The following is a 46671-nucleotide window of genomic DNA, read 5'->3' as shown; positions in this document are numbered from 1 at the left end:
GATCTGCGTGGTCGAGATATCGGCATGGCCTAGGAGTTGCTGAACGGCTCTGAGATCGGCGCCGTTCTGCAGGAGATGGCTGGCAAAAGCATGGCGAAGCACATGCGGCGAGATCTTGGCCGCTTCTATCCCCGACCGGGCGGCCAAGCCCTTGAGATCGCGGGCGAAAACCTGCCGGGAGAGATGGCCGCTGTCGGAGGAGGCCGGAAACAGGAACGGGCTCTCGGCAAAGACCGGCCGCTCGGCCCTTGCGGCAAGCCAGGCCCGCATGGCGGCGCGCGCCTTGGCCGACAGCGGCACCATGCGTTCCTTGTTGCCCTTGCCGCGCACCATGAAGAAACGGTCGTCGCGCAGCGCCACCGTCACCGGCAGTCCGACCAGTTCCGACACCCGCAGGCCGGTAGCGTAGAGTACCTCGACCAGCGCGTGCAGGCGCAATGCCGCCAACCGGTCGCCACCCGGTGCGGTTTCGGCCGCCTCCTGCGCTGCCCGGTCGAGCAGACGGCCGGTCTCTGCCTCGCTCATCGTCTTCGGCAACGGCCGGCCCTTGCGCGGGCTGTCCAGCGTGCCGGTCGGGTCGTCGCCGCGCAGGCCTTCGCCGTAGAGGAATTTGAAGAATTGCCGGATCGCCGACAGCTTTCGGGCCTGGGAGGTCGGCGCGAAGCCCCGTGCGGCGATACCGTCCAGATAGGCGCGGATGTCGGCCGATCCCGCGCCGGCAAGCCCGCCTTTGATCGCTTCCGAAGCGTCCTCCAGGTCGCGGCGGTAGGATGAAAGCGTGTTTTCGGCCGCGCCCCGCTCGGCACTCATCATTTCGAGGAAGGCTTCGATGCGGGCGGCACTGTTCATCGGGCCGGGATCAGCGCTTCGTCAGTTTTCTTGGGGTTTAGCTTTTCGGCTGGAATGCGGATGCTCATTTCCGCCTTTTTGGGCTCCACGAACATCGCCAGCGCGAACATCGCGCCATAGGCAATGCCGGCAAGGACCGCCAGCGTCACGACGAAGCGAAACAAAGTCGGCATTCAATTTTCGCCCGTCTTGTTGTTCTGCGATTCCAGAGCCCTGTGCCCTTATGGGACGCCAATCCAGGCAATTCAAGGACGAAGGATTCCGGTCGACAGAGGTTTTGCCGGAAAAGCTTCCTAGACGTTTATCCGCGCGCGCTTGACGCAAACAGGCTTTTGATGTCGAAACGGCGCAAAGAGGCCCGATGAACGCTCTGCCAGCAACTCCGATGGACGAAGGCCGCGCCGCGCTGATCCAGGCGCTCGGCAGCCGTTCGATCGTCTTCGTCGGGCTGATGGGGGCCGGCAAGACGGCGATCGGCCGCAAGGTGGCGACGATGCTTTCGCTGCCCTTCATGGATAGCGACCAGGAGATCGAAAGCGTCTCGCGCATGACGGTGCCGGAGCTGTTCGAGCGCTATGGCGAGCCGGAATTCCGGGCGCTGGAGCAGCGCGTGATCCTGCGCCTGCTGGATAACGGCCCGCAGGTGCTGTCGACCGGCGGCGGCGCCTTCATGAACGCGCAGACGCGCGAGGCGATTTCCGCGCATGGCGTATCGGTCTGGCTGAAGGCCGATCTGGACCTGTTGATGGAGCGCGTCTCCAAGAAGCAGAACCGGCCGCTGCTCAAGAATCCCGATCCGCGCGGTGTGCTGGAGCGCCTGATGGGCGAGCGCTATCCGGTCTATGCCACGGCCGACCTGACTGTGCCCACACGCGACGATCGCAAGGAGATCATTGCGGGCGAAGTAATCTGCGCGCTTTGCGGTCATCTGGGGGTCGTCGCGATCGCGACAGGCGCTACAAGCGCCACAACCGACGAGGCGGAGTCGTGAGCGAGGCGGTGAAGGTCGAAGTCGGGCTCGGCGACCGCGCCTATGACATTCTCATCGGCTCGGGGCTCCTGGCGCGCTCCGGCGAAGAGGTCGCGCGCCGCCTTCCCGGCACCCGCGCGGCCGTCGTCACCGACCAGAACGTCGCCGCCGCGCATCTCGACACGCTCAAGGCGGGGTTGGAGAAAGGCGGCATCCAGTCCGCCGTCATCACGCTGCCCGCCGGCGAAAGGACCAAGAGCTTCGCCCATCTCGAGGAGGTGGTTGACGGCGTGCTCGCCGCAAAGCTCGAACGCCGCGACGTGGTGATCGCGCTCGGCGGTGGCGTCATCGGCGACCTTGCCGGCTTCGCCTCCGGCATCGTGCGGCGCGGCATGAATTTCGTGCAGGTCCCGACCTCGCTGCTGGCGCAGGTCGATTCCTCCGTCGGCGGCAAGACCGGCATCAACAGCGCGCGCGGCAAGAACCTTGTCGGCGTGTTCCACCAGCCAAGGCTGGTGCTCGCCGACACGGGCGTGCTCGACACGCTGCCGATCCGCGAGTTCCGCGCCGGCTATGCCGAGCTCGCCAAATACGGGCTAATCGATCGTCCGGCCTTCTTCGCCTGGCTGGAACAGAACTGGCGGGACGTTTTTGCGGGCGGCCCGGCGCGGATCGAGGCGATCGCCGAGGCCTGCCGCGCCAAGGCCGACGTCGTCGCCCGCGACGAGTTCGAGACCGGCGACCGCGCGCTGCTCAATCTGGGCCACACATTCGGCCATGCGCTGGAAGCCGCCACGCAATATGACGGCGCGCGCCTCGTCCATGGCGAGGGCGTCGCCATCGGCATGGCGCTGGCGCATCGTTTTTCGGCGCGGCTCAACCTGGCAAGCCCGGACGATGCGGAACGCGTCGAGGCGCATCTGCGCGCCGTCGGCCTGCCGTGGCGGATGGCCGACATTCCAGGCGGGCTGCCGGACGCCGAGGCGTTGCTCGGCTTCATCACCCAGGACAAAAAGGTCTCGCGCGGCGCGCTAACCTTCATCCTGACGCGCGGCATCGGCCAATCGTTCATCGCCAAGGACGTGCCGTCCTCGGAAGTTCTGGCTTTCCTCAAGGTGAGCCATCCCGGATGAACGGCGCCGGCTGGATCGTCGCCGCAGCCCTTGCCGCCATCGTGCTTTTGGCGCTTCTGTTCCGCGCCCGGTTGCTTGCCGCTTGCGGCTATCAGCTGCGGCCGATCGAGCCGCCGCAGCGGTCCGAGCGCAACGGCAACGATGAAGACCACGATGCCCGCCGCGAGGGCGCGGCTGCCGGTGAGCAGCGCAACCGGCTCGAGGGTCTCTTCGACCTCGATGAGCTCGAAGTGTCGGACGTCATGGTCCACCGCACCAATATGCGCTCCGTCAATGCCGACAATGCGCCCGAAGCGGTGGTGCGCGAGATCCTCACGAGTCCGCACACCCGGATGCCGCTGTGGAAGGGCTCGCTCGACAACATCGTCGGCGTCCTGCACGCGAAGGATCTGCTGAGGGCCCTCAACGAGGTCGGCAACGACTTTTCGCGGATCGACGTCATGAAGATCGCGGCGAAGCCGTGGTTCGTGCCGGACACCACCACCTTGCAGGACCAGCTCAACGCCTTCCTGCGGCGCAAAGCGCATTTCGCCATCGTCGTCGACGAGTATGGCGAGGTCGAAGGACTGGTGACGCTGGAGGACATCATCGAGGAGATCGTCGGCGAGATCGCCGACGAGCACGATATCGACATGCAGGGCGTGAAGAAGGAGGCGGATGGTTCCGTCGTCGTCGACGGCACGGTGCCGATCCGCGACCTGAACCGCGCGCTCGACTGGGACCTGCCCGACGAGGAGGCGACGACGATCGCCGGTCTCGTCATTCATGAGACGCAGTCGATCCCGGAGGAGAAGCAGGCTTTCACCTTCCACGGCAAGCGTTTCGTGGTGATGAAGCGCGACAAGAACCGTATTGCGAGGTTGAGGATCAGGCCGGCGGGTGAGGGCTGAGGCGGCCTGAGGTACGAACAATGTCGCTCAAAGTTCCTTGGTCCAGCGCTCGCTGAGCGTTGCGCCGGTTCCGCCGTCGATTGCGGCCAGGCTGACGTCGTAGCCCCAGAGGTTGCGGATATGGCGCAGCGTCGCGTCGCGGCTTTCAGCTTCGAGCATCACGCCGTCCTTCACCGTGTGCTGGAGCCGCAGGTGCCGGTCGCCCAGAAGGTCGACGTCGACCACCTGGATGTCGGGGCGACTGGCGCCGATATCGTAGCTTTGCGCCAACGCCGACCGTATCTTTGCATAGCCGCGCTCGTTGTGGATGGAGGCGACTTCGTAATGCGGCTCGTCGGCGCCGTCGGCCAGCACGAAGAGCCGCCATTTGCGGATCAGCGCCGGGCTCAGATACTGGCGGATGAAGGATTCGTCGCGGTGGTTGGCCCAGGCGTCGAGCAGTGTGTCGCGCCAGTCGCCGCGGCCGGCGATGTCGGGAAACCAGTCGCGGTCCTCGGTCGTCGGCGCGGTCGAGATGCGCTGGATATCCTGCATCATGTCGAGACCGAGCGCATAGGGATTGATGCCGGAAAAGCGCGGGTCGTCATATGCCGGCTGGAAGATGACGTTCGAGTGGTTGCGCAGGATCTCGAGCATGGCGCCTTCGCTGATGCGGCCACGATCGAACAGCGTGTTCATCAGCGTATAGTGAACGAAGGTGGCGCAGCCTTCGTTCATCACCTGGGTTTGCCGCTGCGGATAGAAATATTGCGCGATGACGCGCACGATCCTGACGATCTCGCGCTGCCAGGGTTCAAGGACGAGGCTGTTTTTCTCCAGGAAATACAGCAGGTTCTCTTCCGGCAGATTGAGCGATTTCTTCCGCTCGGCCGCATTGTCGTTACCGCCAGTTTTGGTCTCGCCGGTTTCTTGCGGCGGCGGCAGCGTTCGCCAGAGATCGTTGAAGGAACGCTCCTCGTATTCGAGGCGCTCGCGCAGCCCTTCGCGCTGTTGCTCGGATGACAGTTTCGGCGGCCGACGGTAGCGGAATACGCCTTGCTCCATCAGCGCGTGGGCCGAATCCAGGATCGCCTCGACGGCGGCCAGGCCATGCCTTTCCTCGCATCGGGCGATGTAGCTCTTGGCAAAATCCAGATAGCTCAAAATGCCGCCGGCGTCGGTCCATTGCTGGAAGAGATGATTGTTCTTGAAGAAATGGTTGTGTCCAAGCGCGGCATGGGCGGTCACCAGGGCCTGCAGAGCCATGGTATTCTCTTCCATCAGGTAGACGATGCAGGGATTGGAATTGATGACGATTTCATAGGCCAGGCCGCGCGCGCCCTTGCGGTAGAGTAGCTCGTCGTGGAGGAAACGCTTGCCGAACGACCAATGCCGGTACATCAGCGGCATGCCGACCGAGGAATATGCGTCGAGCATCTGCTCGGAAGAGATGACCTCCATCTGCACCGGATAGATATCGAGACCAAGCTCTTCGCGGCCGACCGCTTCGATCTCGTCATAGACCTGGGACAGTTTCTTGAAATCCCAGTCCGACCCGGAAAACAGCAGCTCGGATTTGCGCGCCTGACTGACCATTGCCGTAGCCCTCAGGCGCTCTTGCGCAGATCGGGCTGCCTGGCGAAGAGCTGTCGGAAGACCGGATATATGTCGGCCGGCGCGGCGATGCGCCTCATCTGGAAGTTCGGCCATTTCCCGTCGACGGCGTTGTAGGCGCGCCACAGCGACGTCCCGTTCTCGGTCGAGCCGAAAATATGGCTTTCCCGCTCGTCGATGATCTCCACATAGGCGAAATACTGGCAAAGCCGCATGAGCTTGCGGTCGAGCAGTTCTATGCAGCGCTCGGAGTCGGTGGCGAAATTGTCGCCGTCGGAGGCTTGGGCGGCGTAGATGTTCCATTCGGCGACGGGATAGCGTTCCTCGATGATGCGGTGCATTTCCTCGAGCGCGGTGGAGACGACCGTGCCGCCGCTTTCGGTGTGATAGAAGAATGTATGCTCGTCCACCTCCTTGGCTTCGTGGGTATGGCGGATGAAGACGACCTCGATGCGCTCGTAGCGGCGCGTCAGGAAAAGATGCAACAGCACGAAGAAGCGTTTGGCCAGGTCCTTCTCGCGCTCTCCCATCGAGCCCGAGACGTCCATCAAGCAGAACATGACCGCGTTCGCATTGGGCACGGGCTGGGGATCGAAGCGATTGAAGCGGATGTCGACCGGATCGACATATGCAATGCGCCTGCGCCGGCGCTCAAGTCGGTCCAACTGTTCGCGCAGGTTGGCGATGCGTTCGCGCAACGCGGCACTTGCCGGCTTCGCTTCCAGCTCGGCAATCTGCATGGCGATCGCGTCGAGCTCTGCCTGTTTGGGCCGTCTCAGCGCGATGCGCCGCCCATGGCTGTTGCGCATCGTGCGGCCGACATTGATGTTGGTCGGCGCCCCGCTTGCCGCGAAACCTGCCCGCCTCGGCTTGTAGCTCAATATCTGCTTGAGGTTGAGCTTGACCAGATCGGGCAGTTCGAGGTCCTCGAAGAAGAGGTCGAGCACTTCCTCGCGCGACAGCACGAAACGGAAGTCGTCTTCGGACTCCGTGGTCCCCGGGGCGGACCCAAAGCCTTCACCGCCGCCCGGCTTGGCGATAAGGTCGCCGGGGCTGAACGTCTTGTTGCCGGGCAGGATGTGTTGGCGCCGGCCGCTTGCCTTGTCGTTGCTGAAGGTCGGTTCGCTGGTGCCTTTGCGGGGCATCGGCACGGTGTGCTCGCGGTCGATGTCGGCGATACCACCGGTGCGGACGTGGTCGCGGATGCTGCGCTTGAGCTCCTCCCGGGCACGCCTGACGAAGCGCTGGCGATTGCCCAGGCTCTTGTCCTTCGGGTTCAGGCGGCGGTCGATGAAGATCGGCATGGAACCGTTCCGGCGTTGTTTAGCCCGCCTTGTTCACGCGCATGTACCAATCGACCAGCCGTCGCACCTGCCGCTGAGTGTAGCCGCGCTCCATCATGCGCTGCACAAATTCATTGTGCCGCTTCTCCGTGACGCTGTCCTGCTTGGAGCCGAAGCTGATCACCGGCAGCAGGTCCTCGACCTGGCCGAACATGCGCTTCTCGATAACCTCGCGAAGCTTTTCATAGCTCGTCCAGGAGGGATTGCGGCCATGGTTGCGCGCCCGCGCGCGCAAGGTGAATTTGACCACTTCGTTGCGGAAGTCCTTGGGATTGGCGATGCCGGCGGGTTTCTCGACCTGCGACAGTTCCTTGTCTAGCACCTCGCGGTTGAGGATCTGGCCGGTGTCGGGATCCTTGTAGTCCTGATCCTCGATCCAGGCATCGGCGTAGGCGATGTAGCGGTCGAAGAGATTCTGGCCGTACTCGCTGTAGGACTCCAGATAGGCCTTCTGGATCTCGTGGCCGATGAACTCGGCATAGCGCGTCGCGAGTTCCGACTTGATGAACTCGAGATAGGCGGCTTCCGTTTCCTTCGGGAACTGCTCGCGTTTGATCGCCTCCTCGAGGATGTACATCAGGTGCACCGGGTCGGCGGCAACCTCCTTGGTGTCGTAGTTGAAGGTCTGCGACAGGATCTTGAAGGCGAAGCGGGTGCTGACCCCGGTCATGCCTTCGTCGACGCCGGCGGCATCGCGATATTCCTGGACCGACTTCGCCTTCGGATCGACCTCCTTGAGGTTCTCGCCGTCATAGGCGCGCATCTTGGTGTAGAGCGGCGAGTTCTCATGCTCGGCGAGACGGGTCGAGACGGTGAAGCGGCTGAGGATGTCGAGCACCTCGGGCGCGCAGGGGCTGTTCGCCAGCTCGCTCTCGCGCAGCAGCTTCTCGTAGATGTGCCGCTCCTCGGTGATGCGCAGGCAATAGGGAACCTTGACCACCAGGATGCGGTCGAGGAAGGCCTCATTGTTCTTGTTGTTCTTGAACTGCTGCCATTCCGACTCGTTGGAATGGGCGACGACGATGCCCTGATAGGGGAAGGAGCCGAAATTCTCGGTGCCGTTGTAGCTGCCTTCCTGGGTTGCCGTCAGCAGCGGATGCAAGACCTTGATGGGCGCCTTGAACATCTCGACGAATTCGAGCAGGCCTTGCGTCGTCCGGTTGAGGCCGCCGCTGTAGGAATAGGCATCCGGGTCCGACTGGCTGAAATTCTCCAATTGCCTGATGTCGACCTTGCCGACCAAGGCCGAGACGTCCTGGTTGTTCTCGTCGCCGGGTTCGGTCTTGGCGATGGCGATCTGACGCAGCCGCGACGGCATCAGCTTGACGACGCTGAATTTGGAGATGTCGCCCGATAGCTCATCGAGGCGCTTGGCTGCCCAAGGCGAAATCAGTCCGTTCAGGCGGCGGCGGGCGATACCGTATTTATCCTCCAGCAGATCGCCCATGCGGTCGGGATGGAAAAGGCCAAGCGGCGACTCGAAGATCGGGCTGATCTGGTTGCCGACTTTGAGCGTGTAGATCGGCCGCTCTTCCATCAGCTTCTTCAGCCGTTCGGCGAGCGAGGACTTGCCGCCGCCGACCGGGCCGAGAAGGTAGAGGATCTGCTTGCGCTCCTCCAGTCCTTGCGAGGCGTAGCGGAAATATCCAGCGATGCGCTCGATCGTGTCCTCCATCCCGTAGAAATCGGAGAAAGAGGGATAGATCTTGATGGTCCGGTTGGAGAAAATGCGGCCGAGCCGTTCGTCCTTGCTGGTGTCGATCAGATTCGGCTCGCCGATCGCCTCGACCATGCGTTCGGGCGCCGACGCATACATGGATTTATCTTCACGGCAGGCCAGCAGGTATTGCTGGAGACTGATCTCTTCCTGGGCGGCGTTGGAATAAATCTCCGAAAACAGATCGAAGACGTCGGATTGATTCTCGCGCATGGTGCTTTGCCTCGGAGCCGATGGGCTGCCAATCGGCTCATCGCTGCATCAACTGCCGGAAAGCACTGTTGGTTCCCTCACGTGAAGGATAGCGCATGCAATCTGGCATTGACCTCGGTTGATACCCGACGCGGCCGAAATGCTCGCCCTGCAAAATACGTGGTGATTGCCGCCGGAGCTTCAAGGGCGGGATCTGGTTTGGCACCCACAAGTTGTTGTTATTGATCCAATCGAGGTGCGCGGCGCGCTTCCGCCGGCGCCGGCCGGAGATGACAATGATCAGTCGACGCAGCTTCATCGCGGCATCGCTGGGGGTGCTGCTGCCGAAAGGTGCATCAGCCGCCGGGCGTCCGGGCCAGCCAGCACCGCAAACCGTTGACTACGGTCCGGCCAAGCTCGACATCTACGCATCGGACGCGAATAACGCACCGGTGGTCTTCTTCGTCCATGGCGGCGCCTGGCGGTTCGGCAAACGCAGCCAGGTCGGCGCCAAGCCGGGCTTCCTGCTTGCCAACGGCTTCGTCTTCGTCTCGATCGATTACCGTCTGTTGCCGCAAGCCGATGTCGCCATGCAGGCCGACGATGTCGAACGAGCCTACGCCTATGTGCGCGCCAATATCGCCCGATACGGCGGCGACCCCAGTCGCATCGTGGGTATGGGCCATTCGGCCGGCTGCCATCTGGTTGCCTTGACCGGCATGCGCGGCGGACTGCCCGGTGTCGTCGCGCTGATCCTGGACGATACCAGGGCCTACGATTTTGTGGCGCTTTTCAGGAGTGGCGGCATGGTGGGTGCCTATGCACGCGCTTTCTCCGACCCGACACAGTGGGCGGCGCTGTCGCCGGCGAGCCATGTCGACGACAGGAAGCATCCGCCGCCCTTTATCGCCCATTCGCGCGCCCGGGCGGGGCGAAGCGTCGCAAGCTTTCTCGAAAGGCCTGCGCGCCACCGGAACCAACGTCACGCTGTTCGACGGCAGCGCCTACACGCATATGTCGATCAATCGCGATTTCGGCAAGGAGGGCGACGCCTTGACAAGCGCGGCCCTGGCGTTCCTCAAGGCGACCGTGGGCTAATTACCAGCGCGTCTTCTCGCCCGGCGCGGCCGGCTCGATCGCCAGCGCATGCACGCCGGCCTTCAATTCGTCGGCAAGCAATTCGTTGACGGCGCGGTGGCGCTCGACGCGGCTCATGCCGGCAAAGGCGGCCGAGACGACGCGGACGCGAAAATGCGTCTCGCCGGTGCCGTCGAAGTGCGTTTCGTGGCCGTGCTCGACATGGTGATGGCCGGCGTGAAGGTGGCTTTCATTGATGACGGCGAGCCGTTCGGGCGAGAACGCCGCCTTCAGCTTATCTTCCATGGTTGCCTGTATGGACATTCGGGCTTCCCTTCACCACATTTACGGCACAGCCGCAAAATCTACGTTTTCGACCGCTTTTAAGCCGCGATTCAGCGGTTAGGGCGATCATCGGCGAAATGTCAATTCTTGTTTCGCATATGCGAACAGCCCATAAATGGGGGAGATGAAAGCGTATCCCAAATATTTCGAGAAAATTCGAATCCGGCCGGAGAAGGACGCGGAGCTGAAGTCGCGCGCCCCGGTCTGCCAGTGGGATGGCTGCAACGAGGCCGGGACGCATCGCGCACCGGTCGGACGCCTCAAGGAGGGCGAGTATTTCCGCTTCTGCTTCGAGCATGTGCGCGAATACAACAAGGGCTTCAACTATTTCTCCGGCGTGTCGGACAGCGAGATCGCACGCTTCCAGAAAGAGGCGCTCACCGGCCACCGGCCGACATGGCGCATGGGCGCCAACGGCGGCGGGACGCGCTCGGCGCCCGATTTCGCGCAGCAGCGTTCGGGTCGCGCCAGCTACTACAACCGCATGCGCGATCCGTTCAATCTGTTCGGCGCCGGCGCGCGCGAGCCGCGCGAGCGCAAGGCAAAGCCGCTTGAGGCCAAGGCGCTGGAAACGCTTGGCCTTGACACAAAGGCGACTGGTCAGGACATCAAGGCGCGTTATAAGGAACTCGTTAAGCGCCATCATCCGGATGCGAATGGCGGCGACAGAGGTTCGGAAGACCGGTTCCGCGATGTGCTGCAGGCCTATCGCGTGCTCAAGCAGGCAGGATTGTGCTGAGCGGCTCTACGGTCCGTGTCGTTTTCCAACTTTCACAAGGTTGGAAAAGGCTCTAAGACCGCCCCCGGACAAAATCGATTGCCGGCGAAACGCGGCGTTTCGCCCGTGGAGACGTTGATAGTGATGAACAAGGTCGATCGCGACATCGCCAACCTGCCCGACACGACGGTGTCGGTGAAGGAGAAATTCGGCTTCGAGTCCAAGATGGTCGTTCCCGCCTATTCGGCGGCGACCGAGCACGTGCCGGACATCGACCCGGATTATCTGTTCGACAAGGCGACGACGCTGGCGATCCTCGCCGGCTTTGCCTACAACCGCCGCGTCATGGTGTCGGGCTATCACGGCACCGGCAAGTCGACGCATATCGAGCAGGTGGCGGCGCGTCTCAACTGGCCCTGCGTGCGCGTCAACCTCGACAGCCATGTCAGCCGTATCGATCTCGTCGGCAAGGACGCCATCGTCGTCAAAGAAGGGCTGCAGGTCACCGAATTCCGCGACGGCATCCTGCCCTGGGCCTATCAGCACAATGTCGCGCTCTGCTTCGACGAATATGATGCCGGCCGTCCGGACGTGATGTTCGTCATCCAGCGCGTGCTGGAATCGTCGGGCCGGCTCACGCTGCTCGACCAGAGCCGCGTCATTCGTCCGCACCCGGCCTTCCGGCTGTTCGCCACCGCCAACACGGTCGGCCTCGGCGACACCACCGGCCTCTATCACGGCACGCAGCAGATCAACCAAGCGCAGATGGACCGCTGGTCGATCGTCACCACGTTGAACTACCTGCCGCACGACAACGAAGTGAACATCGTGCTGGCCAAGGCCAAGCATTATCGCGACAACAAGGGCAAGGACATCGTCAACAAGATGGTGCGCGTCGCCGACATGACACGCTCGGCCTTCATCAATGGCGACCTGTCGACCGTGATGAGCCCGCGCACCGTCATCACCTGGGCCGAAAACGCCGAGATCTTCGGCGACATCGGCATGGCGTTCCGGCTGACCTTCCTCAACAAGTGCGACGAACTGGAGCGTTCGGTGGTGGCCGAGTTCTACCAGCGCGCTTTCGGCGAGGATCTGCCGGAGAGCGCCGCCAACGTGGTGCTGGGATAGGCGCGCAGCTGAAGGTGTCCAGCCTTTCGGCATGAAAACGCGCAGGGAATGACAATGGCGGGTCCAGGCGACAACACGCGCAACAAGCCGAAGAACGGGTCTGAAGCGGACGGCTTCAAGCGCGCCGTCACTGTCTGCATGCGCGCCGTCGCCGGCGACAAGGACCTCGAGGTCGGTTTCGCCAAGGACCGGCCGGCGCTGGCCGGCAACCGTGCCCGTTTGCCGGAACTGCCGAAGAAGGCGTCCCGCAACGACATCGCGATCACGCGTGGCCTGGGCGATTCCATGGCGCTGAAGCGCGCCTGCCACGATCAGCGCATCCACAACAAGCTGGCGCCGGAAGGCAAGCTTGCGCGCTCCATCTTCGATGCCGTCGAACAGGCGCGGGTTGAGGCGATCGGCAGCCGCGCCATGCAGGGTGTCGCCGACAATATCGGCTCGATGCTCGAGGACAAATACGCCAAGGCAAACCTTGACGACGTCAGGGACAAGGCGGACGCGCCTCTCGAAGAGGCGGTCGCGCTGATGGTGCGCGAGAAACTCACCGGACGTCCCGTGCCGAAGAGCGGTGAGCGGCTGGTCGACCTCTGGCGTCCCTGGATCGAGGAGAAGGCGAGCGCCGATCTCGACGGCCTGTCGGCCAAGCTCGATGACCAGCAGGCCTTTGCCCGCGTCGTGCGCGAGATGCTGGTTTCCATGGAAATGGCCGAGGAGCTCGGCGACGACCAGGAAACGGACGACTCGGAGGAAAACGAAGAGAACGAACAGCAGGGCGAGGAACAGAGCGAGGAAGGCGGCGAGGAGGATTCAGGCTCCGAGCAGTCGCAGTCGGAGGATGCCGAGGCCTCCGCCGACGAGGAAGAGTCGGCCGAAACCGAAGCGACCGACGCCACCTCGGACGACCTATCCGACGAGGATGATTCCGACGCCGAGACGCCTGGCGAGGCCAAGCGCAACGACAATCCGTTCCTCAACCTGCCGAAAGAGATCGACTACAAGGTCTTCACCATCGCCTTCGACGAGACGGTCGGCGCCGAGGACCTGTGCGAGGAAGAGGAGCTCGAACGGCTGCGCGCCTTCCTCGACAAGCAGTTGGCCAACCTTTCCGGCGTCGTCGGGCGGCTCGCCAACCGGCTGCAGCGCCGGCTGATGGCGCAGCAGAACCGCTCCTGGGATTTCGACCTGGAGGAAGGCTATCTCGATCCGGCGCGCCTGGTGCGCGTGGTCATCGACCCAATGCAGCCGCTGTCCTTCAAGCAGGAGCGCGACACCAAATTCCGCGACACGGTGGTGTCGCTGGTGCTCGACAATTCGGGCTCGATGCGCGGGCGTCCGATCACGGTCGCCGCCACCTGCGCCGACATCTTGGCGCGCACGCTGGAGCGCTGCGGCGTTTCGGTGGAAATCCTCGGCTTCACCACGCGGGCTTGGAAAGGCGGACAGGCGCGCGAGAAATGGCTGAAGGACGGCAAGCCGCCAAATCCCGGCCGGCTCAATGACCTGCGCCACATCATCTACAAATCCGCCGATCATCCGTGGCGGCGTGCGCGGCGCAATCTCGGTCTGATGATGCGCGAGGGCCTGCTCAAGGAAAACATCGACGGGGAGGCGCTGCTTTGGGCGCATAACCGGCTGATCGGCCGGCCGGAGCAGCGCAAGATCCTGATGATGATCTCGGACGGCGCGCCGGTCGACGATTCCACGCTCTCGGTTAATCCGGGCAACTATCTGGAGCGGCATCTTAGGGCGGTCATCGAGCTGATCGAAACACGCTCGCCGGTCGAGCTTTTGGCGATCGGCATCGGCCACGACGTCACGCGCTATTATCGCCGCGCCGTCACCATCGTCGACGCCGAGGAACTGGCGGGCGCCATGACCGAGCAGCTCGCCTCGCTGTTCGGCGAGGAAAGCGCGCGCGATACGCGGCGCGGCGGCTTGCGGCGCGCCGGATGATCTTTTCGGGGCGGCGTGCGCGGCGGACGCTTTTCGCCTGCATGCTGGCCTATGCCTCGCCGACCATCCCCGCCCCGGGCCCTCCCGTCGAGACGGTCGAGATTTCGGCGCGGCCGATCAGCCAGTTCCATGTCGGCCATGACGAGACGCGGTTCGGGCCGCTCGAATTCGTCGGCGGGCTGGAAATGACCTCGCCGGCGCGCGATTTCGGCGCGCTGTCGGCCTTTCGCTTCCTGGAGCCGGGCGGCGATTTCATCGGTGTCGCCGACACCGGCTTCTGGTTCTTCGGCACGATCACGCATGACGCCGGCAAGCGGCCGTCGGGCGTCAAGAATTTCCGCATGCAGCGGATGGTCGATGCCTCGGGCCGGCCGATCGACCGGAAATGGAAGGTCGATGCGGAAGGGCTCGCGGTCAAGGACGGGGTTGCCACCGTCGGCTTCGAGCGCGACCAGCGCGTCGCTCAGTTCAAAATCGATCCCGATAATATGAAGGCGCCGCTGAGACAGCTCGACTACCTGGTCCCGCTCAAGGAACTGCGCCAGAATCGCGGCTTCGAGACCGTCACCCACGCCGATCGTTATGGACAGCACGAGGGCGGCTTGGTCGTGGTTTCAGAGAGGAGCCTCGACAAGGCGGGCAATGTCTACGCCGCCGTCATCGAGGGGGCGCATAAGGGCGTCTTCACCGTCAAGCGCGACGGCGATTTCGACATCACCGACGGCGCCTTCCTGCCGGACGGCGATCTGCTGCTCCTAGAGCGCAGCTTCTCGATCGCGCGCGGGGTAAAGATGCGGTTGCGGCGCATCTATGGCGAAAGCGTCGAGAAGGGAGCGGTCGCCGACGGACCGGTGCTGATGGAGGCCGACATGGGCTACCAGATCGACAATATGGAAGGGCTGGACGTCTGGACCCGCAACGACGGTGCGCTGATGGTGTCGCTGATATCCGACGACAACCATTCGATCCTGCAGCGCAACCTCTACCTGGAATTCATCCTGCATCAGGACTGAGCAAGGCCGGCCGGCGAGCGCCGAGATTACCGGCCGACATGGCGGACTTCGTTCATCACGAAATTGGCCGCGCGCTTGCTCCGGTTGCGGATCTTGAGCGTCGCGGTGTTGTCGACGAAATAGGTGTGAAGGATGCTGTCGCGGGTGCGGACCTCCGGTCCGACGGTGTCGACCGCATGCCAAGTGTCGGTGCCGACCGCGAAAGCGTAGCCTGTATTCGGCGAAAACGACATCCGGTGCGAATTCTCGAAACGTCCGTCCGGCATGCGCTTGGCGAAGCGGGTGCCGATATGGTTGATCGAGTCGTCCTCGGGTAAATAGAACTGCACCGTGATGCCCTTCCATTTCGTGTCGGTGTGGAAGCCGATCTTGTAGCCCGCCACGTCGCGGGTCAGCATCGGCACGGGATACATGCCGACCTTCATGAAATCCGAGCCGAATCGGCGCTCCAGGCCCGGGGCAAGGCGGCGCATGAAGGCTTCCTTCAGTTCCGGCGCATGCAATGCCTTGCCGACCAGGGCCCAGACGGCCCGCTTCTCGTTGGGCAGATGGCGGATATATTCGGGGTAGAGGTCGATCTTGATCCGCGTCGCGGTTCCGTCAGCCTTGATATTCACATTGTTGCGCCCCTTGAGCGCACGATATTCGCGTGCCTCCGGCATGGCGGCGCGCATGCGCTGATAGAGGTCCGCCGGAAAGACATCCGTCATCTCAAGATGCCAGAACGGCTTTTCCACAAAGGCGGCGCGGTTCACGGCATCCACCATGTGGGAGACAATGTGCTGCAGCGTTTCTGTGGCTGATGCTGGCGCCGCCGCGCCGTCTATGGCCGACATGGATGTCCTCTCCCCAAGCTGAAAACCCCGAATCCAAATTCCTTGCGTACATATATCGCCGCGAGGGCGAAATGCTAACCAAAGTACAGGCTGGATTGCAATGATCCATGCGGCGGACTTCAATCGCGGTTTTCTAAATTACGGGATGATGTCGCATCGGCGCGAACCGTGCGCGTTAAAGAGGGTGCGGTTGACGATGCTGATGTGGCCGCGGGCCGATATTCAACGGACCTTGTAGATCTCGATCGGCTTTCCCGAGGTAGACTGGTCCATTTCGAGCCACGCTGGCGGATCTCCCCGCAGCAATGCTGCGGCAAGGCCATTAGGCGCGTCCAGGCCCAGCGATATCTCTTCCGTGTTGCCGCGACAGATCGCGACCAGTCCCACATGCTCGCGCTCGATCATGGCGCGGGCGGCATCCGGCGTGCCCAGCAACGCGTCGAGCATGGCGAGGTTGCCGCCGATATTGCGGTGGTAAGGGCCGGCCAGCGCCCGGTGGCCGGTGAACATCAATATCCCCGAGCCGAGATTGGACGAGGCAAGCACCGTCGTCGCCGGCATGGCGGCCAGATCGCGGAAGTCGCCCGGCTTGCCGCACGTCACGGCGTGGTCGGGATCGGAATTGATCCGCTGCGGCGCCTTCTGGACCATGGATTGCGCCGCCACCGCGACGCCGGCCCAGGTCGCGTTGAGGGAGACCAGCCACGCCATCACGATGCCGGTGGAGAGGCGCCATGAGGGCGCGGTGTCCGCCCGCAGGCGAATCTTCGCGATCCAGGCCGAGAGCGGCAATACGGCGAAGGCGACGGAGAAGGTCGAGCCGCGCACCTGCCAGAGGCTGACGACGAAGGCGGCGAGGAGCAGGACGGCGGCGAGCATCTCGGCGCGGCGCAGCCGACGGGTTCGGAGCTGAAAGCCGACCAGCAGGATCGCAATGAAAGGCGTCACATAGCGCGCCGCCATCAGCTTCGGCTGGTGGACGGCGACGCTCCAGAAGGGCTGCGCTTCGACCACGTCGGCCAGCCAATAGGTGCGGATACGTTCGTCCATGCCCGCATAGGGCGATGCCAGGCATTGCGGGAAGAACACGATCACAACGACCGCGACCGCCGCCATCAGCGCCAGCATCGAAACCAGCCGCGCCCGGCGGCTCGATGCGGCAAAGGTACTGGCGATCACGAGGCCGAAGCCGGACAATGCGGCCACGGCGAACTGGAAGGAGGAGAAGGCGTCGCATTGGGCTGTGCCCCAATCGGCCGGCCGGATGGTCGCTACGAAGACCAGGCAGGCGATGCCGGCAAATCCGAGGCCGAAGCCTCGTGCGGTGACGCGCTCCTCGTCATCGAGGATGAACAGGACCGCGGCACAGATGCCGAGCACCGCCACATAGGGAGCGGTCTCCATGCCGACAGCCAGCGTCAGGCCGGCGCAAATGCCCGACAGAAGAGCCCCGGGCCGCCAGGAGGGCGCTTCCATCAGAAGCCAGAGGCCGGCCGCCGTCAGCAGCAGCTGGACATTGTGGTGATCGATCACGCCCGGGCTGTAGATCACCAGATAGAACAGCGCCGCCGTCGACAGAATGACTGCCGGCATCGCGACATTCGCGGCGGCGAAACGCTGCGAGGCGCGCATGAGCACGAATATGGTCAGCCCGTAGAGGAGGGTCGGCCAGATGATCTGCGCGGCGCGCTCGGCGGTGGCCGTGCTGGCGCTCAGCGCATCGAAGGCCATGATGATCAGCGCGAGCGGCGTATCGACAAGCCGCGACCAATGCATGACGAAGCCGCCCGAGATGCCCATCCTGTATTGGTGGAGATCGAACCAGCTTTGGCCGCCTAGCAGGTCGCGAACCTCGACCAGCCGCAGCATGCTGTCATTATCGGCGCCATAGTCGCCAAGGGTCGGAAAACCGGAAACGGCGTTGATCGTCAGCACCACCAGCATGGCGCACAACGCAAGCAGGAGATCGTTTTTCCAACCGGTGCCTTGCACGGTCATGCTGGTTGCAATGCCCTAGAGAATTTCCGCGATCCTGCATCATCGGGCGTAACAAAGCGTAAAGCCGCTGTGGCTGAAAGCGTCAGGCCTGGTTGGTAGCAACCCAGATGACGTGGCGGGCGCCGCGCTTGCCGTTGGCCCGCGTGTTGATCTCCTCGACCACGAAGCCGGCCTGCTTCAGCCGCCGGGTGAAGCCGCTGTCCGGCCCCTGCGACCAGATCGCCAGAACGCCGCCGGGCGTCAAGGCGGCGCGCGCCGCCGCCAGGCCGGCCGCGCCATAGAGCGTGTCATTGCCCGTGTAGACGATGCCTTCGGGACCATTGTCGACGTCGAGCAGGATGGCATCCCAAGCGGCCTTCTGCGCTCTTATCAGCTGGCCGACATCGGCTTCTCGAATGCTTACGCGAGGGTCGTCGAGGCAGCCGTCGAAGATGTCCGCCATCGGGCCGTGCGCCCAGGCGATGACCGCGGGGACGAGTTCGGCGACGGTCACGGCGGCGTCGCCATCGAGCGCTGCGAGAGCGGCGCGCAAGGTGAAGCCCATGCCGAGCCCGCCGATCAGGAGCCTCGGCCGCTTGCGCCCGGCGATCCGCTCGCAGGAAAGCCTGGCGAGGGCCTCCTCGGAGCCGCTGAGGCGGCTGTTCATCAGCTCGTTGGCGCCGAGCATGATCGAGAATTCAGTGCCGCGCTGCTTCAGACGCAACTCCTGGCCACCATCGGGCGTGCGGGCAGAATCAAGCTGAACCCAGGGGATCATGACCTGATTACACTTGCTGGAATCATGCTCTCTCGTTTTGTTTGGAGCATCATTTTTTCCAAAAAACCGGCCCCCACCTTTTGGAATCATGCTCCGGCCGCGACCGCCGGCTGGCTCCAGCGGGCGGCGAGCAGCCTATAGGGGATCAGCGCCACCACGGCGATGATGAGCTTCATCGAAAGGTCGCCAAGCGCCCAGGACACCCAGCGCATCGTCTCGGCCGGCAGCACGCCCATCAGCGGCGCCGTCTCCAGCGCGAAGCTGTCATTGGGGCCGGCAAAGGCGAAGACGGCGGAGAAGGCAACGCCGAAGAACACGACGGTGTCGAACACCGAGCCGACCAATGTGCCGACGATCGGCGCGCGCCACCAGCTCTGCCGGCGCAGACGGTTGAACACGGTGACGTCGAGCAATTGCGCGGTGAGGAAGGCTGCACCCGAAGCGGCGGCGATCCGCACCAGCCGGTCGGCAGCGGTTTCGAACTCGATCAGGCCATGGCGGAACAGGAAGGGCGGGATCAGGATCGAGCAGGTCACCGCGGTCATGAAACCGACGAACACCACCTTGCGCGCCACGGCCGGGCCGTAGCGGCGGTTGGCGAGGTCGGTGACAAGGAAGGAGAAGGGATAGGTGAAGGCGCCCCAGGTGAGCAGGTCGGCGAGCGACAGGCCGCCGATCTCGCCCTGCATCGGGAACTGCACGAGGATGTTCGAGGCCACGACGACGAGCGCCATGGCGGCCACGAAGGGCAGATATCGTGTCAGGAAGCTCATTTTTTTATCCTGGGTAATGGAACCAGCGGAGCGTCATGCCGACGCTCGCTCATAGTCCGAGCACCGGCCGGGCCGGTGCTCGAGGCGGTCGTCCCCCGCCTGATAGCTGCTTTAAGCGGCCGACTGCTCGGCAAGCTTCTTGGCGATCTGCTTCTTCAGCAGGCGCGCGCGCTGCGACAGTTCCTTGACGTCGGCCTTGGCCAGGAAGGCGTCGAGGCCGCCGCGATGCTCGACCGAACGCAGCGCGTTGGCCGAAATGCGCAGGCGAACGTTCTGGTTCAGCGCTTCGGAAATCAGCGTTACATTGACCAGGTTCGGCAGGAAGCGACGCTTGGTCTTGTTGTTGGCGTGGCTAACATTGTTGCCGGTCTGGACTGCCTTGGCAGTGAGTTCGCAGGTGCGGGACATTTGTCTAACCTTCAGTTTCTAAACCTGCCAAACCATTCTGCCCGCGCCAGGCGGCGCGCGGTCTCGGTCAGGCGGCCTTTGGAAAAGTTGGCGTTCCATAGTGGCATTTCGCCATTGCGTCAAGCTCCGACACGTCGCCGGCTGTCGGTCGCGCTCCATATAAAGGCCGGATTTTACACTATAAGCCCTTCGCGAAGGGATATGCCAGGCTGGAGCCGCTGTGTTCCGGCCGAACCGCAGGGATTCGCCAGCCGCCATGCTCCGTCCATCTCACACATTCGCCGCCCTGCTTGCCCTTGCTGCGCCGGCGACCAGCTTCGCCGCCGCGGCGCCGCAGTCCTTCAAGGGCGAATATACGGTGTCCTATCTCGGCCTCTCGATCGCCAGGGCGACCTTTTCCAGCCGCTATGTGGGCGATACCTATACTATCAACGGCACCGTCTCCGCCGCCGGGCTTGGCAGGCTGTTCGACGACACGAAAGGCACGATTTCGTCGAAAGGCACCATTTCCGACAAGGGGATGACGCCGCAGGTGTTCAGGGCCGATTATACGTCCGGCAAGAAAACCTCGATGGTCGACATACGCTTCAGCAACGGGGCGGTCACCTCCACGCAAGTCGTTCCCGCTCCAGGCAAGCGCGATCCGAAGAGCTGGGTGCCCATCGGCGACGGAGACCTGAAATCGGTGCTCGATCCGATGGCCGCGACCGTGATCCATGCCGACAGCCTGGACAAGGTCTGCGGACGCACGGTCAAGTTCTATGACGGCGAGATGCGCGCCGACCTGAGCCTGACCTATGCCTCCAAGGGTTCGATCTCGGTGCCCGGCTACAAGGGCGACACGGTGACCTGCAAGATGGGCTTCGAGCCGGTGGCGGGCTACCGCAAGGGTCGCAAGGCGCTGAACTTCCTTAAGAACAAGAGCCGCATGCTGGTGACGTTTGCGCCGGTCGGCCAATCCGGCGTATATGCGCCGATCCGCGCCACGGTCGGGACCCAGATCGGTCCGCTGACCATCAGCGCCGGACGGTTCGAAGCGGTAAACTAGATCAGGCGCCGCCGCGCGCCGGCGGGGGGAGATATGGGGCGCGCAACACTGATCGGGTTTTCGGCGGTCGCCATGTGGGCGTTGCTGGCGCTGCTCACCAATGCCTCGGGGCAGGTGCCGCCGTTCCTGCTTTCGGCCATCACCTTCGCCATCGGCACCTGCGTCGGGCTGGCGGCGCGGCTGGTGACGCCGGCCGCCGACAAAAGCCAGAGGATCCCGCCGCAGGTTTGGGTGATCGGCATAGCCGGCCTGTTCGGCTACCACTTCTTCTATTTCACGGCGTTGCGCAATGCGCTGGCGGTCGAGGCGAGCCTGATCGCCTACCTGTGGCCGCTGCTGATCGTGCTTGGCTCGGCGCTGATGCCGGGAGAGCGGCTTGCCTGGAACCATGTCGTCGGCGCGCTGCTCGGCCTCGCCGGCACCGTCCTGATCGTCACCAAGGGCGGCGGGCTGGCCTTCGACGCGCGCTATGCCTTCGGCTATGCGATGGCCGCTATCTGCGCGCTGTTGTGGTCGTCCTATTCGCTCTTGTCGCGGCGCTTTCCGTCGGTGCCGACCTCGATCGTCACCTGGTTCTGCGCGGCGACGTCGGCACTGTCGCTTGCCTGCCATCTGCTGCTTGAGAAGACGGTGCTGCCGGACAGCCTCGGACAATGGCTGGCCGTCATCGGGCTCGGCCTGATGCCGGTGGGCGCGGCCTTCTATGCCTGGGACATCGGCGTCAAGCGCGGCAACATCCAGGTGCTGGGCGCTGCGAGCTACGCCGCGCCGCTTCTGTCGACGCTGGTGCTGATCGCAGCTGGCGTCGCCGAGCCGTCGCTGCGCATCCTCGCGGCCTGCGTGCTCATCACCGGAGGCGCCGCGCTCGCGGCGAAGTCGCTGCTGATGCGCAAGCCGGCGGCCAAGGAGGTCAACGCATGATGCCGTTTTCCGGCGGCATCGAGGCCAACGCCAACGCGACGCTGCTGTTCTCGTTCGTCGCGGCCGTGATCTACGCCTTTGCGCTCGACATGCCGCCGAACTGGACGCGCACGGCGGCAAAGACGCTTGCCGTGGCTTTGCTGGCCGTGCTTGCCGCCACGCAGGGCGGTCCGCTGCTGCTGGTCGCGGCGCTGGCACTCAGCGCCGTCGGCGACGCCTTTCTGTCACGCGACGGCGAAAAGGCCTTTCTCGGCGGGTTGGCGAGCTTTCTCGCCGGTCATATCGCGTATGTCGCGCTGTTTTCGCAGGCAGGCGGTGGGCTCGGCCTGTTGAGCGCCGAACCCTGGCGCGGCGCGATCGCCTTGGCCATGGCCGCATTCAGCATCATCATGCTTGCCGCGCTCTGGCGCCGCGTCGGCCCGCAGCTGCGCATCCCGGTCGCCGTCTATGTCGCGGCGATCCTCGCCATGGGCATTTCGGCGCTCACGACCAATGCTCCCTGGGTAATCGCCGGCGCGGTGCTGTTCATCGCCTCGGACGGGCTGCTGGCTACCGAGCGCTTCCTGCTCGTGGCGATCTCGCCGCATCGCGTGTGGATGCGCCACGCGGTCTGGGTGCTTTATTACGCGGCCCAGTTGGCGATCACGCTGGGGTTCTTGTTGGGTCGTCTTGATCTTTGGTCCTGAGTTCGATGGATGGCAGCAAACTGATGCTCATCGCAGCAATATGGAACGGAGTGTCAGGTATGTCATGTATAAGGATGCACCGAGGGCGATGAAAAAAAGCGCAGCGGACAAGCGCTTTTGAAGCGTTGGAGATTGTTTCCATTCCTGAAACAGTCTCCAGAACCAGAAGATCAGGTAGGCTTCAAGGAGCGTGCTCATTGCAAGCAGCGCGACAAATATGCTCTTCGGAAAAATAGGTCGCAACAGAAGACCTGCTACGCCGATCGCGACGAAGGCAGCAATGAGTGCTTTGTTTCGCCCGGGCAGCCGATGGTCATTCATCTCGACACGTCCCTGGCGTACTTTTAACGATGCGTATCCGGATCATCCAACATGCTGGCAAGCATTGGTTGCACCACAGTTAATGGGGCTGTCTTTCGGTATCATGTCTGCGGTTGCCAGCCAGGCTGGGCCAGCTCGAAAGCGGCGAAATCGAAGCCCGGCGCCACGGTGCAGCCGACCAGCGTCCATTCGCCGAGGCTGCGCGCCGACTGCCACCAGCCGGCCGGCACGACGATCTGCGGCCGCTCGCCGGCGGTAAGGGCCGTGCCAAGCACCTGCTCGATGACGGCGCCTGCGCCTTCCTCATGCATCGACAGCGCCAGCGGCGCTCCAGCATAAAAATGCCAGACCTCGGCCGCGTCCTTCACCCGGTGCCAGGCCGAAAGCTGGCCGTGCTCGAGCAGGAAGTAGATCGCGGTCGAATGATCGCGCGGGCCGCCCGCGGCGTCGCGAAAGGTCTCGGCGTACCAGCCGCCCTCGGGATGCGGCTTGAGGCCTAGCGTTGCGATGATCTCGGCGGCGCTGGTCATGGCGGTCTTTGCTGCGAAGAACGTCGAGCCTTTTGGTCGACTGCGGTGGAACTAAAAATTGTCCTTGCGCTTGCGGATTTCGGCGAACACTTCGGCATCCGAGGCTTTCTCCATGCCGAGATGCTTGCGGATCCCCGGATCGTGCCAGCGCAGGAACGGATTGGTCGACAGCTCTTCGCCGATGGTGGTCGGCAATGTCGGCTTGTTGTCGGCGCGCAGCGCCTCGATCCTTGCCGCGCGCTGCTTCAGCGCCGGATTGCTCGGATCGACCGTCACCGCGAAACGGGCATTGGCCAAGGTGTATTCGTGACCGCAATAGATGGCGGTTTGCGCCGGCAGCGCTGCCAGCTTCTTCAGCGATTCATACATGACCGGCGGCTTGCATTCGAACAGCCGGCCGCAACCCAGCGCAAACAGCGTGTCAGCGGTGAAGGCCATCTTCGAGGCCGGCAAATAATAGGAGACATGGCCGGCGGTATGGCCCGGCGTCTCGATCACCTCGATCCGCTCCTCGCCAAGGCGCACGACCGAGCCCTCGCCAACCGTCTCGTCGATGCCGGGGATCTTCGCCTTCTCGGCCTCCGGGCCGACGATGCGCAATTTGAAGCGCTCCTTCAACGCGAGATTGGCTTCGACATGGTCGGCATGATGGTGCGTGGTGAGGATCAATGTCGGCGTCCAGCCTGTGCGCTTGACCGCCGCCAGGATCGGCGCCTCTTCCGGCGCATCGATGATCGCCGTCTCACCGCTCTTCGGATCGTGGACCAGCACGCCGAAATTGTCGGTGCGGCACATGAACTGCTCGATTTCGACCGGCATCGCATGTCTCCCGTTGTCGTCGCAGACATAGGGCGGGCGGGCGCCGATGTCATCCGGGTTTGTTGAGCTTGGCGCATTTGTTGAACCGGGCGCCTTTGTTGAACTTGGCAGGCTTCACGGCTACCGTCCCGCGCATGCATTCGGATATCGTCGACCTGCGCTCCTTCTACGCGTCCACGCTCGGCCAACTGGCCGAGCACTCGATCACCATGGCGCTGTCGTCCATTTGGGCAACCGTGCCCAATGAGCGCCTGGTCGGTCTCGGCTACACGCTGCCCTGGCTGGAACGCTTCGGCACCGATGCCGAGCGCGTCTTCGCCTTCATGCCGGGGACGCAGGGCGCGGTGGTGTGGCCGGCGACCGGGCCGGCGGCGACAGCACTGGTCTTCGACGAGGAACTGCCGCTGGTCGATTCCTGCATCGACCGCGTGCTCCTGGTGCATTCGCTTGAACATGCCGAAAATCCGCGCGAGACGCTGAACGAGATCTGGCGCGTGCTGTCGCCGGCGGGCAGGGTGGTCATCGTCGTGCCCAACCGGCGCGGCGTGTGGGCGCGCTTCGAGCACACGCCCTTCGGCAACGGCCGGCCGTTCTCGCGCGGCCAGCTGACCGAATTGCTGCGGGAGGCGAATTTCACCCCGGCGACATGGAGCGATGCGCTGTTCTTCCCGCCGTCGCCGCGGCGTTTCATGATGCGGTTCCACAATGTGCTGGAGAGGGCCGGCCGGCGGTTCTGGCCGATCTTTTCCGGCGTGATCGTCGTCGAGGCGCAGAAACGGCTCTATCAGGGCGTGCCGGTCGCGCAGCGCGCCTCTCGCCGCGTCTTCGTGCCCGTCTTCTCGCCGCAGGGGGCAACGCGGCTTGGCCGGCACGCGACCGACGGCGCGCCTGGCCATGTGACACGTTCGTGATCACCGCCGCGCCTTGCATCGCGCAGCGATCATCACCCTATCTGGGACGTGCCCGATCAAAGCATGCTCGCGCGGCGCGGTAATCATGACCGCGGCGGAAACCAGGAATATCCTTCATGGACGACCAGACCGATAAAAAGCCGGGCCCGCAAAAACCCGCCGTCTCGGTCGAGGCAAGCAGCCTCGCCGACCAGATGGCGACGATCAAGCTGGGGCTGAAAACCTCGCCAGTGCGCAGGCAACTTGCCTGGGTCTCCATCGGCATCGTCGCGGTCATCGTCGCCACCTCGATCGGACAGGTCCTGCTCAACCGCTGGAACCAGCCTTTCTATGACGCGCTGGCCCGGCGCGACATGGCGGATTTCCTACACCAGCTTCTGGTCTTTGCGATGATCGCCAGCGGGCTTCTGGTGCTCAACATCGGCCAGACGTGGCTCAACCAGATGATCCGTTTGCGGTTACGCGAGGCGCTGACGCTCGATCTCATCGATCAATGGATGCGCCCGGCGCGGGCCTTCCGGCTGGCCAATGCCGGTGCCATTGGCGTCAATCCCGACCAGCGCATGCAGCAGGACGCCGCCCACCTGTCGGATTTGTCGACGGATCTCGGCGTTGGACTGCTGCAGTCCTTCATCCTGCTCGTGTCCTTCATAGGCGTGCTGTGGGAGCTGTCTTCGGGCTTCGTCTTCCACATCGGGGGCTATTCACTGGCGATACCGGGCTACATGGTCTGGGCGGCGTTCCTCTACGCCGGCATCGCCTCCTGGCTGAGCTGGCTGGTCGGGCGTCCGCTGATCGGTCTCAACAGCGAGCGCTACACCCGCGAAGCGGAGCTGCGCTCCTCCATGGTGCGGGTCAACGAGAATGTCGACGCGATCGCGCTCTACCATGGCGAGCCCGACGCCCGACGCCGGCTGGAGCTTGACCTCGGCACGGTGCTCGGCGCCATGCGGCGCATCTTCACCGCCCAGATCAACCTGGCCTGGGTGACCGACACCTATGGCTGGATAACGGTCGTGGCGCCCATACTGGTGGCTTCGCCGGTCTATTTCTCGGGCGACATCTCGTTCGGCGGATTGATGATGGCGGTCGGCGCCTTCAACCAGGTCCATTCGTCGCTTCGCTGGTTCATCAACAACATCGGCAGCATCGCCGACTGGCGCGCGACGCTGATGCGCGTGGCCGATTTCCGGATCGCGCTCACCGAGACCGACGCGCTGCACGACACGGAAAAGCGCATCCAGTTCGTGGAAAACGCCAATGGCAGCCTGACCTTCGACAAGCTTCAGGTGTCTTCGCCGGAAGGCTGCACCAAGCTTGCCCAGACCGATGTCGAAATCCACCCTGGCGAGCGCGTCATGATCACCGGCGAGCCGGGCGCCGGCAAGACATTGTTCTTCCGCGCCATTGCCGGCCTGTGGCCGTGGGGGAGCGGCAGGATCGGCCTGCCGGCCGGCGAGACTCCCATCTTCGTGCCCCGCGTGCCGTATTTCCCGGCCGGCACGTTGCGCGAGGTACTCGTCCATCCGAATGGCGAAGCCCCGGCCAGCGATGCCCAGATCGCGGCGGTGCTTGGCGAGGTCGGCCTCGGTCGGCTGGCGACCGCCCTTGACAATCCCGGGCGGTGGGAACGTGAGCTCGGTGATGACGAACAACGGGCGCTGGCTTTCGCCCGGCTCGCCTTGCGCAAGCCGAAATGGGTGATCATAGACGAAGCGCTCGACTCGTTCGACGGCCCGACGCTACGGCGGGTACTGGCGATGCTACAGAAGCGTCTGCCTGAAACCGCCATCATCAATATCGGGCGCGGTCAGCACAACAGCCAGTTTTTTCCGCGCTCGCTGAACATCGTCAAGGATTCCGGCGCGCCGGCGCTGAAACCCGCGCGCGTCAGGGCAGGGGCGATCGAGCCGCCGCCGGCGGCGCCGCGTCGCAAGAAGGAATCCGCCGAGGCTTAAAGTGGTTCACCGTTTCACGGAAACGGAAGGTGTGCAGAGATCGTCCGTCCGCAGCCGCGTCAGGAGGGCGGTCAGACCGCCCGGGCGCCGTATTTGGCGCGGAACTCGTCATAGCAGTCGCGCCGCCAGCGGCGGCCGACGACATAGCCGCGCAGGAGCTGCGGCAGCGAATAGCCGAGCGCCTCGGACGAGCGATTGGCGAGATAGCCGGAAAAGGCCTGCTGCAGCCGGCCCTTCAGCGTGTCGGCGATAATCTGGCGCGCGATCATATAGGGCGGGACGTCGGGATAGCGGTCGGCGATATAGGGGTGCTTATCGATCAGGTTGGCATAGGCCGCGACATAGCCGTCGCGGCGGCCGGAGATCGAGTTCTCCGAATTGTACTTCTTCCAGTCGATGTCCTCGGACAGCAGGGCGCCGCCGCGGCGGGCAAAGCGCAGCAGAAGCTCGCGATCCTGCATGCGCGTGATGTCGCTGTCATAGCCGCCGATCGCGAGCAGCGATTCGTGCCTGGCGGTGATCGCCGAGCCGGCGATGAAGATGGTCTGCGAGACCAGGGCGCGTTGCAGCGTGCCTTTGTCGAGAAAGGCCTCGCGGTTGATGCATTTGGTGCTGCGGTTGCCCTTCAGCGACAGGAAGGAGCTGATGAGGACTTCGAGCGAGGGATTCGCGTCGAAGCGCGCCAGCGTCCGCTCTAGCCGATCCGGCAGATAGACATCGTCCGAATCAAGGAACGTCACGACCGGCGCCCGCGCGCGCTCTATGCCCGCATTTCGCGCGGCGTTGGCGCCGCGCCATTTGGCGCCGACATAGATCAGCCGCGGGTCGCGGATTTCGGCGAGCGCGGCGGCCGTCCCGTCGGTCGAACCGTCGTCGACGACAATATGCTCGAAGCGGGTAAGTGTCTGCGCCAGAACGCTTTCCACCGCGCGCACGACCTGGCCGCGCCGATTGTGGGTCGGCGTGATCACTGAGATCAGCGGAACATCCTGGCTCGACATCGGGCTGCCACCACCGGTCGGATCTAGCATTTAGGATGGGTCCGATGGCTATCTTCGTGTCCACCCTTGATTTGCGGCCGACGCTACAAAAAAGCCACCTTTGTGTCACGCAAGGCCAGCCGAGAAACGCGGAAACTGGTGGCTTTTCCGCAACATTGCGGTTTGATGGCAACACAGTGGCGTTCCGGCTTGCGTGACCATCACTCCACGGCGTCAACGTCTCAACAAAAACACCGCCTGCTGGCCGAAGAAGTTCCAGAACCACCAAGGCATCGACAGGCCGATCTTCTGGCCGTTCGCGTCGAGCGCGGTCGCCTTCTCGACGGTCGCGCCAAGCTCCTCGCACAGATTAACGAAGTCGCGGATGGTGCAGAAGTGGATATTGGGCGTGTCGTACCAGGAATAGGGCAGGTCCCTGGTGACCGGCATCCTGCCCTTGATCAGCAGCGAAAAGCGCACACGCCAGTGACCGAAATTGGGGAAGGAGACGATGGCGCGGTTGCCGATCCGAAGCAGCTCGTCGAGTACGATCTTCGGGTTGCGCGTCGCCTGCAGCGTCTGCGAGAGCACAACGAAGTCAAAGCCCTTGTCGGCGTAGAATTTCAGATCCGTGTCGGCGTCGCCCTGGATAACCGATAGCCCGCGCGCCACGCATTCGTTGACGCCGCGCTGCGACAGTTCCAGCCCGCGGCCGTCGACCTGCTTGGTCTCCTGTAACAGTTCCAGGAGCACGCCGTCGCCCGAGCCGACATCGAGGACACGCGAATTGGCCGGGATGAGGTCGGTGACGACTTCGAGGTCGACACGCTGGGCGCGATTGACGCTCATAGGCTGAGCCCCCTGGCGCGAGCAGCCGAGGCGATGAAGCCGTTGATGGCCGCGAACAACTCCGGCTCGTCGAGCAGGAAGGCGTCATGACCGCGGTCGGTCTCGATCTCGACGAAGGAGACGGAAGCGCCCGCCGCGTTCAAGGCATGCACGATCGAGCGGCTCTCCTCGGTCGGGAACAGCCAGTCGCTGGTGAAGGAGACCAGGCAAAAGCGCGTCTTGGTGCCGGCGAAGGCGTCGGCGAGGCGCCCGCCGTGATCGGCGGCAAGATCGAAGTAATCCATCGCGCGGGTCAGATAGAGATACGAATTGGCGTCGAAGCGGTCGACGAAAGTCATGCCCTGATGGCGCAGATAGCTCTCGATCTGGAAATCGGCGTCGAAGCCGAAGGTCAGCGCCTCGCGGTCCTGCAAATTGCGGCCGAACTTGCGGTGGAGCGCGGCTTCCGAAAGATAGGTGATGTGGGCGGCCATCCGCGCGACGGCCAGCCCCTTTTCCGGCCGCTTGCCGAAATCGAGATATTTGCCGCCATGCCAGTCGGGATCGGCCATGACGGCCTGCCGGCCGACCTCATGGAAGGCGATGTTCTGCGAGGAATGGCGGGCGCCGGTGGCGATCGGCAGCGCCGAGAAGACCCGCTCCGGATAGCTTGCGGCCCATTCCAGCACCTGCATGCCGCCCATCGAGCCGCCAAGCACGCAAAACAACTTTTCGATGCCGAAATGATCGATGAGCATTGCCTGCGCGCGCACCATGTCGCGGATGGTGATGATCGGCAGGTCGAGCCCATAGGGCTTGCCGGTCGCTGGATTGGTCGAGGCCGGACCGGTCGAGCCGAGGCAACCGCCGACGACGTTGGAGCAGATGACGAAGAAGCGGTTGGTGTCGATGATCTTGCCTGGGCCGATCAGCACCTCCCACCAGCCCGGCTTGCCGGTCACCGGATTGGTGTTGGCAACGTGCTGGTCGCCGGTCAGCGCGTGGCAGACGAGGATGGCGTTGGAGCGCGCGTCGTTCAAGCTGCCGTAGGTCTGGTAAGCGATCTGGAAAGGAGAAAGCAGCGTGCCGGCGTCGAGCTTCAGCGGCTTGTCGGGGCCAAAATGCAGCACCGGGCTCGACGGATGGTCGACCTCGTCCTTGGTTCTTGCAGCGCGCTGAGCGGCCATGTCCGTCCTCAATCCTGTGCCGCATCGGTCTTGTCCCGATGCGGTGTCCGGCCGGGAGCGGACAACAAAAAACCGGCTTGCCGTCGCAAAGCCGGTTACAGGTTGCAAACGGCCCTTTAGCGAGTTGTTTAACGTGGCTGCAAGCCGACCGGCCAAATCACCACGGAAGTCTGGCAGTCCTTCTAGGACCAGCGCCGCGCTTCGTCAACGGGTAGCCTGCTGGCGGGCGGCCTGCTTACGCCAAGCGGCGGCACTCGACATTCCAGCCCGTGGCCTGTATTTCCGCTGCGGCCTTGAAGGCCTTCTCGACGGATTTGTGACATGAAGCAGGATCAGCCCCGTCCGACGCCCCGCGCGGGCATCATGGACATCGAGGCCTATGTGCCGGGAAAAAGCACCGCCCCGGCCGGCGTGACGAAGGTCTACAAGCTGTCGTCGAACGAAAATCCGCTGGGACCCTCGCCGAAGGCGATCGAGGCCGCGCGCGAGGTTGCGGCGAAGCTCGACGTCTATCCCGACGGCACGGCACGGCGGTTGCGCGAGGCGATCGCCGATGTGCATGGGCTCAATCCGGCGAACATCATTTGCTCCAACGGCTCCGACGAGATCCTGGGGCTCCTGGCGCAGACCTATCTCGCGCCGGGCGACGAGGCCGTGTTCACCGAACACGCCTTCATGGTCTACAAGATCTACATCCAGGCGGCGGGCGCCAAGCCGGTGGCGGTGAAGGAAACCGACGAGCGCGCCGATGTCGACGCGATCCTTGCCGCGGTGACGCCCAAGACGCGGATCGTGTTCCTCGCCAATCCCAACAATCCGACCGGCACCTATGTGCCGTTCCAGGAAGTGCGCCGGCTGCACGCAGCGTTGCCGAAGAACGTGCTCCTGGTGCTCGACGCCGCCTATGCCGAATATGTGCGGCGCAACGACTACGAAGCCGGCGTCGAGCTCGCCGGCAGCTCCGAGAACGTGGTGATGACCCGCACCTTCTCCAAGCTCGGCCTCGGCGGCGCCCGTATCGGCTGGATGTACGGGCCGGCGCATATCGTCGATGCGATCAACCGCATCCGCGGCCCGTTCAACGTCAACGCCACCGCGATCGAGGCCGGCATCGCCGCGATCCGCGACCGCGCCCATATCGAACGCAGCGTGGCGCATAACGAGAAATGGCTGGCCTGGCTCAGCGCCGAGCTGACCGGACTCGGCCTGCGCGTCACGCCCAGCGTCGGCAATTTCGTGCTGATCCATTTTCCCGACGACCAGAAGCATTCGGCGGCGGCCGCGGACGATTATCTGAGCGCCCGCGGTTACATCCTGCGCCGCGTCACCGGCTACGGCTTCCCCAACGCGCTGCGCATGAGCGTCGGCACCGAGGAAGCCAATCGCGGCGTCGTCGATGCGCTCAAGACCTTCCTGAAAAGCTAGAACACCCATGGCATCACCGATGTTCGAGAAAATAGCGCTGGTCGGCATCGGCCTGATCGGCTCGTCGCTCGCCCGCGTCATCCGCCGCGAAGGGCTTGCCAGACACATCGCCATCGCGACGCGCAGCGCCTCGACGCTGAAGCGCGCCGAGGAGCTCGGTCTCGGCGATTCCTACTCGACGGATGCAAAAGAAGCGGTGCGCGACGCCGATCTCGTCATCGTCTCGGTGCCGGTCGGCTCGTCCGGCGAGGTCGCGGCTGAGATCGCGCCGGCGCTGAAGAAGGGCGCCATCCTCACCGATGTCGGCTCGACCAAGGCCTCCGTCATCGCGCAGATTGAGCCGCATGTGCCGCAAGGCGTGCACTTAATCCCCGGACATCCGCTGGCCGGCACGGAAAAGTCCGGACCCGATGCCGGCTTCGCCGATCTTTTCGAGAATCGCTGGTGCATCTTCACACCGCTGCCGGGCACTGATCCCGCCGCGCTCGAAAAGCTTTCGGAATTCTGGCGGCGCTGCGGCTCCAACATCGACACGATGGACCCGCAGCATCACGACATGACGCTCGCGATCGTGTCGCATCTGCCGCATATCATCGCCTACAACATCGTCGGCACGGCGGACGACCTGGAAGCGGTGACCAAGAGCGAGGTCATCAAATACTCCGCCTCCGGTTTTCGCGACTTCACCCGCCTTGCAGCCTCCGATCCGACCATGTGGCGGGACGTCTGCCTGCACAACAAGGATGCGATCCTGGAGATGCTGGCGCGGTTCTCGGAGGATCTGGCCTCGCTGCAGCGGGCGATCCGCTGGGGCGACGGCGAGAAGCTGTTTGACCTCTTCACCCGCACCCGCGCCATCCGCCGCTCGATCATCGAGGCCGGCCAGGATATCGATGTGCCGGATTTCGGCCGGCAGGCGGTGGAACATCCGGCCAAGGGATAAGCTCGCCTTGAATCCCTCTTGTCCCAGGTAGGAATTGGGCCTTCGGGCGAGGCGGCAGCGCAGGCTACCGATCTCCATCGGCCAGTGTTTAACCCCAGAGCCCGGCCCAAGGCTTAATGTGCGCCCACCATTCGGCGGGCGTAATAACGCGTATGGGAAGCTGGTGCAGATACTCACGCTTACGGACGATTGTGCGCCGATCGCAGGTGCAGAACGCGTCGCAACCTAAGCCGATCGCGTTGCCGATTAGCTCGCGATCGGATGGATCCGGCAAAGCGGCCGTGAACGGCGCATCGAGAAGCCGCCGTCCCAAGGTCGCAGCGTAGGCGCTATTCTCGTCGGGTAGACTGACGAGTCCGGAGGCATAATCAAGGAGCAATTCTCGTACATTAGCGTCTGGCGTCTTGCCAATTTCATCTACGGTTTTACGCGACGCGACGATCTTCCAAGGGGCTCGCCCACCTATATGGAATACATGCATCAGCGCTTCGATGTCATGCGCCCGGGTTTGGTCAAGGCCTTCGGGAAGCCAAGCTTGTTCGAAGACATGCTCGCTATACTTCACCATAAGATTCAAGACGTTTGTGTCGAGAAACACGCGTCGCGGAATGGCGTCAAAGGGGTATCGCTCGCAGTCAAAGCGATGCTGCGCTTGGCTATGATACAATATCCACTTGCGCCTTGTGGCATCCCAATATTCGAGACCCCATCCGTGGCCTCCAGAGGCTCAAGCAAAATGAGCCTCGAATCGCTATTTACTTACACAAAGTAACCCAAGAAACACATCAGTTTCTAGGTTCGCGGCCAGTGCGCCGCCATCATGGCCAGCGTCTCGGCCCTGTCCGGCGCGCCCAGGCGGCCGCCGAAGCGCAGGCATTTGAGCGCGGCGGCGGCGCTGGCAAAGCGCAGGGCTTCCTCCATCGGCATGGCCTCGGCGAGGCCGACGGCAAAAGCGCCGTGGAAGACGTCGCCGGCGGCGAGCGTGTCGACCGCCTTGACCTTCGGCGCCTCGACATGGCGCACGCGCCCAGTCGTCCGGTCATGCCACCAGGTGCCGGCCGCGCCGCCGGTCACCGCGACGAAGGCGTCGGTGCGCGAGGCAAGGTCGGCGCAGGCGCTTTCGGGGTCCAGCGCGTGGCCGCAGACGATGCGCGCCGCGGGCTCCGAGGCCACGATATGCGAAGCCAACGGCAATAGCCGTTCCAGGACTTCGACGGGTGCAGTGTCGGCATCCAGGATCGCCGGGCGGCCGATCGATCTGGCTGCGCTCAAAGCAAGCGCCGCGGCGCCCGGCCAACGGACATCCACCAGCACGGCGTCGAAGCCGGAGAGGTCGGCAAGCGGCAGCGTCTCGGGATCGGCTTGCGCCTTTTTGTCGTAGAAGGGGACGATGATGCGCTCGCCATGCGCATCCACAACGATCGCGGCCAGCGCCGATCGCGCGCCAAGGACGCGGCGGATGAGGCTGCAGTCGACGCCTTCGGCCTCGATGTCGGCGATCAGTTGGTCGCCGACCGGATCGTCACCCGCGCTTGCCCAAAGCGAAACCTCGGCGCCGAGGTGATGCGCGGCGCAGGCGGCGCTCGTCGCCATGCCGGAGGCGATCTGGACGCCGTCGCTGGCGATGAACTTGCCCTGATGCGCCGGCAGCGTCTCGACGCGAAGGATGGTGTCGAGGGTGAAGGCGCCGACGCTGAGCAGTCTGACCGGCTTCGCCATCGTGCGTAATCCTTCTTAGTCGCATGGTCTTACCCGAAACCGGTTCCCACTTTTTGCTACGCTGACCTTCGGTTCGGGACCATGCTCTATTCCAGCGGCTTGATCTTGCCGAGCGGAATGAAGCCGAGCGAGGCCTTGCCCTTGACGATCTTCAGCGGCATCGACGGTTCCTTTCCGAGCATCGCCAGGGCGGCAAAACCCTGCTCGATTTCGCTTTTATGCTCGGGGACGGCGCCGGCAAGGATAGAAGCCACCGCTTTCGGATCCTTGAGCTTGATCATCAGGTCCCCATTGACCAACCCTTCCGCATCGACCGAAACCGGACCGGACACGGTGACGCGCGCCGTGCCCGACGACAGGTCGAGCTTGGCTATCTCGATCGACTGGCCGCGCAGGCTTTTCGGGGGCGCGGCGATCAACGCAACTCCGTTCTTCAGCGTTACGTCACCGCTGCCGTCCAGCGCAGGCAGCACGCGTCCGTCGATAGCATCCGCGTTGATTTCCAGATCGCCGAAGCTGCCGACATAATTGATGTCCTGGCCGACCGGCTGCAACTGGCCCGCCGCCTTGCCGGCGCTGAACAACTGCATGGGATCGGTGTCGTCCTGCGGATCAGTCTGACCGTTCAGGCCTTCGGCCCGCAGCGAGACGCTCCGCGGCAGCGGCCACCACACTTTGATATTGGCTTGCAGCTGGTCCCAGTCGATCCAGAGCGGTGGTATGCCGGGCGCCATCGTCCTCAGCGGCCCGCGCAGGTCCGCGACCGGCGACAAGGGGCCGGTGATCCCGGCGACGGCGTTGAAGCTTCCGGTGGAGGCGGCGACCTTCCGGGCGTCGTCCTCATAGGCGATGTTGTCGCAGGAGACCGTGAAGCTCACCGGATAGCCGCTGACGGCGAGATTGGCGCAGCCGGCGGCGATGCCCTTGCTGCCCAGCCGCGCCACCGCCTGGTCGGCTTCGGTCTTGAGTCTGCCGGCGAGATAGAACCAGCCGCCGCTGTAGATGGCGAACAGCACCAGGATGAACGCGGCGAGCCAGAACAGCCGGCGGCGGGGTTTGGGCGATCGCTCGTCACTTGACGTCATGCTGCGGCTCTCGTTAACCCCGGCGAGCGGGCGTTTACCAATACGCAAACAAGCGGGGACAGAAGAAGCACCCTGGCGGTGCGGTGTCGTTCACTCGAATGCGATCAGGCTTGGCGATATGGGCGATTTTTGGGTTTTTGGCTACGGGTCGCTGATCTGGCGACCCGGATTTGCCCATGTCGAGACGCGTCGTGCCCGGCTTTACGGCTATCGCCGCTCGCTATGCGTCTATTCCTTCGTGCATCGCGGCACGCGAACACGGCCGGGTCTGGTGCTCGGGCTCGACCGGGGAGGCTCCTGCGTCGGCCTTGCCTACCGTGTTCCCGGCAATCTGCGCGACGAGGTGCTTTCGTACCTGCGCGAACGTGAGCTGGTGACCAGCGTCTATCTCGAACGCATGCTCGATGTCCGGCTGGATGGCGGCGGTTCGGTAGAGGCGGTCGCCTACACCGTCGACCGGCAGCATGAGCAATATGCCGGCGGGCTCGATGCCGATCACGCCGCAGAGGTCGTTCGCGGCGCCGTCGGCCAGTCAGGCCGGAACGAGGACTATGTCTTGAGCACGCTCGAGCATCTCAAGGCGCTCGGCATCCGCGATCACTGGCTGGAGGAGGTGGGCCGCCGGATCGCGCCTTCGTGAGGGTCTGGTCCGATCAAAAAGCAAAACCATGCCTTTGACCTCGGCCGGCCACGACCTAGCTTAGCGGCAACCCCTTTCCTGGGCGTCAGGCCCGTTCCAGCATCACGGAGATCAGTCTTGCAGAAACGTCGTCTCGGTCGCACCGACCTTTCCATTGCGCCGCTGGTCCTGGGCGGCAACGTCTTCGGCTGGACCGCCGACGAGAAGACCTCCTTCGACCTGCTCGACCGGTTTGTCGGCGCGGGCCTGAACGCCATCGATACGGCCGATTCTTATTCGCGCTGGGTCCCCGGCAACAAGGGCGGCGAATCGGAAACCATCATCGGCAACTGGATGAAAAGCCGCGGCAACCGCGATCAGGTCATCGTCATCACCAAAGTCGGCTCCGACATGGGGCAAGGCAAGAAAGACCTCTCCGCCGCCTATATCGAAAAGGCGGTCGACGCTTCGCTGAAGCGGCTGCAGGTCGATGTCATCGACCTCTATCTGTCGCACTGGCCTGATCCGGCCACGCCCTACGAGGAAACGCTCGGCGCCTATCAGCGCCTGCTCGAAAAGGGCAAGATCCGCTATCCCGGCTGCTCCAATCTCGATGCCGGCCAGCTGCGCGCCGCGCTCGACGTCGCCAGCCTGCGCAGCCTGCCGCGCTACGAGGTGCTGCAGCCCGAATACAATTTGTACGACCGTTCGTCCCTCGACGGACCGCTGCTCGACCTCTGCAAGGCCGAGGACATTGGCGTTATCACCTATTTCAGCCTGGCCAAGGGATTTTTGAGCGGCAAATACCGCAGCAAGGCCGATCTCGGCCAAAGCGCGCGCGGCGAGGGCGTCGCCGGCTATCTCAACGAGCGCGGCATGCGCATCCTTGCTGCGCTCGATGCCGTGGCCGAGCGCCATTCGGCCAAGCAAGCGGAAGTGGCGCTGGCCTGGATCATCGCGCGGCCGGGCATCACCGCCCCGATCGCCAGCGCCACGACGCCGGCCCAGATGGACAGCCTGATCCGCGCTGCTTCGCTCAAGCTTTCGGCCGACGATATCGCGGCGCTCGACCGCGCCAGTTCCTGAGGCGGGCGCTGCGCACGATCGTCCAAGACGGCCAGGACGATCCCTCTTAAGTCCTGTCGCATCGCGGCAGGAGGAGGTTCGGCATGGCTGGTAGTGTTCTGGGCGCGGCACAGCCTTGGCAGCAGGTGCTGGCGCTCGTCGTGGCCGCGACGGTCGTCATGGGCAGTCCGGGACCGGCGACGATCAGTGTCACTGCCGTCGGCGCGGCTTTCGGCCTCAGTCCTTCGCTGGGTTACACGTCCGGCGTGGTGCTCGGCACGATCGCGGTGCTTCTGGCGGTGGCGGTCGGGATTTTCGGCCTACTGACCTCGGTTCCGGGAGTGGCGCCGGTGCTGGCGATCCTTTCGGCCGCCTACATCCTTTATCTCGCCTTCAAAATAGCGACCGCGCCGCCATTGGCCGAGCGCGGCAGCACGGCGACGAAGCCTGATTTTTCCGGTGGCTTCATGCTCGCCGTCGCCAATCCGAAAGCTTATGTGGCGATCGCCGCCGTCTTCGCCGGCGCCGCGTCGCACGCCGATACGCTCAGCACTTCCACCAAGCTGCTGGTGCTTGCCGCAATGATCGTCGCCATCCATGTGGTCTGGCTGCTCGCGGGGGCCGCTTTCGCGCGTTTCCTGCGCCATCCGCTGGCGTCGCGTATCATCAATCTGGTGTTTGCCGCAACGCTGGTGCTGACGACGCTGCTGGCGGCGCTGTGATAGGGCATTTCGCCGTTTCCCGGAACCGGTGAAATGCCCTATCTCTTTGTTTCTACGCAATTCCGGACGGAAAACCGCTTACACTTTTCCTGGAATTGCTCTGGCGATCAGCTCTTGGCGGTCACGCCGAGCTCCGCCAGCCGCTTGACCGCGGTCGGCGGCATGGGCGGAGGGTTCGGCGCCCGCGCGGCCTCGACCAGCAACTCGTCGCAGGCGGCTTCGGTCTCGCCGATCAGCCGCCGCATGAATTCCTCCTTGCCGAGCCCTGGCGGGATCGGCGGCAGGAAGCGGGCCTTGATGGTGCCGGGATAGCGCAGGAACTTGCGGCGCGGCCAGTAGAGGCCGGCGACATGGGCAACCGGGACCACCGGCACGCCCAGTTGCGAATAGATTTCGACGATGCCGTATTTGTAGGACGGTTCGGCGCCCGGCGGGCGGCGCGTGCCCTCGGGATAGATGATGAGCTGGCGCGGATTGCGGTCCATCTCCTGCCTGGTCGCGATGACGACGGCCTTCAGCGCTTTCGAACGGCTGCCGCGATCGACCGGTATCATGCGCATCTTCATGATGTACCAGCCGAAGAAAGGGATCCAGGTCAGCTCGCGCTTCAGGATGTAGAGCGCGTCGTCGAGATAGGGGAAGAAGGCGATCGCGTCCCAGAAGGACTGGTGCTTCGGCGCCAGGATGAAGGACCCTTCCGGCAGGTTCTCGACGCCGGTGATCTCGCTCTTGGTCGCGGCGATCTTGTCATAGAGCCACATCGACGTGCGCGACCAGAATTTCGGCACGAACCAGGCGCGGTGGCGCGGCGCCAGGAAATAGAAAGGCGTCCAGAAGATCATCTGGACGATCAGGCTGAGATAGAAAAAGAGGTTGAACGCCAGCGAGCGGATGATGAGCATGCAAGGGGTCCGTGAGGAAGTGTGCGTTGGTTACACCAAGCGGCGGCAAAAAGGAAACGCCGCCGCATGGATGCAGCGTTAAAGCGATCTGGCCAGCCGTTCCTTCAGGCGCGGCGCGGCGAAATCGAGGAAGGCCCGCAGCTTCACCGGCAGCCGACCCTGGCCGGCATGGACGAGGCTTACCGGCCAGGGCGGCGGCTCGAACGGCTCCAGCACCACCCGCAGCGCGCCGGAGCGCACGGCGGCATCGGCCTGGTAGGAGAGCACTTTCGTCAGGCCAAGGCCGGCGATCGCGGCATCGATCGCCGCCTCGGCGGTGTTGACCTGCAGGCGCGAGCGGACCGGGACCGTGGTTTGCGCCTTTCCTGTCCCGAAACTCCATGTCGCGGGAGCGGCAAGGCCTTCGAAGGTGACGCAGTTGTGGCCCACCAGATCCGGCGGTTGCTCCGGCATGCCGTGCAAGGCGAGATAGGCGGGGCTCGCGCAGATGATGCGGCGGATCGAGCCCAAGCGGGTCGCGACCATGGCCGAGTCCGGCAGCTCGCCGATGCGCAAGGCGAGATCGATATGCTCCTCGACCAGCTGGGTGATCCGGTCGGACAAGGTCAGGCGGACGTCCACTTGCGGATAGACGGCGAGAAAGCCGGTGATCACAGGCAGCACATGCAAGCGGCCGAAGACGACCGGCGCGGTGATGACCAGCTCGCCGGTCGGGCTCGAATATTCGCCGGCCGCCATGCGTTCGGCCTCGCTGACCTCGTCGAGGATGCGGCGGCAGGCGGCTAGATAGGACCGGCCGGCATCGGTCAGCGTCAGGCGGCGCGTCGAGCGGTTGAGCAGGCGCGTCCCCAAGTGCTCTCCAGGTCGGAGAGTTTTCTGCTGACGGTCGCCAGCGGCATGCTGGCGCGCTTGGCAGCGGCGGAAAGGCTGCCGGCCTCCACCGTTGCGACGAACAAGGACATGGCGTCGAGGCGATCCAATATTCTTCCGAAATTTGGAAAGGTAGATTGCGAATATTTGCTCTACATCCGATTTTCGGAAGAGTCTACCTGATAGGGATCCTGCCTAGAGCCGGATGATTTCACGTCTGTTCGACCTGAAATCCGTCTTTAAATCAAATAGATAGAGCATGATGTCGTCCGAAAACCGCTTCACACTTTTCGGCATCATGCACTAGGAACGCCGATATGAATGACTTCACCAGCGACGTCGCCTTCACGCCGACCGTCAAGGCGATCCAGTCACGCAAGGGGTCGCGCGACTCCTATGCGCGCGTCGAGCAGCGCGGCGGCTGGCGCGCAACGATCACGCCGGACCTCGCCGCCTTCATCGAGGCGCAGACCAGCGTGTTGCTGGCGACGGCAAACGCCGAGGGCCAGCCTTACGTCCAACATCGCGGCGGGCCCGCCGGCTTCCTCAAGGTGCTGGACGAGCACGTGATCGGCTTCGCGGATTTTTCCGGGAACCGGCAGTTCATCACCCAGGGCAATCTCGAGGACAACGACAAGGCCTTCCTGTTCCTGATCGACTACATGCTCAGGCAGCGCATCAAGATCTGGGGCAGGGCGCGGGTCGTCGAAAATGACACGGAACTGACGGCGAAGCTGATGCCGGCGGACTACAAAGCCCGGCCGGAACAGGCGATCCTGTTCACGGTCACGGCCTGGGATGCCAATTGCCCGCGACACATTCCGCAGCGTTTCGAGGCGGCGGATGTCGCGGCGGCGCTTGCCGAGCGCGACCGGCGCATCGCCGGCCTGGAGCAGGAGATTGCCCGCCTGCGCGATGATGCGGCTAAGCTTTAGTTCTTCGCCACGGTCGATGCCTCCGCCAGCGTGACGCCCTCGGGCGTCGCGCGCAGCGGCAGGAAGCCGCGGGCCAGCGACAGCACATATTTGCTATATTCGGTGAGCAGTACGCGCAGCGCCTCCGGCTTGGTCAGCCAGCCGCCATTGCCGAGATTGGTGTTGACCACCGGATAGGGTTCGAGGCGCGCGCCATGCAGCAGCCGGCCCATCTCGAGCAGGCTGCGCGGCATGTGGTAATTGTTGGTGACGATGATGATGCTGCCATAGGCATGGTTCTCCACCCATTTGGCGCTTTCCTCGGCATTGCCGATGGTATCGAGCGCGGCGCGGTCGATATCGACGCAGCAGGAGAAGAGCTGCTTGTCGCCGCCCATCGCCGCCTGCAGCTGGCGCCTTGTGGCCGTGGGATGCACGCCGCTGATCAGCAAGCGTTCGCCCTTGCCGGAGGCCAGCAGGTCCATCGCCGCGTCGAGCCGCGACTGCCCGCCGGTGAGCACGATGATGGCGTCGGCCCTGGCGGGGTTGAGCGGGGTCGTCATGTGGCTGACTTTGTCGGCGAACCAGCCGAAGCCGCCGGCAAAAAGCACCAGCGCGGCGAGAACCGCGAAACCGCAAACGCGCATGGCGAGCCGCAGACGACCAAGCCCGACGGGGGCAGCGCTGCGCACACGCATCGCCGGCATCCGTCCAACCGTATCGATCGAATCCCGCGCTTCCATCATTCCCAGGTTAATCCTGAAAGCATCGCTTGGTTAACTCCGAAATGCGGCGTTTGATAGGTAAGACGCGCACATTGCGTTACGGCAGGTGTCTCGTGTGTGATCGTTGTCTTATATGCCGCTTGCGCTGGTCTCTGGATTGAGCTCATGGATCAGCCCGCATCCGGCTGGCGAACATCGATGTCGCTGAGATAGGCGACGACGGTGGCGTGCGACGTCGCCGCGGTCAGTGCGCCGATGACCAGCACCATCAGGCCGACGCCGAAATAGCCGGCCGAACCGATGGCGAAATTGCCGAACAAAGCGGTCGCCTGGTCGGCTTGGGGCGTGGCCATGTTTCGGGACGACCACCAGGAAAACACGATGAAGACCACGATCGCGAGCGCACCGCCGGCGGCCGCGCCCTTCATGCCGGTGACCAGGAAATGCCAGCGGAACTCGCGTGCGATGAAGCTTGCCTCGGCGCCGACGAAGTGCAGCACCTCGATGATATGGCCGTTGCCGGCCATGGCGCCGCGCGTGGCGAACACCACCGTCAGCACGGTCGCCGAGAGCATCAGCACCAAAACGGCGATGCCGATCGTCACCGTCGTGTGCGCCATGGCGACCAGGCGGTCGACCCAGGTGCGGTGGTCGTCGAGCGCGGCCGTCGGGATCTTGGGCGTGATGGCGGCGCGCATGGCGGCGAAGTCCGGCGGGCTGGCCTCGTCGATGGTGACGATGATGAGGCGCGGCACCGGCAATTCGTCGATGTTGAGGCCGCTGCCCAGCCATGGTTCCAGAAGGCGCGCGGTCGCGTCGCGGTCGATGATCTTGGTCCCCTTCACGCCGGGGAATTCGCTGGCGATCTGCGAGGCCTGGGCAAGGGCCGCCTCCATTTCGAGACCGTCGGCCGGCTTGATCTGGATCGTTGCCTCGCGCGAAATCTGGTTCTCCCAGACCGATGCCGTGTCGCGCACCAGCGTCACCGCGCCGAAGGTGAGGCAGGACAGGAAGGTCATGATGGCGATGACCAGCACCAGCGCCCGGCCGGCGATGTTCTGCGCCGGCACGATCGGCGCCATCTTGCGCTGGACGCGCCGGACCGTCACAGGCGCCTCGGCGGTTTCGTCCTGGAGATGATCGGCCGGAAAGTCAGTCATAGACGTCCAACCTTCCGCCGGCCAGAATCATGCGGCGCGCATCGACCTGTTCCATCAGGCCGAGATCGTGGGTGGCGATCACGACAGCGGTGCCCAGCCGGTTCAATTCGATGAACAGTCTCAGCAGCCGGCGCGCCAGCGGCGGATCGACATTGCCTGTCGGCTCGTCGGCCAGGAGAATCTCCGGCTGCTCGATCAGGGCGCGCGCGATCGCGGCGCGCTGCTTCTCGCCGCCGGACAGCACCGGAGGCAGCACATGCATGCGGTCGCCGAGGCCGACCCATTTCAGAAGCTCGGTCACGTCGGTGCGGTAGCTCGCCTCCTCGCGCCCGCGCACGCGCAAGGGCAGCGCGACATTCTCGTAGGTCGTCATATGGTCGAGCAGGCGGAAATCCTGGAACACCACGCCGATGCGGCGGCGCAGCAGCGGCAATTCGTTGCGCGAGATGCGCGAGCGGTCCTTGCCGAAGATGGTGATCAGCCCGCGTGTCGGCTTCAGCGACATGAACAAAAGGCGCAGCAAGGTCGTCTTGCCGGCGCCCGAAGGGCCGCTCAGGAACTGAAAGGAGCGCTCCGGAATGTGCAGGGAAATATCGCGGAGGATCTCCGGACCCATGCCATAACGGAGGCCGACATTTTCGAAGCGGATCACGTTCGGCGACCTGAAACTTTCGGCGGCGACGCGCCACAATCTACGTTAACAGACCATCGGCCGGCATGGTTAACCGGCGGTTAATTTTTCGACGTTCAGCGTGCATCAAAGCCATTCCGGTGGGGAAGCGTTAACCAATTCCGTTTACGCAAAAGAAACGAAGACTGCACTGGTGCCGCAATGGCTGATGACAGAACCGCGCGCCTTGTTTCCGGCGAAATCATGACCGGTCCGGCAACAAATGCCGCGCCGGAGCGCGTCGTGTTCGATGCCGCCGATATAGTCGATGCCGATTACGTGGTGCTGCCGCGGTTTGCCACGGCGCCGGCGGCGCCCCCGCCGCAGATCGCGCCGACGCCGGCCATCGAAGGCATGGGGATGCTGCGCAAACCGGAACCCGCGCCGTCGCGGCCCTCGCGGGGCGGTCCGATGTTCTGGATCGCCGGCGTCGGCATAGCGCTCGCCTCCTTCTGGGTTTCGGGAGGTCATGCGCTGGTCCGGCAGAGCCCCTTTTGGACGACCACCGCGCCGGCGAGCGCGCTCACCATTTCCGGCGTGACGTCGCGCATCGATGCGTCGGGCCTGAAGCCGGTCCTGTTCGTCGACGGTGAGGCCGCCAATGACGGGATGAGGTCGGAAACTCTGCCGCCGCTCGAAATCCGCGTCACCGACAATAACGCCAACATCACCCGCTACAGGCTGGGGACATCCAACCGGTCGCTGGGGCCCGGCGAAAGATTCGGCTTTTCCAGCCGCCTCGATGTGCCTAAAGACGGCATCAAAACCGTTGCAGTCGTCTTCGCCGGTTAGGTGCGTCGATATTCAGGGGATGCCGGCCGACCGGTATCTCGCGATATCGGCAGCATCGGCGCCAAGGCGATTTTGAAGGAAAGAGCTATGCCAGTTGTGCGCGGCAAGGATATCGAGGTCCTGTTTTCGGCGTCGGCGATCGCGCGCCGCAATCTCGAGCTCGCCAAGGAGATCGCCGGGCGCGACTACCACGACCTCTTGGTGATCTCGATCCTCAAGGGCTCGTTCGTCTTCGCCGCCGATCTCATCCGCGCCATGCATGATGTCGGCCTGTCGCCGGAAGTCGAGTTCATCTTCATCTCCAGCTACGGCGCCGGCACCACGAGCGGCGAGGTCAGGGTGCTGCGCGACATCGACAACGAGGTCGCCGGCCGCGACGTGCTGTTGGTCGACGACATACTGGAATCCGGCAAGACGCTTTCCTACACCCGCGGCCTGATGCTGTCGCGCGGCGCGAGGAGCTGCGCCATCGCGGTGCTGCTCGACAAGCGGATGCGCCGCCAGACCTCGCTCAACGCCGACTATGTCGGCTTCGATTGCCCGGATTATTTCGTCGTCGGCTACGGCATGGATGTCGCCCATGCGTTCCGCGAGCTGCCGTTCGTCGGGGTGGTGAAGGGCGATGCCTGAAAGGGCGTTGGAGCCTTTCCGAAAAGCTGCCGATCGTTAGAATTTTCAGAAAACGTCAACGTTTCGGCGGCATCTATCTCGGCATGGCAAAGCTTCTGATCGTCGAGGACGATGAGTCCGTCCGCACCCTGGCTGCCCGCGCGCTGGAGCGCGACGGCCATAATGTCACCGTCGCCACCGACGGCACCCAGGGGCTGGACGCGATCCGGCAGGCCCGCGGCGGCTACGATCTGGTGGTGTCCGACATCCGCATGCCGGAGATGGACGGCATCGAGATGGCGACGGCGGCCGCGAGAGAGTTCCCGGCGATGAGGATCATGCTGATGACCGGCTATGCCGACCAGCGCGAGCGCGCCGAGGAACTCAACGGTATCATCCTCGACGTCGTGCAGAAACCCTTCACTCTGGCCGAGATCCGCGCCCGTGTCGGCAAGGCATTAAGCTGCTTCGCTTGAGACTGCGCCGGCGGTCGACGCGGCCTCTCTCCGACGTCCCCCGCTGAGCGCCAGCAGGCCGGCGCCGATGATCAGCGCCGCGCCCAGCACGGTCGTTTCGCGCGGCACTTCGGCGAAGAACAGAAAACCCCAAAGCGGCGACCACAGGATGCCGGTGTATTCGAATGTCGCGACGCGGTTGGCCGGCGCCATCCGGTAGGCTTGCGACAACAGGATCATGCCGGCGGATGCGACGAAGCCGCAGGCGGCCATCTTCAGAAAATCCGGCATCGTCGGCCACACCCATGGCCGCACCAGGAATTCGATGCTCGGATGCGCCGCATGGGTGATGCCGGCAAGGTGGAAGACGGTCGCGACGGCAATGGCGCCGGTGAGATAGGCGCCGTTCTGGTAGAAGGCCATCACGGTCGATGATTCAGTGTCGCCGATGCGGCGCGCCATCAGTTGCGAAAAGCCGTAGAGGAAGGCGGAGCCCAGCGACAGCAGCGCCGCCCAGTCGAACACGCCGGCGCCCGGACGCATCATCACAAGCACGCCGACCAGGCCGATCAGCACCGTCGCCAGCGTTTTCCACGAGACGCGCTCGCCAAGATAGGGACCGGCCATCGCCATGATGAACAGCGGCGCCATGAAATAGAGCGCCACCGCATCGGCCAGCGGCAAGGCGGCGATCGCCAGATAATAGACCGTGTAGGACGAGAACTGGATGAAGGCGCGCAGCGTCAGCATGCCGAAGCGCCTCGACAGCACCGCCCTCAAGCCGACATCGGCCTGGACGAGCACGATCAGGATCGGCAGCGCGACGATGGCGCGGATCGCCATCACCTCGGTCACCGGATAGCCGCCCGAGACCGCTTTCACCAGCGGATCCTGCAGGGAAAAGACCAGCACGCCGAGGCAGAGGCTCAAAATGCCAAGCACCGTCCGGTTTTGCATGATCGATCCAGCGAAAAAGAACCCGCCACCGTTTTCAGGCAGCGGGCACGAGTGAGGACTCTTCGATTGGTCCGCGGCCGATTTCGCAGCCGCATATCCAATGGGTGCCGCGACTATCCTGCGGCGTTTGACATCTTGCAAACGAATTGGAATGATGCCAGCAATCAGATTTTCTTATGGCGACTTTGATGCGACCAGTCCTCGACAGCGACCTCCTGCGCACCTTCGTGGCGGTGGCCGAGACCGGCAATTTCACGCGTGCGGCGGAGAAAGCCGGGCGCACGCAATCGGCCGTGTCCATGCAGATGAAGAAGCTGGAGGACATGGTCGGCGACAATCTGTTCGAGCGCGGCTCGCGCGGCGTGGCGCTGACGCGCCGCGGCGGCGAATTGATCGCCAACGCGCGCCGGATCGTCTCGCTGCTCGACGAAACGGCGGCATCGCTGGTGGCACCGCCGCTCGGCGGGCTGGTGCGCATCGGCATCCCGGCCGAATATGGACGTTCGATCCTGTCGCGGGCGCTGGGCGAGTTCGCCAAGCGGCATCCGCGCGTCGAGGTCACGGTGCGCTACGCGCATTCGGATTCGCAGGTGCGGGCACTTGCGGCCGGCGAGCTCGACCTCGCGGTGGTGTTCGAATGGGAGGGCTCTTCCGGCGGCGAGGTGCTGATGCACGACCCGACGGTCTGGGTGACCTCGACGCTGCACCGCATGCATGAGGAACGGCCGGTGCCGATCGCGCTCTACAGCCGCAACGGCTGGTGCCGCGACTTCGCCATCAAGTCGCTGCAGCAGCGCGGCCTCGACTACCGCGTCGCCTACACCAGCGATACCAATGGCGGCCTGACGCTCGCGGTCACGTCCGGCCTGGCGATCGCGCCGATCTCGCGCAGCAACATCCCGGCCGATTGCCGCGAACTGACGGCCGCCGATGGTTTCGGCGACATCGATTCCTCCAATGTCGTCCTGCACCGCAATCCGCTGGTGTCAGGCGAGGCGATCGACGGCATGGAGAACGCGATCCGCGAGGCCTTCATGCTTACCCGGCAGACGGGCGCATCGGTCGGTATGGCGGAACGCTAGAGCGTTTCACCGTTTCACGGAAACGGCGAACCGCTCTATCTCTTTGTTTTTACGCAATTCCGGACGGAAAAC

Annotated in this window: 49 protein-coding genes, 2 pseudogenes and 1 riboswitch; of the genes and pseudogenes, 25 read left to right on the top strand and 26 right to left on the bottom strand. The window is 64.0% G+C overall.

Features of this window, described 5'->3' with window-relative positions; translation table 11 throughout:
• Both FJW06_RS26740 and FJW06_RS26735 read right to left on the bottom strand, forming a co-directional pair.
• A partial coding sequence (locus tag FJW06_RS26740; RefSeq protein ID WP_140756187.1) for a site-specific tyrosine recombinase XerD occupies positions 1–849 on the bottom strand: 849 nt, incomplete at its 3' end.
• A complete protein-coding gene (locus tag FJW06_RS26735; RefSeq protein WP_140756185.1) occupies positions 846–1022 on the bottom strand; it encodes a histidine kinase in 177 nt (58 codons plus the stop codon). The genes FJW06_RS26740 and FJW06_RS26735, both read right to left, overlap by 4 nt.
• Before the next feature lie 188 nt (positions 1023–1210).
• On the opposite strand from FJW06_RS26735, the gene FJW06_RS26730 reads away from it, so the two are divergent.
• From FJW06_RS26730 to FJW06_RS26720, 3 genes are read left to right on the top strand one after another with little or no spacing between them, the layout of a single operon-like run.
• Complete coding sequence (locus tag FJW06_RS26730; protein ID WP_140756183.1) at positions 1211–1840, top strand: shikimate kinase; 630 nt, start codon at positions 1211–1213, stop codon at positions 1838–1840.
• Positions 1837–2952, top strand: a complete 1116-nt coding sequence (gene aroB, locus FJW06_RS26725) for a 3-dehydroquinate synthase (RefSeq protein WP_140756181.1) — start codon at positions 1837–1839, stop codon at positions 2950–2952. Before FJW06_RS26730 ends, aroB begins: the two co-directional genes overlap by 4 nt.
• Positions 2949–3842 carry a transporter associated domain-containing protein gene (locus tag FJW06_RS26720; RefSeq protein WP_140756179.1) on the top strand — a complete coding sequence of 298 codons (894 nt, stop codon included), beginning with the start codon at positions 2949–2951 and terminating at the stop codon, positions 3840–3842. The genes aroB and FJW06_RS26720 overlap by 4 nt, the downstream gene beginning before the upstream one ends.
• 27 nt (positions 3843–3869) lie before the next feature.
• Here the strand turns inward: FJW06_RS26720 and FJW06_RS26715 are convergent, their stop codons facing one another.
• From FJW06_RS26715 to FJW06_RS26705, 3 genes are read right to left on the bottom strand one after another with little or no spacing between them, the layout of a single operon-like run.
• On the bottom strand, positions 3870–5417 hold the full coding sequence (locus tag FJW06_RS26715) for a SpoVR family protein (RefSeq protein ID WP_140756177.1): 1548 nt from the start codon (positions 5415–5417) through the stop codon (positions 3870–3872).
• A gap of 11 nt (positions 5418–5428) precedes the next feature.
• Entirely contained in the window at positions 5429–6739 is a 1311-nt protein-coding gene (locus FJW06_RS26710; protein ID WP_140756175.1) for a YeaH/YhbH family protein, read from the bottom strand.
• 19 nt (positions 6740–6758) lie between these two features.
• The gene (locus FJW06_RS26705) at positions 6759–8708 is read right to left on the bottom strand and encodes a PrkA family serine protein kinase (RefSeq protein ID WP_140756173.1); all 1950 of its coding nucleotides are present in this window, start codon (positions 8706–8708) and stop codon (positions 6759–6761) included.
• A 269-nt stretch (positions 8709–8977) separates the two neighbouring features.
• Between FJW06_RS26705 and FJW06_RS30735 the strand changes: the two are divergent.
• Together FJW06_RS30735 and FJW06_RS30730 are read left to right on the top strand one after the other, a co-directional pair.
• Positions 8978–9355 (top strand): annotated as a pseudogene (locus FJW06_RS30735) (alpha/beta hydrolase); the annotation flags it as partial.
• A gap of 205 nt (positions 9356–9560) precedes the next feature.
• Positions 9561–9785 (top strand): hypothetical protein, encoded by a 225-nt coding sequence (locus FJW06_RS30730; RefSeq protein ID WP_246674858.1) that lies wholly within the window; start codon positions 9561–9563, stop codon positions 9783–9785.
• On the opposite strand, the gene FJW06_RS26695 is transcribed toward FJW06_RS30730, so the two are convergent.
• Positions 9786–10088 carry a BolA family protein gene (locus tag FJW06_RS26695; RefSeq protein WP_140756171.1) on the bottom strand — a complete coding sequence of 101 codons (303 nt, stop codon included), beginning with the start codon at positions 10086–10088 and terminating at the stop codon, positions 9786–9788.
• Positions 10089–10224: 136 nt separating this feature from the next.
• Between FJW06_RS26695 and FJW06_RS26690 the strand changes: the two genes are divergently transcribed.
• The 4 genes from FJW06_RS26690 (at position 10225) to FJW06_RS26675 (ending at position 14924) form a co-directional block, all read left to right on the top strand.
• Positions 10225–10848, top strand: a complete 624-nt coding sequence (locus FJW06_RS26690) for a J domain-containing protein (RefSeq protein WP_140756169.1) — start codon at positions 10225–10227, stop codon at positions 10846–10848.
• Between the two features lie 123 nt (positions 10849–10971).
• Positions 10972–11958, top strand: coding sequence for a cobaltochelatase subunit CobS (cobS, locus tag FJW06_RS26685; RefSeq protein ID WP_041000295.1), 987 nt, complete (start codon positions 10972–10974; stop codon positions 11956–11958).
• A 54-nt stretch (positions 11959–12012) separates the two neighbouring features.
• Positions 12013–13911, top strand: a complete 1899-nt coding sequence (cobT, locus tag FJW06_RS26680) for a cobaltochelatase subunit CobT (RefSeq protein WP_140756167.1) — start codon at positions 12013–12015, stop codon at positions 13909–13911.
• Complete coding sequence (locus FJW06_RS26675) at positions 13908–14924, top strand: esterase-like activity of phytase family protein (protein WP_140756165.1); 1017 nt, start codon at positions 13908–13910, stop codon at positions 14922–14924. Before cobT ends, FJW06_RS26675 begins: the two co-directional genes overlap by 4 nt.
• A gap of 26 nt (positions 14925–14950) precedes the next feature.
• Here the strand turns inward: FJW06_RS26675 and FJW06_RS26670 are convergent, their stop codons facing one another.
• The 5 genes from FJW06_RS26670 to rpmB form a co-directional block, all read right to left on the bottom strand.
• Positions 14951–15760, bottom strand: coding sequence for a hypothetical protein (locus tag FJW06_RS26670; protein ID WP_140756163.1), 810 nt, complete (start codon positions 15758–15760; stop codon positions 14951–14953).
• A 222-nt stretch (positions 15761–15982) separates the two neighbouring features.
• A complete protein-coding gene (locus FJW06_RS26665) occupies positions 15983–17758 on the bottom strand; it encodes a GtrA family protein (protein ID WP_140756161.1) in 1776 nt (591 codons plus the stop codon).
• Positions 17759–17840: 82 nt separating this feature from the next.
• Positions 17841–18515, bottom strand: a complete 675-nt coding sequence (locus FJW06_RS26660) for a hypothetical protein (RefSeq protein ID WP_140756159.1) — start codon at positions 18513–18515, stop codon at positions 17841–17843.
• 86 nt (positions 18516–18601) lie between these two features.
• Positions 18602–19288, bottom strand: a complete 687-nt coding sequence (locus FJW06_RS26655; RefSeq protein WP_140756157.1) for a queuosine precursor transporter — start codon at positions 19286–19288, stop codon at positions 18602–18604.
• A gap of 111 nt (positions 19289–19399) precedes the next feature.
• Entirely contained in the window at positions 19400–19696 is a 297-nt protein-coding gene (gene rpmB, locus FJW06_RS26650) for a 50S ribosomal protein L28 (protein ID WP_095767449.1), read from the bottom strand.
• A gap of 256 nt (positions 19697–19952) precedes the next feature.
• Between rpmB and FJW06_RS26645 the strand changes: the two genes are divergently transcribed.
• The 3 genes from FJW06_RS26645 to FJW06_RS26635 are packed head-to-tail and all read left to right on the top strand — an operon-like array spanning position 19953 to position 22351.
• Positions 19953–20744 (top strand): DUF3108 domain-containing protein, encoded by a 792-nt coding sequence (locus FJW06_RS26645; protein WP_140756155.1) that lies wholly within the window; start codon positions 19953–19955, stop codon positions 20742–20744.
• A gap of 33 nt (positions 20745–20777) precedes the next feature.
• Positions 20778–21665 (top strand): EamA family transporter, encoded by an 888-nt coding sequence (locus FJW06_RS26640; protein WP_140756153.1) that lies wholly within the window; start codon positions 20778–20780, stop codon positions 21663–21665.
• Entirely contained in the window at positions 21662–22351 is a 690-nt protein-coding gene (locus FJW06_RS26635) for a lysoplasmalogenase family protein (RefSeq protein ID WP_140756151.1), read from the top strand. Before FJW06_RS26640 ends, FJW06_RS26635 begins: the two co-directional genes overlap by 4 nt.
• A 27-nt stretch (positions 22352–22378) precedes the next feature.
• Here FJW06_RS26635 and FJW06_RS26630 read toward each other — a convergent pair whose 3' ends face one another.
• The 3 genes from FJW06_RS26630 to gloB form a co-directional block, all read right to left on the bottom strand.
• A complete protein-coding gene (locus FJW06_RS26630) occupies positions 22379–22672 on the bottom strand; it encodes a hypothetical protein (RefSeq protein ID WP_140756149.1) in 294 nt (97 codons plus the stop codon).
• Positions 22673–22773: 101 nt separating this feature from the next.
• Entirely contained in the window at positions 22774–23202 is a 429-nt protein-coding gene (locus tag FJW06_RS26625) for a cupin domain-containing protein (protein ID WP_140756147.1), read from the bottom strand.
• Positions 23203–23253: 51 nt separating this feature from the next.
• Positions 23254–24021, bottom strand: coding sequence for a hydroxyacylglutathione hydrolase (gene gloB / locus FJW06_RS26620; RefSeq protein WP_140756145.1), 768 nt, complete (start codon positions 24019–24021; stop codon positions 23254–23256).
• Positions 24022–24155: 134 nt separating this feature from the next.
• Here gloB and FJW06_RS26615 point away from each other — a divergent pair, with 134 nt between their 5' ends.
• Together FJW06_RS26615 and FJW06_RS26610 are read left to right on the top strand one after the other, a co-directional pair.
• On the top strand, positions 24156–24932 hold the full coding sequence (locus tag FJW06_RS26615) for a methyltransferase domain-containing protein (protein WP_140756191.1): 777 nt from the start codon (positions 24156–24158) through the stop codon (positions 24930–24932).
• A 116-nt stretch (positions 24933–25048) separates the two neighbouring features.
• Complete coding sequence (locus tag FJW06_RS26610) at positions 25049–26890, top strand: ABC transporter ATP-binding protein/permease (protein WP_140756143.1); 1842 nt, start codon at positions 25049–25051, stop codon at positions 26888–26890.
• 71 nt (positions 26891–26961) lie between these two features.
• On the opposite strand, the gene FJW06_RS26605 is transcribed toward FJW06_RS26610, so the two are convergent.
• Positions 26962–27921, bottom strand: a complete 960-nt coding sequence (locus FJW06_RS26605; protein ID WP_246674857.1) for a glycosyltransferase family A protein — start codon at positions 27919–27921, stop codon at positions 26962–26964.
• A gap of 14 nt (positions 27922–27935) precedes the next feature.
• Between FJW06_RS26605 and FJW06_RS30295 the strand changes: the two genes are divergently transcribed.
• A complete protein-coding gene (locus FJW06_RS30295; protein WP_181178600.1) occupies positions 27936–28088 on the top strand; it encodes a hypothetical protein in 153 nt (50 codons plus the stop codon).
• A gap of 16 nt (positions 28089–28104) precedes the next feature.
• Here the strand turns inward: FJW06_RS30295 and metW are convergent, their stop codons facing one another.
• Both metW and FJW06_RS26595 read right to left on the bottom strand, forming a co-directional pair.
• Positions 28105–28719, bottom strand: a complete 615-nt coding sequence (gene metW / locus FJW06_RS26600) for a methionine biosynthesis protein MetW (protein WP_140756141.1) — start codon at positions 28717–28719, stop codon at positions 28105–28107.
• Entirely contained in the window at positions 28716–29885 is a 1170-nt protein-coding gene (locus FJW06_RS26595; RefSeq protein WP_140756139.1) for a homoserine O-acetyltransferase, read from the bottom strand. The genes metW and FJW06_RS26595 overlap by 4 nt, the downstream gene beginning before the upstream one ends.
• Positions 29886–29981: 96 nt before the next feature.
• Positions 29982–30059, bottom strand: a riboswitch (SAM riboswitch).
• Between the two features lie 147 nt (positions 30060–30206).
• Here FJW06_RS26595 and hisC point away from each other — a divergent pair.
• Positions 30207–31310, top strand: a complete 1104-nt coding sequence (gene hisC, locus FJW06_RS26590; protein WP_140756137.1) for a histidinol-phosphate transaminase — start codon at positions 30207–30209, stop codon at positions 31308–31310.
• A 7-nt stretch (positions 31311–31317) separates the two neighbouring features.
• A complete protein-coding gene (locus FJW06_RS26585; RefSeq protein WP_181178598.1) occupies positions 31318–32253 on the top strand; it encodes a prephenate/arogenate dehydrogenase family protein in 936 nt (311 codons plus the stop codon).
• An 88-nt stretch (positions 32254–32341) separates the two neighbouring features.
• Here FJW06_RS26585 and FJW06_RS26580 read toward each other — a convergent pair whose 3' ends face one another.
• The 3 genes from FJW06_RS26580 to FJW06_RS26570 all read right to left on the bottom strand — a co-directional run bounded on the left by FJW06_RS26580 (position 32342) and on the right by FJW06_RS26570 (position 35057).
• A complete protein-coding gene (locus FJW06_RS26580; RefSeq protein WP_140756133.1) occupies positions 32342–32851 on the bottom strand; it encodes a hypothetical protein in 510 nt (169 codons plus the stop codon).
• Between the two features lie 194 nt (positions 32852–33045).
• On the bottom strand, positions 33046–33972 hold the full coding sequence (locus FJW06_RS26575; RefSeq protein ID WP_140756131.1) for a sugar kinase: 927 nt from the start codon (positions 33970–33972) through the stop codon (positions 33046–33048).
• Positions 33973–34058: 86 nt separating this feature from the next.
• Positions 34059–35057, bottom strand: a complete 999-nt coding sequence (locus FJW06_RS26570) for a DUF2125 domain-containing protein (RefSeq protein ID WP_140756129.1) — start codon at positions 35055–35057, stop codon at positions 34059–34061.
• Positions 35058–35175: 118 nt separating this feature from the next.
• Between FJW06_RS26570 and FJW06_RS26565 the strand changes: the two genes are divergently transcribed.
• The 3 genes from FJW06_RS26565 (at position 35176) to FJW06_RS26555 (ending at position 37463) form a co-directional block, all read left to right on the top strand.
• The gene (locus tag FJW06_RS26565; protein ID WP_140756127.1) at positions 35176–35697 is read left to right on the top strand and encodes a gamma-glutamylcyclotransferase; all 522 of its coding nucleotides are present in this window, start codon (positions 35176–35178) and stop codon (positions 35695–35697) included.
• A gap of 117 nt (positions 35698–35814) precedes the next feature.
• The gene (locus tag FJW06_RS26560; RefSeq protein WP_140756126.1) at positions 35815–36762 is read left to right on the top strand and encodes an aldo/keto reductase; all 948 of its coding nucleotides are present in this window, start codon (positions 35815–35817) and stop codon (positions 36760–36762) included.
• 83 nt (positions 36763–36845) lie between these two features.
• Positions 36846–37463: a LysE family transporter gene (locus FJW06_RS26555; RefSeq protein WP_140756124.1), complete on the top strand. Its 618-nt coding sequence runs from the start codon at positions 36846–36848 to the stop codon at positions 37461–37463.
• A gap of 107 nt (positions 37464–37570) precedes the next feature.
• Here the strand turns inward: FJW06_RS26555 and FJW06_RS26550 are convergent, their stop codons facing one another.
• Positions 37571–38365, bottom strand: coding sequence for a 1-acyl-sn-glycerol-3-phosphate acyltransferase (locus FJW06_RS26550; protein WP_140756122.1), 795 nt, complete (start codon positions 38363–38365; stop codon positions 37571–37573).
• 78 nt (positions 38366–38443) lie between these two features.
• A pseudogene (locus FJW06_RS26545) lies at positions 38444–39345 on the bottom strand (LysR family transcriptional regulator).
• A gap of 207 nt (positions 39346–39552) precedes the next feature.
• Here FJW06_RS26545 and FJW06_RS26540 point away from each other — a divergent pair.
• A complete protein-coding gene (locus tag FJW06_RS26540) occupies positions 39553–40170 on the top strand; it encodes a pyridoxamine 5'-phosphate oxidase family protein (protein ID WP_140756120.1) in 618 nt (205 codons plus the stop codon).
• Here FJW06_RS26540 and FJW06_RS26535 read toward each other — a convergent pair.
• The 3 genes from FJW06_RS26535 to ftsE form a co-directional block, all read right to left on the bottom strand.
• On the bottom strand, positions 40167–40895 hold the full coding sequence (locus FJW06_RS26535; protein ID WP_140756118.1) for a YdcF family protein: 729 nt from the start codon (positions 40893–40895) through the stop codon (positions 40167–40169). The genes FJW06_RS26540 and FJW06_RS26535 overlap by 4 nt on opposite strands.
• A 149-nt stretch (positions 40896–41044) precedes the next feature.
• Positions 41045–42034 carry an ABC transporter permease gene (locus tag FJW06_RS26530; RefSeq protein ID WP_140756116.1) on the bottom strand — a complete coding sequence of 330 codons (990 nt, stop codon included), beginning with the start codon at positions 42032–42034 and terminating at the stop codon, positions 41045–41047.
• Positions 42027–42686 (bottom strand): cell division ATP-binding protein FtsE, encoded by a 660-nt coding sequence (ftsE, locus tag FJW06_RS26525; RefSeq protein ID WP_140756114.1) that lies wholly within the window; start codon positions 42684–42686, stop codon positions 42027–42029. The genes FJW06_RS26530 and ftsE overlap by 8 nt, the downstream gene beginning before the upstream one ends.
• A 180-nt stretch (positions 42687–42866) precedes the next feature.
• On the opposite strand from ftsE, the gene FJW06_RS26520 reads away from it, so the two are divergent.
• From FJW06_RS26520 to FJW06_RS26510, 3 genes are all read left to right on the top strand, one after another.
• Positions 42867–43496 (top strand): hypothetical protein, encoded by a 630-nt coding sequence (locus tag FJW06_RS26520; protein WP_140756112.1) that lies wholly within the window; start codon positions 42867–42869, stop codon positions 43494–43496.
• 87 nt (positions 43497–43583) lie between these two features.
• Positions 43584–44126 (top strand): hypoxanthine phosphoribosyltransferase, encoded by a 543-nt coding sequence (gene hpt, locus FJW06_RS26515; protein ID WP_140756110.1) that lies wholly within the window; start codon positions 43584–43586, stop codon positions 44124–44126.
• Positions 44127–44209: 83 nt separating this feature from the next.
• Complete coding sequence (locus tag FJW06_RS26510) at positions 44210–44581, top strand: response regulator (RefSeq protein ID WP_140756108.1); 372 nt, start codon at positions 44210–44212, stop codon at positions 44579–44581.
• Here FJW06_RS26510 and FJW06_RS26505 read toward each other — a convergent pair.
• Positions 44564–45517: a DMT family transporter gene (locus FJW06_RS26505; RefSeq protein WP_140756106.1), complete on the bottom strand. Its 954-nt coding sequence runs from the start codon at positions 45515–45517 to the stop codon at positions 44564–44566. The two genes, FJW06_RS26510 and FJW06_RS26505, sit on opposite strands and share 18 nt — an antisense overlap.
• A 188-nt stretch (positions 45518–45705) precedes the next feature.
• Between FJW06_RS26505 and FJW06_RS26500 the strand changes: the two genes are divergently transcribed.
• Positions 45706–46599 carry a LysR substrate-binding domain-containing protein gene (locus FJW06_RS26500; RefSeq protein ID WP_140756104.1) on the top strand — a complete coding sequence of 298 codons (894 nt, stop codon included), beginning with the start codon at positions 45706–45708 and terminating at the stop codon, positions 46597–46599.
• Positions 46600–46671 lie beyond the last annotated feature (72 nt).

Source organism: Mesorhizobium sp. B4-1-3 (genome assembly GCF_006439355.1).
Taxonomy (GTDB): domain Bacteria; phylum Pseudomonadota; class Alphaproteobacteria; order Rhizobiales; family Rhizobiaceae; genus Mesorhizobium.
Note: the sequence above shows the minus strand (reverse complement) of the source record. Positions and strands in the feature narration are given on the sequence as shown.

Excerpts from the sequence above, each read along its gene's own strand:
- FJW06_RS26735 (WP_140756185.1), bottom strand. The coding sequence starts at position 1,022 with ATGCCGACTTTGTTTCGCTTCGTCGTGACGCTGGCGGTCCTTGCCGGC.
- FJW06_RS26730 (WP_140756183.1), top strand. The coding sequence starts at position 1,211 with ATGAACGCTCTGCCAGCAACTCCGATGGACGAAGGCCGCGCCGCGCTG.
- FJW06_RS26720 (WP_140756179.1), top strand. The coding sequence starts at position 2,949 with ATGAACGGCGCCGGCTGGATCGTCGCCGCAGCCCTTGCCGCCATCGTG.
- FJW06_RS26715 (WP_140756177.1), bottom strand. The coding sequence starts at position 5,417 with ATGGTCAGTCAGGCGCGCAAATCCGAGCTGCTGTTTTCCGGGTCGGAC.
- FJW06_RS26710 (WP_140756175.1), bottom strand. The coding sequence starts at position 6,739 with ATGCCGATCTTCATCGACCGCCGCCTGAACCCGAAGGACAAGAGCCTG.
- FJW06_RS26705 (WP_140756173.1), bottom strand. The coding sequence starts at position 8,708 with ATGCGCGAGAATCAATCCGACGTCTTCGATCTGTTTTCGGAGATTTAT.
- FJW06_RS30730 (WP_246674858.1), top strand. The coding sequence starts at position 9,561 with ATGTCGACGACAGGAAGCATCCGCCGCCCTTTATCGCCCATTCGCGCG.
- FJW06_RS26695 (WP_140756171.1), bottom strand. The coding sequence starts at position 10,088 with ATGTCCATACAGGCAACCATGGAAGATAAGCTGAAGGCGGCGTTCTCG.
- FJW06_RS26690 (WP_140756169.1), top strand. The coding sequence starts at position 10,225 with ATGGGGGAGATGAAAGCGTATCCCAAATATTTCGAGAAAATTCGAATC.
- cobS (WP_041000295.1), top strand. The coding sequence starts at position 10,972 with ATGAACAAGGTCGATCGCGACATCGCCAACCTGCCCGACACGACGGTG.
- cobT (WP_140756167.1), top strand. The coding sequence starts at position 12,013 with ATGGCGGGTCCAGGCGACAACACGCGCAACAAGCCGAAGAACGGGTCT.
- FJW06_RS26675 (WP_140756165.1), top strand. The coding sequence starts at position 13,908 with ATGATCTTTTCGGGGCGGCGTGCGCGGCGGACGCTTTTCGCCTGCATG.
- FJW06_RS26670 (WP_140756163.1), bottom strand. The coding sequence starts at position 15,760 with ATGTCGGCCATAGACGGCGCGGCGGCGCCAGCATCAGCCACAGAAACG.
- FJW06_RS26665 (WP_140756161.1), bottom strand. The coding sequence starts at position 17,758 with ATGACCGTGCAAGGCACCGGTTGGAAAAACGATCTCCTGCTTGCGTTG.
- FJW06_RS26660 (WP_140756159.1), bottom strand. The coding sequence starts at position 18,515 with ATGATCCCCTGGGTTCAGCTTGATTCTGCCCGCACGCCCGATGGTGGC.
- FJW06_RS26655 (WP_140756157.1), bottom strand. The coding sequence starts at position 19,288 with ATGAGCTTCCTGACACGATATCTGCCCTTCGTGGCCGCCATGGCGCTC.
- rpmB (WP_095767449.1), bottom strand. The coding sequence starts at position 19,696 with ATGTCCCGCACCTGCGAACTCACTGCCAAGGCAGTCCAGACCGGCAAC.
- FJW06_RS26645 (WP_140756155.1), top strand. The coding sequence starts at position 19,953 with ATGCTCCGTCCATCTCACACATTCGCCGCCCTGCTTGCCCTTGCTGCG.
- FJW06_RS26640 (WP_140756153.1), top strand. The coding sequence starts at position 20,778 with ATGGGGCGCGCAACACTGATCGGGTTTTCGGCGGTCGCCATGTGGGCG.
- FJW06_RS26635 (WP_140756151.1), top strand. The coding sequence starts at position 21,662 with ATGATGCCGTTTTCCGGCGGCATCGAGGCCAACGCCAACGCGACGCTG.
- FJW06_RS26630 (WP_140756149.1), bottom strand. The coding sequence starts at position 22,672 with ATGAATGACCATCGGCTGCCCGGGCGAAACAAAGCACTCATTGCTGCC.
- FJW06_RS26625 (WP_140756147.1), bottom strand. The coding sequence starts at position 23,202 with ATGACCAGCGCCGCCGAGATCATCGCAACGCTAGGCCTCAAGCCGCAT.
- gloB (WP_140756145.1), bottom strand. The coding sequence starts at position 24,021 with ATGCCGGTCGAAATCGAGCAGTTCATGTGCCGCACCGACAATTTCGGC.
- FJW06_RS26615 (WP_140756191.1), top strand. The coding sequence starts at position 24,156 with ATGCATTCGGATATCGTCGACCTGCGCTCCTTCTACGCGTCCACGCTC.
- FJW06_RS26610 (WP_140756143.1), top strand. The coding sequence starts at position 25,049 with ATGGACGACCAGACCGATAAAAAGCCGGGCCCGCAAAAACCCGCCGTC.
- FJW06_RS26605 (WP_246674857.1), bottom strand. The coding sequence starts at position 27,921 with ATGCTAGATCCGACCGGTGGTGGCAGCCCGATGTCGAGCCAGGATGTT.
- FJW06_RS30295 (WP_181178600.1), top strand. The coding sequence starts at position 27,936 with ATGGCTATCTTCGTGTCCACCCTTGATTTGCGGCCGACGCTACAAAAA.
- metW (WP_140756141.1), bottom strand. The coding sequence starts at position 28,719 with ATGAGCGTCAATCGCGCCCAGCGTGTCGACCTCGAAGTCGTCACCGAC.
- FJW06_RS26595 (WP_140756139.1), bottom strand. The coding sequence starts at position 29,885 with ATGGCCGCTCAGCGCGCTGCAAGAACCAAGGACGAGGTCGACCATCCG.
- hisC (WP_140756137.1), top strand. The coding sequence starts at position 30,207 with ATGAAGCAGGATCAGCCCCGTCCGACGCCCCGCGCGGGCATCATGGAC.
- FJW06_RS26585 (WP_181178598.1), top strand. The coding sequence starts at position 31,318 with ATGGCATCACCGATGTTCGAGAAAATAGCGCTGGTCGGCATCGGCCTG.
- FJW06_RS26575 (WP_140756131.1), bottom strand. The coding sequence starts at position 33,972 with ATGGCGAAGCCGGTCAGACTGCTCAGCGTCGGCGCCTTCACCCTCGAC.
- FJW06_RS26570 (WP_140756129.1), bottom strand. The coding sequence starts at position 35,057 with ATGACGTCAAGTGACGAGCGATCGCCCAAACCCCGCCGCCGGCTGTTC.
- FJW06_RS26565 (WP_140756127.1), top strand. The coding sequence starts at position 35,176 with ATGGGCGATTTTTGGGTTTTTGGCTACGGGTCGCTGATCTGGCGACCC.
- FJW06_RS26555 (WP_140756124.1), top strand. The coding sequence starts at position 36,846 with ATGGCTGGTAGTGTTCTGGGCGCGGCACAGCCTTGGCAGCAGGTGCTG.
- FJW06_RS26550 (WP_140756122.1), bottom strand. The coding sequence starts at position 38,365 with ATGCTCATCATCCGCTCGCTGGCGTTCAACCTCTTTTTCTATCTCAGC.
- FJW06_RS26540 (WP_140756120.1), top strand. The coding sequence starts at position 39,553 with ATGAATGACTTCACCAGCGACGTCGCCTTCACGCCGACCGTCAAGGCG.
- FJW06_RS26535 (WP_140756118.1), bottom strand. The coding sequence starts at position 40,895 with ATGATGGAAGCGCGGGATTCGATCGATACGGTTGGACGGATGCCGGCG.
- FJW06_RS26530 (WP_140756116.1), bottom strand. The coding sequence starts at position 42,034 with ATGACTGACTTTCCGGCCGATCATCTCCAGGACGAAACCGCCGAGGCG.
- FJW06_RS26520 (WP_140756112.1), top strand. The coding sequence starts at position 42,867 with ATGGCTGATGACAGAACCGCGCGCCTTGTTTCCGGCGAAATCATGACC.
- hpt (WP_140756110.1), top strand. The coding sequence starts at position 43,584 with ATGCCAGTTGTGCGCGGCAAGGATATCGAGGTCCTGTTTTCGGCGTCG.
- FJW06_RS26510 (WP_140756108.1), top strand. The coding sequence starts at position 44,210 with ATGGCAAAGCTTCTGATCGTCGAGGACGATGAGTCCGTCCGCACCCTG.
- FJW06_RS26505 (WP_140756106.1), bottom strand. The coding sequence starts at position 45,517 with ATGCAAAACCGGACGGTGCTTGGCATTTTGAGCCTCTGCCTCGGCGTG.
- FJW06_RS26500 (WP_140756104.1), top strand. The coding sequence starts at position 45,706 with ATGCGACCAGTCCTCGACAGCGACCTCCTGCGCACCTTCGTGGCGGTG.